The organism is Pelorhabdus rhamnosifermentans (assembly GCF_018835585.1).
Taxonomy (GTDB): Bacteria; Bacillota; Negativicutes; order UMGS1260; family UMGS1260; genus Pelorhabdus; species Pelorhabdus rhamnosifermentans.
In genome coordinates, this window is sequence record NZ_JAHGVE010000001.1 from 634387 (window position 1) to 681635 (window position 47249).

Here is a 47249-nt window from a genome sequence, read left to right on the forward strand (position 1 = left end):
GCTGGTTGGGACGGTCATTACAGAACAGCGTGCTCTGGAGCAGCTTGCGGATGTTCGTTGTGTGGTCATTGCTGCTGGCGGAATTTCCGGGGCGGAAGGAGCGCAAACGCTGGCGATTGAAGGAGAGCCTATCGAGGTGGAGAAGACTGTAAAGTTTATCTTGTCAATCAAAGGGGCAAGGACGAAGGGTGTGGCAGAAACAATGAAAGAATGTGTGTGCGGATCTCCCGGCTGCTCAATTCACCGTTCTTGTGCCTGGCGTAAAGCGCAGGGAGGCGATTTAAAATGGTAAAAAGAATCGGTGCGATTACAGTAGGACAGTCGCCGCGAACAGATATTGTACCGGAAATCAAAGAACTTTTAGGTAATGTGGAGATTGTGGAGGCAGGGGCACTGGATGGATTGTCTTATGAAGAAATTTTGCAGTTTGCACCATCGGAAAAAGACTATGTTTTGGTAACCAAGCTGCGGGATGGCCGTTCGGTGAAAATTTCTGAAAGCTATATACTGCAGCAAATTCAAAAGTTGATTGATCAACTGACTGCAGCTGGAACGGATGGCATTGTCATGTTTTGCAGCGGTGAATTTCCCGAGTTTTCTTGTAATCACCCGATTTTGTATCCACAGATATTATTGCAGCAGTTTGTCACAGTTGTTGCCAGGGGAAAAAAGCTAGGGGTTATCAATCCCGATGCTTCGCAGGCACCACAGGCATTAAAAAGATGGAGCAAGATACCTGTCGGTCAGATTGCCATCGAAGCGGCTTCACCTTATGCTGAGCCGGACAAGATTTGGCAGGCTGCTGATGCTTTGAGAAGCTGGGGCGCTGAAATGGTTGTTCTGGACTGCATGGGTTTTAATCAGGCGATGAAACAAACAGTGGCGCAGATTGTTGGGGTACCTGTTATTTTACCAAGAACGGTTGCTGCTCGGGCCGTTGCCGAACTGTTTGGCTAAAAATTTTGCGCTTTAGCGGTTTCCGATGATAAGAGAGGAAGTGTGAGAAGTGGCGAAAATTTTTTTAGATCAGCAGAATGTGGAATGTGCTGTTTATGGCGGTGCGGTGCTTGGTGGAGGAGGCGGTGGCTGGATTGAAGAAGGTTTGCAAATCGGTCATTTGGCTGTGGAGGTAGGTCCGCCGCAGCTTGTGACAATTGATGAATTGGCTGATGAGGACTTGGTTGTAGCTGTTTCTTTGGTTGGAGCGCCGGGAGCACCGGAAAAGTATGTGAATCCTATTCATTATGCCAAGGCTTTGGATTTATTACGCCGACAAATGAAGCGTTCAATTCACGGAATTACTACCAACGAAAATGGTGCAGGTACGACGGTCAATGGTTGGTTTCAGGCTGCTGTCAGTCAGCTGCCTGTTATCGATTGTCCCTGCAATGGCCGCGCACACCCTACGGGGCTTATGGGGTCGTTGAATTTGTCTGAGCTACCTGACTATGTCACGTATCAGGCGGCGGTTGGAGGGAAAAAAGACCGATATCTTGAACTCAGTCTTTCGGGATCTTTAAGCAAAGCGGCAGCTATGGTTCGACGGGCTTCAGTGGAGGCCGGGGGAATGGTTGCTGTAGCTCGAAATCCGGTTACGGCTGCCTATGCCCGGGAGAATGGAGCGCCTGGCGCGATTCGGCAAGCCATGGCTGTCGGAGAAAAATGGCTGTCCAATCAGGGGGAGGCGGCGATTGCTGCCGTAGTGGATTACTTAGGCGGCAGGGTCATTGTTGAGGGGAAGGTAACCGATTTCTCTATTCAAATGGAAAACGGGTTTGATATAGGAACGGCTTGCATCGAAGAACAGTATGAAATTACGTTTTGGAATGAATATATGACTTTGGAAAAACAAGGGGAACGGCTGGCCACTTTTCCTGATTTAATGATGACGTTCGATGCTCAAACAGGGAGGCCAATTGTGTCGGCGGCGCTGACAAAGGGCCAACGAATTGTTCTTATTGTTGTGCCGCGGAAAAATCTTATTTTGAGCAAAACGATGCAGAACAGGAATTTATTGCAGACTGTCGAAACGATTATTCATAAAAAGATAGTAGCTTTTTTATCAGTTGACGTATAAGTAAGAATTATTTGAGGAGTGTTTGTCGAGAAAAAAGAAAAATGGAGCGATAAGAATGCAGGAATCGTTAGTCAAAGTGAGCAAACAGTTTTTACAAAATTGCCTGGGATTGAAAGCGGGGGAATCGCTTTTGATCGTGACAGATGAAGTGAAAAAAGAATTGGCTGAGTCGGTATTTTTGGCGGGAAAAACATTAGGAGCCGAACCCATGTTGGCTGTGATGACGGAACGGGAAAAATCGGGTCAGGAACCGCCGAAGGTCATTGCATCAGCTATGGCAGCGGCACAGGTTGTCGTATGTATAACTGAGCATTCTTTGACTCATACGCAGGCTAGGAAAGCTGCTGCCGCTGCTGGGGCTCGTTTAGCGACGATGCCGGGAATTACATCGGCTATGTTTTTAGCTGGTGCCATTTCTGCTGATTATGCCAATATTAAAAGGGTAACGGAACGGATTACGGGACTCTTAACGCATGCTGAAAAAGTTAAAATAAATAAATCGGATTATTGCTTAACCTTTTCGATTGCAGGACGAACTGGAATAGCGAGTACTGGCGTCTATCTGAATCCGGGTGAATCAGGAAATTTACCTTCGGGTGAGGCTTATATTGCACCGCTTGAAGGGACAGCAGAAGGTCAGATTTTAGTGGATGCTTCTATCTCTGGTATTGGTAAGCTGGCAACTCCGCTCCTTTTAACTCTTGCTAAGGGACGATTGGTCAAGGCCGAAGGAGAAACTGGTGAAATTCTTCTAAGTAAGCTAGGTGAAGCCGAAGGACGTATGCTGGCCGAATTTGGTATTGGTACGAATGACAAGGCCAAAATTATTGGTGTCGTTTTAGAAGATGAAAAAGTTTATCGTACCATTCATGTAGCTTTTGGCAGTAACGACACTTTTGGTGGAAACGTTTCAGCTGGCGTGCATATTGATTGTGTCGTAAGAGAACCGGATGTTTGGCTCGATGATCGTCTCATGATGAAACAGGGACAATTTCAAGCGGATTAATTCATGCATTAAATTTGTTTTAACGTTTAAATGATGGGCAGTCCTGCAGTGTGTGTGGGTTGTGTTCCATTGGCAGCGCCTGAAGTGAGAATTCGGCCCATTCGTCGGATGCCTTCTTTTAGCAGGTCTTCGTTGTGTGTGACAAAGCACAGGCGTATTTCATTGCTGCGTGTCCCATTGGTATAGAAAGCGATGCCTGGTACAAAGGAAACGCCTGCTGCTGCTGCACGATGAATTAGTTCTGTTGTTGATGCGGGAGAATTTATGGTGCACCAGATATAAAAACCGCCTTCAGGTATAGTGAATTCCATATAATCATTACAATAGCGCCGGATCGCATGAACCATTGCATCGCGGCGTTTTTTATATTCAGATCGGACAAAAGCGAGGTGCTTGGATAGAGAATCCTCTTCTAGGCAGATGTGAAGGATCATTTGCGATAAGTTATTGCTGTGAAGGTCCACATGCTGTTTTTCTTGCGCTAAGCGATTGATGACGGGTTGAGCAGCCGTGACCCAGCCGGTACGGAGTCCGGGTAAAAGTGTTTTGGAAAATGTGCCAAGATAAATTACTCCGCCGTAGGTATCGAGGCTTTTCAGCGAGGCAGGAGGTTGTTGACCGTAATAGAGCAGGCTGTAAGGATCATCTTCTACGATGACGAGGCGATAATGTGCGGCTAAGCGGATTAATTCTTGACGATCCTGTAGTGACATGACGCGACCCGTGGGATTTTGAAAAGTAGGAATGGTGTACATCAATTTTGGACGATAGCGTATGAGATAATCTTCGAGAAGTTCTAAGTTCAGACGATCTGACGAGGGGAGGGTGAGGATACGGGCTCCGGAAGCTTCTAAGGACTGAATAGCGCCTAAGTAGGTTGGCGATTCTACAATCACGTAGTCTTGGGGTTCGATAAAGGCTTTTACGATAAGGTAGAGCCCTTGTTGCGAGCCAGATACGATCAAAAATTGATCGGCTGTGGCATGAATGCCGAACTGACCTTGCCAGTTTGCTAAGGAGTGTCTTAGTGGAAGATATCCTTCTGTTGCAATGTAGCCGTAGTCAGCAGCATCAGAAGGATATTTATTCGATGTTAAGGCTTTTTCAATGATGTTAAGTGGATAAAAAGCCGGATCTGGCATACCTGCAGCAAGGGATATGGTCTCATTCGCAGTCGGTGTAGCAATAAGGGTACGCAATATAGAAGACAGTGGCGATTGATATTGAGGAGTAAATAGTTGTTCCCAAGACATGGCTGTGGTTTGTTGATTCGTTATGGATAAATCGTTTACATAGGTGCCACTTCCGACTTTCGTAATGACGAGTCCGCGTTTTTCTAGCAGCCGATAAGCGTTAATTGAGGTAGTGCGACTGACTTCAAGTAGTTTGGCAAGCTCACGTTCAGGGGGGAGTTTTGTTCCCGCGGCAAGCGTAGAATCTTGAATTTTTGCAGCTAATCCATTTGCTAATTGTAGATAGAGTGGAGCTGTGTGCGTGGGTGCAATTCGTAGACCACCTAGAATTTTGGTAATATCCATTTAGCTATTTCCCCTCAATATTTTGAATTGGTATCTTATTTATATTATATTGGATATTTACAGTTTGATTCCTGCAGGGTAATATAAATAAAAAAACTGTAATCATGTATTGTACAGTCCTGACAATGAATGAGAGGGGGATGGGTTATGACAGTTACGTTTGCAAAAAGAATGAGCTTTTTACAAGCATCGGAAATACGCGAAATACTCAAGCTTACTCAAAAGAAAGAAATGATATCATTTGCAGGTGGCCTGCCAGCGGCAGAGTCATTTCCGGTGGAGGAAATGAAAAAAATTGCTGTAAAGGTTTTAGATGAGAACGGCAGCGATGCGCTCCAATATTCAACGACTGAGGGTTATGAACCTTTACGAGAAAAAATCGCGGAGAGAATGAATCGAAAATTTCAAACCAAAGTGAGTGCTAATAATATTTTGGTTACCTGCGGTTCACAGCAAGCTTTGGATTTTTCCGGCAAACTTTTTTTGAATGAAGGCGATATTGTCTTATGCGAAAGTCCGACTTATTTGGCGGCTATTAGTGCCTTGAAGGCTTACGGTCCTAAGTTTATAGCAGTGCCAACAGATGAGAACGGTATGATCATCGAAGAATTAGAAAGAATTTTAGCTGCTCAGAACAAGATCAAAGTCATCTATGTCATAACGGATTTTCAAAATCCAACAGGCATTACGTGGTCTTTAGAACGAAGAACGGCCTTTATGAAGTTAGTAAACGAATATAAAATTCCCGTTATTGAAGACAATCCTTATGGAGAATTGCGGTTTGAAAATCAGATTCTTCCTTCGTTAAAATCAATGGATACAGAGGGATTGGTGATTTTTACTAGTACCTTTTCAAAAACATTTTGTCCAGGGTTACGTATTGGCTGGATCGCTGCGGAACCTGAAATGATTGAAAAATATGTTTTAGTCAAACAAGGGGCAGATTTGTGTACTTCCATTAGAAGTCAAATGGAAATTTCATGTTTTATGGATGAATATGACTTTGATCTCAATGTACAAAAGTTAGTTCAATTGTATCGGACACGCCGCAATGTGATGGTTGATATGTTGGAAAAAACTTTGCCTAAGGGAGTGACGTTTACTCGTCCGCAAGGGGGATTATTTCTTTGGGTGGAGCTTCCGAAACAGATGAAAGCGTTGGATTTATTGCAAGATTGCTTAAAAAAACATGTCGCCTTTATACCGGGTGATTCATTTTTCCCTAATGGTGGCGTTGAAAACGCGTTGCGCTTAAATTATTCGAGTATGCCGGAAGAAAAGATCAGAGAAGGTATCAGGCGATTGTCGCAAGCAATAAAGGAATATGAAAAGAAATAGCCGGTGTGATGGATATAACGATGGAGGATTATCAATGAGAATGACTTTGCCTATAGTAATGGCGTTACTTGTTGTATATGTTTTTTGGGGGGGGACTTATTTAGCTATGAAGGTGGCGATTGAAACATTGCCTCCTTTTACGATGGCTGGAATAAGATTTTTGATAGCCGGAGTACTTGTGTATGTTTGGCAAAGGGTACGAGGAGTAGAAAAACCAAAAGCCATTCATTGGAAAAACACGGCTATCATTGGTGTCATCATGCTGTTGGGCGGCAATGGCAGTATCGTCTGGGCTGAACAATTTGTATCAAGTGGTATTGCCGCTATCGTTTTTGCTACGGTACCGTTTTGGGTGGCGTTGCTTTCCTGGCTTTGGCAAGGTGATAAACGGCCTAACCGTATGGTTTTCGGGGGATTAGCCTTGGGCATAATGGGTATTTCATTTTTGGTGAATAATTCTGTTGGCGAAATTTCAAATACTACCTCCCAATGGTTTGGCTATATTGCATTGGTTATTGCATCGCTTTTTTGGGCTGTGGGGGCACTCTACTCCCGTGTAGCAAAAGTGCCGTCATCACCTTTCATGGCTGCAGCACTGCAAATGATTGCTGGGGGAGCATCTTGCTTGTTGTTTGGATTTACAATGGGTGAATGGACACAACTTGATTTTTCTTTCGTTTCTATTCGTTCAGTCATTGCGCTAGGGTATTTAATATTATTTGGTTCAATTATTGGGTTTAGCGCGTATATTTGGTTATTAAAAGTGGCTGATCCCATATTGGTTACTACGAACACATATGTTAATCCGGTTGTGGCGGTCATGCTCGGATGGATACTGGCGGGAGAACAAATGACTATGAATGATGCCTTGGCTGCTGCGATCATTATCTTGTCTGTTATTATTATCAGTAAAGCCAACAATCGAGAAGTGGTGATGCCACCTGTGGAGGAGAAAGTAGCTAATAGGTATGCATAGGAATGACGGGATTATACTGAAGTATGCGAAGTAACTTATTTATCACTTTGTATAGGACTACGAATTTGTTAGAGGATTCTCAGAGAGTTTGTCAGTGAAAGGAGAAGATTTATTTGAAAACAATTGGTTTAATTGGTGGAATGAGTTGGGAATCGTCACTTGAGTATTATAGAATTATTAATGAAACGGTTAAATTAAAATTAGGCGGCTTTCATTCTGCAGAGTGTCTTATGTATTCAGTGGATTTTGAAAAAATAGAAGTTTTACAACATCAAAACAAATGGGATGAGTTAGCCAATATCATGGTTCAGGCTGCTGAAAAATTGAAAAATGGTGGCGCTGATTTTATTGTAATATGTACGAATACTATGCATAAACTAGCTAGTGATATAGAGGATAGAGTCGGAATAAAAGTTTTACATATTGCTGAAGTAACAGGCGAAAAAATTATTCAACGAGGAATAAGAAAAGTTGGACTTCTTGGTACTAAATTTACGATGGAACAAGATTTTTATAAAAAAATATTAAAGGAAAAATATCATATTAATGTTGTCATCCCTGATGCAAATGAGAGAGAAGGGATTCATGAAATTATTTATAACGAGCTTTGTAAAGGGATCATAAATGATGCCTCAAAGGAGAAATACCAAAAAATTATCAGCCATTTAGCATTAAATGGTGCGGAGGGAATTGTATTAGGTTGTACGGAAATACCTTTATTGATCAAACAGGAAGATGTTAAGATACCTGTTTTTGATACAACGACAATTCATGCTGTTTCAGCTGTTGAATTTGCAATGAAATAGATAATATCATTATTGAGGATTTGTCTTTGCACTGAGCACACTTTTTAGTGTGCTTTTTTTAATACTCTATTCATAGAATATTTCCATATGCTGAACTCTTATGAAACGAAAAGGGAGGGAGATCAATATGTTTGAGAAACTGCCTATAAAAGATGTGGACTTATTATGGCAAAGTAAATACTTAAGAGAAAGAATTATTAGAGTTGAGGGGCGTTATGTAATGATTCAAGAAGGGTCCATGCTGTCGCTTGGGGAAACACTTGAAGAAGTGAAACTGAAATTACAGAGAATAAAAAGGCATGATATTGTAAAAGATCTATCTTAGGTTATCGCTATTTTGAGCGGGGGGGCTGTTTTATGAAGCAAATATGGCTTGCAGGAGGTTGCTTTTGGGGCATTGAGGCTTACTTTATGCAACTGAAGGGAGTAATAAGTACAAGGGTAGGATATGGACAAGGCGTTACTAGTCAACCCACGTATCAGCAGGTATGCACAGGCATGACGGGATATACTGAAGTATGCGAAGTCACCTATGACGAACAGGTATTATCGAGTTAATCCATGTTGTTCAGTGCTGTTTTTAATCTTTGTATCCCTTCGACGATCTCATTTTCGTTCAGGTTGCCATAACCTAAAATTGCTTGATTTAATAGACTTGTATTGTTTTTATCAATGACATGTTGATGGGCAGAATAGATCTGAACTCCGTAATGCAGGATGTGACTCAATAATTGGGACGAAAATTTGATGGCTTTAAATTGCACTGTTAGATGGAGGCCCGCCGAGTTGCTCAGGATTTTAACATTGTTTGTAAAATGACGGTTTAGTTCAAGCATCACTTTGTTGCGCCGCTTTTGATAAATTTTATTCATCTTAGCCACATGGCGCTCAAATTGACCACTGTCGATAAATGATGCTAAAGCCAATTGGTCAATCGCTGAGGGTTGCTGCGTAGCATACCAATCTAGTTTATAAAATTTTTCCATAAGCGTGTTTGGCAGAATCATGTAGCCCAGTCTTAGCGTGGGGATTAATGTCTTGCTAAAGGTACCTACATAAATGACTTTTTCCGGGGCAAGTTCTTGTAGTGAGCTAATCGGACTTCCTTCAAAAGTGAATTCGTTTTCATAATCATCTTCTACGATATAAGAATTGGTTTCTCTAGCAAAGCGTATGAGCTGAATACGACGCTGGATGGGCAGTATTCCACCTGTTGGGAACTGCTGCGAGGGTGTGACGAGAATAAAGCTTGGCGGAGAAATAGATTGTTTAAGTAGGTAGTCAGTCTGTAATCCTTGTTCATCAATGGGTATGGGAACGAACTGGCAGCCGAGTGAAGATAAGTAACGTTGCAGTTGAATATTTAAGGGGTCTTCGATAATGACTTTGCGGTTGTGCGAAAGTAATAGTTGGGTAATTAATGTAAATGCCTGAGTCGATCCCGAAGTAACGATAATTTGTTTAGGGGAGCAAACAATTCCTCTTGTTTTAAATAAATAAGTGGCTATGGCAGTTCGTAATTTTAAACAGCCAGCGATGTCGTTATAGTCAAAATAGGAGACAGAGACATCCAATATTGTTTGAGTGAGGGTCTTTTTCCATGCTTTTCGAGGAAAGTGATCTAATGCAGGAATACCGTAGCGAAAATTAATCATATCGGATGGTGGACTTGTATCAAATTGATTTTCTGCTGAAAATTTTGACGGAAGTTGTGTGAGGAAAGCACCTGCTGCCACGGAAGTATAGGAACCTTGGCGACTTTCGATAAACCCTTCGATTTTTAACTGGTCGTAGACTTCTAATACAATATTTCTCGATATACTGAGTTGGGAAGCAAATTTTCTAGTAGCGGGAAGTGAATCTCCTTCACGTAGATGTCCGTTCAAAATGTTTTTTCTTATTTGTTGATAAAGTTGCTTTGTAATGGATAGATTAGAGGCGCGATTCACTGTTATGCCGTACATCAGATTTCACCTCAATATAATTGGTACTAAAAATATCACTGAAGATTGGTACTATGCACAACCAATTTTTAGTGATATTTTAATATATAAAGCATTGAAAGTAAATAGGATGAGGTGAATCATGAGTAGCGTATTAGGTATAGTAGGAAGTCCGCGTACGAATGGCAATACGCATAGTTTAGTTTCGAAGATTTTAGACGGGGCAAGGCAACAAGGGGCGACAGTAGAAACGATTTTTTTAGGGGATCAATCCATAAGAGAATGCGATGGTTGTCATGCTTGTTGGCATGGGAATGCATGCAGTAAGCATGATGATATGAATAAAATTTATCAGCAAATCAACCAAGCAGATATTTTGGTGTTAGGAACACCTGTATATTGGTATGGTCCTACGGCATTGATGAAGGGCTTTATTGATCGTTTTGTTTATTATAATTGTGAGCAAAACCGCGTACATGTTAAAGGAAAAAGTGTGGTTCTTGCCATTCCTTTTGAAGATGAGAGTGTTGAAACGGTTATGCCTGTTTTGCAATTTTTTGAGCGAAGTTTAAGTTATTTAGGGATGAATTTAGCAGGTAAGGTTATTGCGCAGGGCGTCGGTAAAAAAGGAGAAATTGCTTCTCGAGCAGACTTGTTGGAAAGTGCATTTTTACTAGGGAAAAAAGTGGTTGAAGAACAATAATTCTATTGAAACTGTCATTTTTCGTCAGCTGAGGAGGAATTTTATGCTAATTTTAGAAGATGAGTGGAAAAAACTGTATCCTGGGGCAAGTATCGGCATGATGACTGTAAGCAATGTAAGAAATCCGAAATATCATGAAGCGTTAGAGAAGAAAAAAGCCGAATTGATTGAATCGCTTCAGTTAACATTTAAAACGAAAGCCGATTTATTATCTTACGAACCAATACAGATTTATGCTGCCTATTATAAACACTATAAAAAAACATATCATGTAGTATCTCAGATGGAATCGCTTATTTTTAAGAATAGGTCCATTCCTTGTGTGGCAACATTGGTAGAAGCCATGTTTATGGCTGAATTGAATAATGGTCTTTTAACAGCGGGACATGATGTGGATACAATGAATTTTCCACTCAAAATAGGTGTTTCATCAGGTGAAGAGTCGTATCAAGGCATTAGTGGAAAAAAGCAGACAACCAAACAGGGTGATATGATCATGTATGATAGGGAAGGCGTTATTTCAAGTATTTTGTGCGGCCCTGATGATAGAACCAAAATAATGGAAAATACAACGAACTGTGCTTTTATAGTGTATATGCCAGCAGGTATTAAGCAATGTGTTATAGAAAAGCACTTTGATGAAATTATTGAGAAAATTCAATTGTTTGCACCAGAAGCCATTGTAGAGTTTCGTAATATTTACAAAGCGTAGATCCATTTAGGCTACTACTCTCTATTTATTATAAGTTAGTATTTATGATTCATGTTCTGTATAATAGGATGTAGGAGAATCATGATGAATAAATTAAAATTTTATCGCGATAAACGGCTTTCTTGTTATGAAATCAAACAGGGACAATATCATCTTCCTGCTGCCAAATGCCATTGCCATAATGAATTATCCATTGGAATCATCGAAAATGGTACAAGTATGGTAAGTTGTCAGGGAATAAAATTTGTTGTTGAACACAATCATTTAGTTGTTTTTCCGCCGCAAGTCATGCATCAATGTACTCCACAAAATCTAAAATCGTGGAAATTTAAAATGCTTTATATTGATAAGAAATGGCTCCAATCGGTGTTTACAAATCATAAGGAAACAACTGTTTCTGTGGTCGTTAAGAAATTGACTACTATGAACATTAACAAAGTAAAATCTTTTTTTTCTTTCCTTGAATCAGAGGCATCTCCCTTAGAGAAAGAGACGAGACTGATTATGACGCTGGCAGCGCTCCTGTCTTTTACCGATAGTGCCCTAGTTCATAATGTAGAAGTTAATATAAATGCTGATATACGGTTGTTGCGAGAGTATATTGAGAAGCATTATCTTGAGAATATAACATTAGATGAAATGACGGCGTTTATGGGCATGACAAAATATTACTTAATTCGTCTGTTCAATAAGAACTATGCCATGACTCCTCACGCCTATTTAATGCAATTACGGTTAAATTATGCCAAAATGATGTTGAAAAAGGGAAAAGATATTGCTTATGTAGCTCATGAATCGGGGTTTTATGATCAAAGTCATTTTTCTAATTCCTTTAAACAATTTTGTGGTGTGACTCCTCTCTGGTATCAAAAGCTGATTTGAATAGAGCAATTTTTTACAAGATTCGAGCTATCAAAACTGCTATGCTGAAAGAAAACATATAAAGAAGGTAATTGATATGGATTCAATGAAATGTGTAGCAGTAATTGATCAAGAGTTACCCGTAGGACTTATCGCCAATACGGCTGCAATTCTTGGCTGTACACTGGGTAAGCAAATAAACGAAATTGTAGGGGAAGATGTAGTGGATCAAAGCAATCATTTACATCTTGGAATCATAAATATTCCCCTTCCTATCTTAGCTGCCTCAGAAAATAAAATTAAAGAAATTTACAAAATCGTTCATGAAAAATATAATGAAACGATTACATTAATAGGATTCAGTGATTTGGCACAGCGCTGTAAATCCTATGATGATTATACAATCAAGATGTCTGGAGTTTTGCCTGATAATCTTAATTATTTCGGGATTTGTCTTTATGGGACAAAAAAAGAAATTAACCATCTGACAGGCAATTTACCTACACTGAAATAATAATTTTTGCAAAAACAGTCCTTATCCATTTGCTGATGGATAAGGACTGTTTAAAATGATATAAAGATTATTTCAATGTCATGAGTCAGTATCTGTTTGTGTAGCATTTTCGTGGGAGTACATCGCCCATAATACTAAATATTACGCCGCTAATAATCAAAATTGCACCAAAAATAAAGTTTATATTAATACTTTCTCCTAAGAATAGCCAACCAAGCAAAACTGCTGACATAGGTTGGAGCGGATAAAACAAGGAGCAAGTGCCCGCTTCCAGCATGGCTAAACTTTTATTCCAATATACATGAGCAAAAGCTGTACAAACAAGTCCCATATAAAGTAATGAAAGAATGGCGGTCCAGTCAAATTGAACATTTGGAGTCATTACTAGTTCATAAATTGAACAGGGTAAATTGCAGATAGCCCCAATAATAATTCCATAGGTAGTAATTTGAAAAGCATCATATTTTTGAGTGACTTTTCTCACGATAACGGATACAAGGGACCAGGAAATTACCGAGAATATGGAGATTAAGATTCCCCATACTTGTCCGATGCCACTGTTGTCACCGACAATAATATAAACTCCAACAATCGATAAAATAATACAGAACATTTTTTTTATTGTTAGTTTTTCTTTTAAAATCATAACAGCAAATAACATAATCGCAATGGGATTGATAGAATTGATCAACGAAGCCATGGATGCATTCGATAACTTTGTTCCTAATAATTGGGCTCCCATGGATACAAAATAGCCGATAAAACCGATAAAAAATATATATTTGTAATCTTGGCGTTCGATGTTCGGGAGCTTTTTTTTCTTGAGAATTAGAAGTAAGACAATTCCTGCAATAACATACCGCAGGAATGCAACTGTAAGTACAGGAATTTTCCCCAATACAAATTTACTTACAACGTATAAACTTCCCCAGATAAAAAAAGTTATGAATAGATATAAATAGGCCGTTTTCTTATTTGTCATTGTAAAATCACCACTGTCTTTTATTTGTTCAGCCTGCTTTGGTCGCACAATTCTTATTATAAACCTTCTATTCACAAGAAGGCCAAGGTTATTTAAAATAAAACGCCTATTCTGATTTGTTGGCATACAATAAATCAACGAGGTGATAAAATGGCGTATGCGATTACGATTAATCTTTCTTCCAGGCAGTTAATTTTATATCGCAATGGTGCTTTAGCAAAATCTTATTCGGTTGGCATCGGCAAAATGCTTACTCCTACACCAACAGGAACCTATCGAATAGTCAGTAAGGCACCTAATCCGGGAGGGCCATTTGGTGCGATGTGGATGGGGTTAAGTAGACCAAGTTATGGTATTCATGGAACGAATAATCCGGCATCTATCGGACACGTTGTTTCTCATGGCTGTATTCGTATGTATAATCGTGATGTATTAGAACTTGCTCATCTAGTACCTATTGGTACATCTGTGACGATCATAAATAATTAAGACAGACGAAGCGGAAGAGGCTGGAAAGTCTATTGGTAAGCATAGCTGTTGTTGTTTCAGGTCACGCTATCATTATTACTCGAATTTTTTTGTTACATCTTTGCGAAAAGCTTATTAGGGTATAAAATAATATGAGTAATGCAAAGTGCGATAATAAAAGAAAAAACTGAGGAGAATATAGCATGAGAGAAGAAACAAAAGACGAATTACAGGGAATTACCCTTCTTGGTAATCACAATACTTCTTATCAATTTGACTATGATCCAGCTGTTTTGGAAGTTTTTCATAATCAGCATATTGAAAATGATTATTGGGTTAAATTTAACTGTCCGGAGTTTACCAGTTTGTGTCCTAAGACGGGGCAGCCGGACTTTGCAACGCTTTATATTAGTTATATACCGGAAATCAATATGGTAGAAAGTAAGTCACTGAAACTGTATTTATTCAGTTTTAGAAATCACGGTGCTTTTCATGAAGATGTTGTGAATATTATCATGAAAGATCTTGTAAAACTTTTACAACCACGTTATATAGAAGTGTGGGGAAAATTTCTGCCACGGGGTGGTATTTCGATTGATCCCTATTGTAATTATGGAAAACCGGGCACAAAATATGAAAAATTGGCTTGGGTTAGAATTGAACAACATGATTTATATAACATGGATAAGGTGGACAATCGATAAATTTTTACACAATCAGATAGCATAAAAGCTCGCGATTTCGCGGGCTTTTGACGGTGGCGGGAAGGATTATACAATATGAACTATTATTTGGTACTTGGTGCGACAAATGAAGTGATGGAGCATGCGCAGCTTTACTCAGATGAAAATTTGGCAAACAAAGCGACCTTGTGTTTTGCAGGTAGTGAATCGACGTCGTTGGCAGCTGGAGTGATCGCTCATTCTAAGGACGCCGGAGTCAGTCGAAGAGCGCTTTATTTGTCTCTTAACATAGAGGCGGCGAGCCTCGGACCGCACTCTGATATTTATGTTTTGGTGCGTTCTGTACCTTATCTTCATAGCACGACGGGGGCGCGCGTTTTTTATAATGAGCAAGAGGCGCAAGCCGAAGTGGACAACTTTAACTCAGCAGTGAGCAGAGCGAACTTTCATGCCTATCTATTTACTTTCACTCTCTGAATTTTATTTCCCTTATAATCTGATAAGCTATTTATCCTAACCACGAGGAAATAGTTTGTTTTGGTGCGTTCGCCTGAACACTTACGTCGGATAAACGGTGCGGTACAATTTTATTAGTTTTACAGCTGAATTTACTTATGTTTTTATCGAAATTATACGATGATATAAAGAGTGTGTTATTACTAAATAGATACTTTGATACTTCGAAATATTAGTATTGTATGGTTATCGTGGAAGAATAATTTATAGAGATACTAAGATACTTGAATGCCTATTTTGTAATAACGTGTTTAACTTTGGAAGGAGAGGACCTGTCACATGGATATATCTGGAGTTTCTTTAACGCTAAGTAAATCAATGAATGGGATGAATAGCAATAGTTCAACACAAGATACCGATAATAGTTCGGGAGGATGGAAATATCTCACTGTTCAGGAGGGCGGTTATACATATACTTATATTGTAATTGGAAAAAACATGAAGGTTCTTATTAGTCAGGTTGCTGCTCAAGGAGATAAAGATAACAGTGCTGATAAAGGTAAAAAAACTGAAGAGAATAAAACCGGAAATAATAAGGTAAACGCTGAGAATAATTCCACTGCATCAAATCAAGCGGAACAACAAAATAATAAGGTACAGAATGTGCAGGAGAGTCAAATTTCTAAGAAATATGGAATGTTGACTTTAACGGCGTATCACGAGAAACAAATGCGGGAGATACTGAAAGAAATGGAAGAAAAGGTTGGCGGTGTCTCGAGTGTACGTAAAGAGGTTGATGTTAAGCAATAATTTCAGTTGAAAATAGTCAGTTAATTATAATACAACGTTTGTGAAATATTGTAAATTCACAAGCGTTTTATATTTTAATGTATCAACGTGAAGTGATACATTATTTGTAATATAAATAAGCTATTTGCCCTGATCATGGACAGATAGCTTATTTATATTATAAATTTCTGTTGATTTTAGGTGTTTTGTAACAAAGTAGTAATAATGGTTTGCTATTATTTATGTGCCTGCCTTTATAAGGACGTAAACATGGCATTGTAGCAATTCAATTGGAGAAGGAGGCTTAAAAATGGGGTTGGTAAGTCGTAATATACCGAAGAGAATGAGTGGCGTTTTGGGTTTTTGTCTTTTTGTGCAAACAACCCTGGGGTTTGCTATGCCTCTGTCCGTAGATCAAGCGGTTAAGATGGCGCTGGACAATCACTTGGATATCAAGGTTGCCGAAAATAGCGAAGAACAGGCAAAATATGCGCTCAAAAGTACAGAAGGAAGTCGGGGTATTTCTGTTGATGTTTCGAATACCTTTTATTTAAGACAGATCCATTATTCAGCTACGACAAATACGACGTCTCTTGCACTTTCTTTACCACTTTATAGTGGTGGAAAAAATGAGGGGAATATTGAAATGGCTAAGACCGATGTGAAGATTGCGGAGCTTACTTTGCTAAAAGAAAAACAAGATATTAAATTAAAAACAATTTCTGCTTATTACGACGTATTAGAGGATCAAAAAGTTCAGGCTGTCGATCAGGAAACGGTTGATAATTACATATTGCATTTGAATAATGTAAAAGCCCAATATAGCGTCGGCAATATTGCAAAGTTAGATGTATTAAAGTCAGAAGTCGAACTGGTAGATGCGCAGCAGACTTTGTTGAAAGCTAAGAATTCATATGCTGTAGCAGTTAATGACTTGAAAAATCTAATTCGTTGGAAAAGTATCGAACCCCTAGAGTTTATTGACGATTTTCAGCATGTACCTGTTAATCAGACTATGGATCAATGCGTGACATTTGCGAAGGAACATCGTCCTGATGTCAAAAAATATCGACTCAGTATTGGAGAATCGGAAAAGAACGTGGAAGTTGTTAGGGCCGATCAAAAACCGTCTGTATCACTTATGGCGGCAACTGGCTGGGGTAGCAGCATTTTGCCTAAGGAAGACAATCGAGATATGTACGTAGGAATTACCACTTCATGGAATTTATTTGACGGGCAAATAACCAAGTCAAAAATAAAGAAAGCGCAGAGTGCCGTAGCTGCGGCTCATTTAGAGCTGGAATCACAGGAAGATTCTGTAGAGGTATCCGTGAAAGAGTATTATTTAGGATTAAAAGAAGCAGAGAAGCGGATGGAAACGACACAGGTTGCAGTCCATGAGGCTGAAGAAGCTTATTTTATTGCCGAGGCAAAATATCAAGCCGGCGAAGGAGTTATTTTGGATGTGATCGACGCACAGCTTGCTTTAACTACAGCAAAGAACAATTATATTGCAGCCCGGTATGATTATGCAACTTATAAGGCGAAATTGGAAAATGCCATGGGTTTGGATTAGGAGGCAGGGATATGTGGGAACGGATTAATAGAAAAAAATGGGCAGCGAGTCTTGCTGTTTTGTTGGCGATTGTTGGCGGAAGCTACTATTATTATCAGAGTGCAAAAAGTCAGAAGGCCGCCGCCGTAGAGTCAGTGGCAGTAACGAAGGGAACGATTGTATCAAGTGTCTCGGCAACTGGCACTGTCAAACCGATAGATGCAGTCGACATTTCGTCACAAATTACGGCACTGATTAAAGAAATTAAAGTGAAGGAAAATGATTATGTCAAAGCTGGGCAAACGTTGGTGATTTTAGATGATAAGGCTCTTGAAACCACGTTGCAGGAAGCGCAGTACACTGTAAATAGCACTGCGGCAAAATATAAGCGGGCAAAGTATTTGAATTCAATTGGAGCTAAATCGGATGCGGATTTTGAAGATACCCTGCTTAACTATCAAAATGCAAAGGCCGCTTATGATCAAGCACAATCAAATTTGGACAAAACAGTCCTTGTTTCTCCGATGGATGGCGTTGTTTTGGGTCAGCCAGTCTCTGTGGGGACATTAGTGACTGCGGGTGTGAACGATCCGACTGTGATTATGATGATTGGAGATGTTTCGCAGAAAAAAGTGAAGGTCAAGGTCGATGAAACAGATATTGGCAAGATCAAAGTTGGTCAGCAGGCAACTTTTACAGTGGATGCTTATCAGAATCATACTTTTACGGGCAATGTGATTCAAATTGGTCAGATTTCAACTAACACGACTTCTGTCTCATCCACATCCACATCGTCATCGTCCACATCGTCATCAACAGCATCTTCTTCTACAAGCAGTGTCATCTATTACTATGTAACCCTTTCTGTCGACGATCCGGATAATTTATTAAAAACGGAAATGACGGCGCGTGTCAATATTAAGGTGGGTGAAAAAGATGATGCGCTTCTTATTCCACTAGCGGCTTTGAAGACGAGTACAAACGGACAGTATGTAATGGTATTGGGCGCTAATGGCGTCACAGAAAATGTGCCAGTTACAGTAGGGCTGACAAGTAATGATAAGGTGGAGATTATCAGTGGGTTAGAAGAGGGTGATCAGTTGGTTATTTCTTATACGAAGTCGGAAAATCAAAGTTCTTCTAAACAAAAAGATAATGGTCCGCCGCCGATGTAATGAGAAAAAGGGGATGAAGGGTCATGGGAATTTTTCTGAAGGAAGTAACTAAATACTATCAAATTGGCGAGGACACTGTGGCCGCTCTAGGTGGCATTTCGCTAGAGATAAAAACGGGTGAGTTTGTTGCGATTATGGGGCCTTCGGGTTCAGGAAAATCGACACTGATGAATATTCTTGGTTGTTTAGATCGACCAAGCAGCGGCTCTTATCTTTTGGAGGGACAGGAAGTGGCTACTTTAAAGGATGATGAACTGGCCAAGACACGTAATAAACGTATAGGCTTTGTATTTCAGAATTTTAATCTGTTGTCGCGCGTATCAGCTTTGGACAATGTGGCATTGCCACTTGTGTATGCAGGCGTGACGGAAAAAGAGCGGATGCAGCGGGCAGCTTTGATTTTGGATTCCGTTGGACTTGCTTCGCGCAAAAAGCATTTACCGAATGAATTGTCAGGCGGCCAACGTCAGCGGGTGGCTATTGCCAGAGCGTTGATCAATGATCCGAGTATTATTATGGCCGACGAACCAACAGGAAATTTGGATAGTCATTCTAGCATTGAAATTATGAATATCTTTAGCAAGTTGCACGAGCAAGAAAAAACGGTCATCCTGGTTACTCATGAACCAGATATTGCAGAATATGCCAAACGTGTCATTACTGTGCGGGATGGACTGATTATCAGCGATGAAATAAAGGAGCAGTAATATCATGTTTAAAGAAAGCATTGTCATTGCACTGCGTGCTTTGCTTGCCAATAAGCTTCGTTCTATTTTAACGATGCTGGGAATTATCATTGGCGTCGGCGCCGTCATTGCTATGGTGTCCATCGGGATGGGCGTTAGGGAAAAAGTGCAAAATTCGATTGCTAGTTTGGGTAGCAATATGTTGATTGTGACGCCTGGTGCTGCCACTTCACAAGGTGGCGGGCATTCTGCTTTAGGCACTAGTACTACACTATTGCTAGATGATGCGAATTATATTAAGCAAGCTGCGAAAGGAATTGAATATTTGGCACCGACAGTCAGCAAATCTTATCAGATCGTTGCTGGAAATCAGAACTGGACAACAACGGTACAGGGAATTACGCCGGATTATATGTCGATCCGTAATTTAACAGTGGGCAGTGGTAGTTTTATTTCGCAGCGTGATATGAATTCTCGTAACCGGGTGGTAGTTTTGGGAGCTACTGTTGCGGAAAATTTATTTGGTGAGATGAATCCGACAGGGCAAAATGTTCGTATCAATAATACGCCTTATCAGGTTATTGGTGTTTTAGACAGTAAAGGCCAATCGGCCATGGGGCAAGATCAGGATGATATTGTCATGGTGCCGCTGACAACGGCACAAGAACGATTGATTGGTATTACTTATTTGCACTCCATCAGTATTCAAGTCTCTAAAATGGATGAAATGGATCAGGTACAGGACCAGATTACTACATTACTGCGTCAGCGGCATAAGATTACTGGGGATAAACAAGATGACTTTACTGTACGTAATCTAACCAGTATTATGGCAATGGCAACAGAAACAACGGAAACGATTACTTTGTTGCTTGGGAGTATTGCGGCTATTTCGCTTTTAGTTGGCGGAATTGGCATTATGAATATCATGATGGTCTCGGTAACGGAAAGAACTCGGGAAATTGGTATTAGGAAGGCACTTGGAGCAACCTATCACGATATTATGCTGCAGTTTTTGATTGAATCGATTGTGATTGGAGTGCTTGGCGGGACTTGGGGTATTATTTTAGGAGTTGCCGCAGCATTTGCCATTTCGGCGTTTGGCAGTTTAAATACGGTCATTTCGCTTTTGCCCATCTTGGTGTCTTTTGGATTTTCTGTTGCAGTGGGCTTGTTTTTTGGAATTTATCCGGCTCGGAAAGCTGCCCTGCTCGATCCCATTGAGGCATTGCGTTACGAATAAGCAGGAACCTTTTTAGCTTTAGAGAATTTAATAATCATTCTACTTGTGAGGTGAGATATTTTGTACTCTAAAATTCGTACGAAAATTTCTTGGATGGTTTTGTTGACTTTGTTTGTTATGGCTTTGACAGCGTTGCCTGCGTTGGCTGATCCTGTTGCTGCTGACAATGATTTAGCGGCTGTGGCACTTTATATTGATACGACGGGTCATTATATTCCTGGTATGGATATGTTAAATAAGGCGTTGAATGATGTCATTCGTTTCAAATTGAATCTTTTAATGTTAGGCAGTGAAGTACAGTCAGGTGATGGTGTGCTGCGGGATTTAAGCGACTGCAATATCCATTCGGCCGGAGATGCCACTTTAGATTCGCTGGCAACTTATGGTGCTAAGCGTCATGTAAATTATATTGTGCTATTTTCGGTGCGCCCCTGGGATGTGGCACTGGATCTTAAAGCTTATTCAACAGCTGCGAATGATTATATCGTCGATAAAACAGTTACCCGGCCTGATGGCGATAGTGCGTTGTCAACATTGGATTCTCTTTCGAATATGCTTGGGTCGGCATTAACAGATGTCTTTCAACTACTGAAGGGTTCAACTTCTACAACACCTGCGGCACAATGATGTACTAAAAGATTATCGTATTTTGTTACGATTAACGTAGCTGCTATGGACTATTCGATTGTAGCTGGAACGGGATCACCCATGCGAGCAAACAGGTATCTGAAAAACAAAAAATAATCCACGCTGATTTTACGTGGGTTATTTTTTTGTCGAAAACTGTTATTATGAATTTTTGTTGGGACCATGAAGAATCCAATAGGATAACCCTATTAAAATTAAGATGGCACTGCTTGTCCAAAGTCCTGGAATTTGGTCAGGATAGAGTGGAGCTGATGCTAAAATCAATAAAATAAAGGCGGACACGATCCAAGATAAGTAAGGATATCCAGGTGCCTTATATTTCAACTTTTCAGGGCAGTTTTGTATTAATTCGCCTCGGTAGAAATAGTGAGTGGCGGAAACACTCATCCAGTTGACAAGTGCCAGGACACCACTGGCACTGATTGTATAGATGAATACTTTTTCAGGCAGGATATAAGAGACAAGAACAGCCAGCAGCAATGTGAATCCACTGAGTAGTACCGCTTTTGAGGGGACGCCTTTGTTATTTTTGTAGGCGATTTGTTTTGGGGCTTCGCTGTTTTTGGCGAGCGAGAGCAGCATTCGTGAGGAACTGTAAACTTGCGTATTAAGTGACGAGAGTGCCGCAGTTAACAAGATGAAATTGAGGACATCCGTCGCAAAAGGAATATTGAGCAGGCTAAATACTGACATAAAGGGACTGATGGTTTTATCAAGTAGTTGTTCTGGCAGTAAGGCAAGTAACAGTACGGTCGAAAGGGTATAGAGGATGACGACGGTACCTGAGACAATCATCGCTGCCTGAGGCACAGTTTGTTCAGGTTGTTTTGTTTCTGTGATGGCCAAGCCGATAATACCTGTTCCAGTGTAGGCAAATAGTACAACGATCATGGAGGATAAGAGACCGCTAATCCCTAAGAATGGCTCTGTAAGTGCACTTGCGAATATAGAAAAGTTTTCCCTTGCCGATCCTATGGAAAGACCGAAAGCCATCAATGTTCCCACGAATATGAAAAGAATGAGTGTAATAATTTTTATGGAGGCCAACCCAAATTCTACACGACTGAGGCCTTTTGCATCACATAAATTGATGGCTGTTACTAGCAGTGCAAAAACCAAACTGAATAGCCATAAGGGGATGGACGGAAACCAGATTCGCATAAAAAGTGCACAGGCCGTTACTTCACTTGCCATTCCGAGTACAGCGCTTGTCCAGAACATCCAACCGATGACATATCCCCACCAACGGCCAAAAATTTGTTGGGCATGGACCTTAAATGAACCGGGTGCGGGATTTGCAATAGACATTTCAGTAATAAAGGCTACTTCGCTCATCATAATAAGGCCGCCCAGCAAGTAGGCGATGGGAGCGAATGCTCCCGCAAGGATGATGACTGTACTACTTGCTAGAAAAATGCCTGAGCCAATAATATTGCCTAAAGCCATAATGATAAATTGAGATTGATTAAAACCATGTTTAGCAGGTTCATGAGGTTGGGAACAGATGTTACTGTTTTTGCAATTGAAAAAGCTTTTTAAATTTAGTGCCATTGTTTCGCTCCTTTTATCTCTAGTTTTGACAGTAGACTCGGAGTTATACTAACTGAACAAAGTGCATAACCTTGGGTATAATTACTACGTTGGTTGAAAGAATTTCTTGACTCATTATATCAATATATCGTAATATATAAATATAATGATTTTATGGATAAGGAGTGGTTGGGATGAAAGTATTAATTATTGGTGGTGTGGCTGGCGGAGCCAGCGCGGCGGCACGTTTGCGGCGACTCGATGAAGAATGTGAGATTATTTTGTTTGAACGGGGTGAACATATTTCTTTTGCCAATTGCGGGCTACCCTATTATGTAGGTGATGTGATCCGTAATAAAGAACAACTGCTTGTGCAAACGCCGGAAGCTATGAAGGCTCGGTTTCGCATTGATGTCAGGACAGGCAGTGAAGTGGAAAGTATTGATGTCAACGGTAAAACGGTGACTGTCCATGAGTTGGCAACAGGAAAACGCTATGCAGAGTCTTATGAACAATTGATTCTGTCGCCGGGAGCTGCGCCAATTAAACCGAATATTCCTGGTCTCAATGGGGAAAATGTTTTTACCATGCGTAATATTCCTGATACGTATGCGTTAAAACGGTTTGTTGATATGAAGCAGCCCAAACGGGCCGTTGTGGTGGGTGGCGGATTTATTGGCATTGAGTTGGCGGAAAATTTGGTTGAACGCGGTGTGAAGGTTACTTTGGTTGAATTGGCTGATCAAGTAATCGGTCCGATTGATTTCGAAATGGCCGCCTTAGTGCATCGCCATTTGAAGGAAAATGGGTTAGAATTATATTTACAGGATGGAATTCAGGCTGTAAGACAGGAAATGGATTATTCCGTTGTTGAACTAGCTAGTGGGGAAGAATTGAAAACAGATCTGATTGTACTCGGTATTGGTGTTACACCGGAAAATCAGCTAGCGAAAGCAGCCGGACTGGCAGTCGGAGTCCGAGGCGGTATTCAAGTCAATAAGACACTCAGAACATCTGCTCCTGATATCTATGCCGTAGGTGATGCTATAGAGATAACCGATTTTGTCAATGGGCAGCCTGCCATGATTCCACTGGCGGGTCCAGCCAATAAGCAGGGACGCATTGCGGCGAATAATATTTGCGGATTTTATGAGGAATATGCTGGTACACAAGGGACATCTGTTCTTAAGGTTTTTGATTTAACTGTGGCTTTTACGGGAAACAATGAAAAAATTCTCAAACGACTCAAGATCCCCTATGAAACATCGATTACTCATGCCATGTCCCATGCGTCTTATTATCGCGGCGCTACGCCCATTTCATTGAAAATTATTTTTTCGCCTGATACAGGTAAGGTGCTTGGGGCGCAAGCGAGTGGCAATCAGGGAGTGGAAAAACGGATTGACGTCATTGCTACGGCGATTCGCGCCGGTATGACGGTTTATGATTTGGAAAAATTGGAACTTTCCTATGCGCCACCCTATTCTTCTGCGAAAGATCCTGTCAATATGGCGGGATATGTGGCGAGTAATATTTTGAAAAAGGACTGTCAAGTGATTCATTGGCATGATATTGCCAAGCTTAATAAAGATGAAGTGGTGTTGATTGATGTGCGCACGTCGGTGGAATTTTCACTGGGGACGATTGAAGGGGCTGTCAATATCCCCGTGGATGAACTACGCACGCGGTTGGACGAAATTCCATTAGATAAGGAAGTCATTTTATTTTGCCAAGTTGGCCTCAGAGGGTATTTAGCCTATCGGATTTTAGTGCAACATGGATTTCAGCAGCTCAGAAATTTAAGCGGCGGCTATAAAACGTATGCTGCAGCGATAGAAGAACAATCAAATCGTCATTTGTATGATAATGACTTATTTGAGCAAGAAAGTGGTGAATTAGCTACTGAACCTGTTCAGGTTTTGGACCCAGCTGAAATTCAGGCGGATCAAAAAATAGATGCATCGGGATTGCAGTGTCCGGGACCGATTATGCAGGTATACAAAACGCTGGGAGAAATGAAGGCGGATCAAATTCTGGAAGTAACCGTGACTGATCCGGCTTTCACGAATGATGTAACGGCCTGGTGCCGTACGACAGGAAATCGTTTGTTGGCAATAAAGACATCCGATTTAGTTACTATTGCCTATATTCAAAAGAAAAACTCCGGTATTTCAGCTGATGTGCCGATTGGTGGACATGATAAGACACTCGTCGTTTTTAGCAGCGATTTGGATAAAGCCATGGCTTCATTTATTATTGCTAATGGAGCAGCGGCGATGGGGCGAAAAGTTACCATGTTCTTTACCTTTTGGGGATTGAATATTTTACGGAAAACGCAGTCGATCGAGGTCAAAAAGACCTTTTTAGAGCGTATGTTTGGTATCATGATGCCGCGCGGCTCACAAAGATTAGCTTTGTCTAAGCTCAATATGGGGGGCGTAGGGAGCAAATTGATGCGGTATATGATGAATACTAAACAAATTGCTCCGCTAGAAGATTTAATGGAACAGGCTAAAGGACAGGGAGTTCGGCTTATGGCTTGCAGTATGTCCATGGATGTTATGGGTATCAAGCGCGAAGAACTGATTGACGGCATCGAAATCGGCGGAGTCGCCACTTATTTGAGTGCTGCCGAATTGGCTGATACTAATTTATTTATCTAAAGTGATAAAATACGGGGGATCTTATGCAGAATCTGAAACAGTATGAAAAGCAAAGTGAGCTATTAAAAGCCTTGGCTCATCCAGTACGACTTTGTATTGTAAAGGGATTGATTGAAAATCAGTGTAATGTTACGAAAATGCAGGAATGCTTAGGACTTCCGCAATCGACTGTATCGCAGCATTTGGCAAAGTTAAAGGCTGCCGGTATTATTGAAGGCGAGCGCAAGGGTCTTGAAATTTGTTATAAGGTGGTTAATAAAGAGGTTTGTGAAATTGCAGAGGTGTTGTTTCATTAGTAAAATGCTCCTAGCTTGCATCATGCAGGCTAGGAGCATTTGCCATTCGGATCGAGACATGATAATTTTGTATCATATAATATTTTTTGAGGAGCGAACTTTTTTATCGTATCTATCGTACAAAGTATGGGATAGGTGATTTGAGTGATTTCTGATGAATGTTTAGCAATGCAAATTCAACAAGGAAAAGAGTGTGCTTTTGAAGCGATCGTTCGTCGTTATCATGGACCGATACATGGCTATATTGTCAGATTGGGCGGTGAATATCATGTGGCGAATGACATCGTACAAGAGGTTTTTATTAAAATTTTTCGCAATATTCATCAGTATAGAAGTTCATTGCCTTTTAGGCCGTGGATTTTTGCGATTGCCTCTAATGCTTACAAAGATTATTTAAAAAAGACGTATTTGTCAAGAGATGTGGGCGGGTTGGAAAATATGGATGGAATGATGCTGAGTCCGGATATTGCTGAAAATCAGTTGCTTATTCATGACCAGCGGGAAGTTGTTCTGACAGCCGTCGGAAGTCTTAAGACAATTTATCGTGAAGTTTTGGTGCTGCGTTATTATCAAGATCTCAAATTAGATGAAATTGCTATAACCTTGCAAATTCCAGTAGGCACTGTTAAATCAAGGCTTTCGACCGCTTTACATCAGTTAAAGAACTTTTTTGCAGAAGGAGCGGATTGCGATGAAATCAGAATTAACGGATAAACAGCGCGAGATTTTTTGTGAATTAGATGAGCCGATGGATCAAGAAGATTTGCTCAATATGATGGAGATGCTTGATGAATATACGGTGAAGTCTCCTTCTGAGCAAGAAACGGAGAATTTGATTGCTCAACTGAAGCCGCTGCTTCCTAAACCGTCAGTAATAAAGCATGAGACTAGGCAAACTTATTCCTCTTCGGTCTGGCAATTGTTGCGTCCACAATGGATGATCATCAGTAAAAAATTTATTGTCGGGACGGTTTTAAGTTTGTTTGTCGGTTTGTTTTTAACGAATGCATTTGATGGGAATACTTTGATGTTTTTGGCCAATTCTTCTCCTGTGCTGGGAATTTTGACGATTGTCTATACCTTCAGAGCGCAGCATAGCGGAGTTGATGAACTGGAGGCGGCTTGCCCTTATTCACCAGCGCAAATTGCTGCAGCGCGACTATTATTGGTACTGGGATATGATACTTTTTTGTGTTCACTGGCGACACTCGCAGTAGGCAATGGCCAGGGAGGGATATTGTGGCAGGTAGTCATGAGTTGGCTAGCCCCCTTGTTTTTTGTCTTGGGAGTTGCTTTGGCGACGTCACTGCGTTTCGATACTACGAGTGGTTGTTGTGTGTCGGCACTGGCGTGGTTTTTGCAATTAAAGACAGGAAAAGAAAGTTCTATGTTAGTGCGTTTGTTACCTGATCACTCGCTACTCTTTTTTGATTTTATCAGTTTGTCTATTGGAATCTGTCTGATTTTTTATTCGTATAAATGGTTGGAAGCAAAGGGGTGAGGAAGGCAAATGTTACAACTTACAGCAATCAGTAAGCGTTTTGCCGGAACTGACTTTATATTAAATCCTGTTTCTGTTTGTTTGGGCAAAGGACTCAATGTTCTTGTCGGCCCGAATGGAGCGGGAAAATCAACGCTATTGCGGATGATAGCGGCTATTATGAAACCCGATGAGGGAAGTTTCCTGTGTGATGGTTGCGATGTATTTGCAGATGTACGGCGCTATAAAATGGGACTGGGTTATTTGCCGCAAAATTTCGGTTGTTATGAGCATATGACTGGGATGGAATTTTTGCGTTATATGGCAGGTTTAAAAGGCTTATTTCATGAGCAAGGACGTGAACGGCCTGAATATGTTGCGGAACTCTTAGAAATCGGCGCTCAGTGCAGCATCAAAGTTGCGGCGTGGTCTAATGGCTTGAGGCAGCGTCTGGGGATTGCTCAGGCTTTATTGAATAATCCGAAAATTTTGGTGCTTGATGAACCCTTTTGCGGGTTAGATGCCGCTGAAATGGAAAAAGCAGGTGAGCTTCTTAGTCAATTGTCACAAGAACGGGTGGTTTTAATTAGCACTCATATTTTGACTGGTTTAGCTATGGATCAATTATTACTGATTATTCAAGGAACCTTGCAATTTGCCGGTCTACCTACCGTCTTTATAGATGAAGCACAGGGAAAGGTTTGGGCAGGTGAAACAAGTAAAAGCGAAGGAATGGTACTTCAACAGCGTTATCCAGGCAGTGAGGCTGTTTTTGACGGTGAACACTGTCGATATCGTATTTTAAGCAGCACCAGACCGCTGATTTCAGGAGCAAAATCTGTGGAACCTTCCTTAGAAGATGCTTACTTGTTTTGGGTGCAGCGCTTTCGTGAGGCAGATAGGGGATAGTCACTTATGATGATCGCAGGAGAACAGATTACCGTGCGTCATTCCGTATTAGGTTGGCGCAGATATTGGCCAAAGTATCGACATGGTGTCTATGCTTTAGAAAATTTGAATTGCCAATTTAATCGGGGCGTCAATGTGATTCTGGGTCCGAATGGATCAGGGAAAACAACGTTATTGCAAGTATTGGCTGGTCTGGTTATACCGCAGGATGGGACGGTTATGACGAATGGACAGGTTTGCGATCGTTCTGTTTTGCGTGGCTGCGTGAGTTATTTGCCGCAAAACTTTGGTCTCTATCCGCAATTTACTGCGCAAGAACACTTATATTATGTCGCATTGTTGAAAGGAATTACTGATCGACGGCGACGCGAGGAAGCTGTGGCAGTTGTTTTGCAACAAACGGGATTGGTGGCGATGGCGCAGCAGCGCGTAGGAACTTATTCACGGGGGATGCGTCAAAAGGTCGGTATTGCGCAAGCCTTACTAGGGGATGCTGCCGTATTACTGCTAGATGAACCTACAGCGGGACTTGATCCTGAAGAACGAAATAAATTGCATGCTTTGATGGTTCAGATTGGGCAGCAGCGTAGTGTGATTTTGGCATCATCCTTGTTAGCTGATGTTCATTGTGCGGATATTGTTTTGGTGTTGACGCAAGGGCAAAGGTGTTTTATGGGAACGCCTGCCGAACTGGCAGCTTGTGCTAACGAAGAAAGGGATGTGCTTGTGTGTGACGAGCTCATAGTGGGAAAATCGCGAAATGCCCTTGAGCGAGGCTATCGGGCTGTTTTACGGAAGCGGGTGAAGAAATGAGCGTTTTTTTAGGACTTGTTGTTTGCGAGCTCAAACTTTATCTTCGTAGTAAAAGTTTTTGGCTTATGGGGCTTTTGATTATTTTTTCCGCGGGACTATCTACTCTCAATGTTCTCTTGCTGCAATTTTTGGTTGCTAAAGGGTTAGTCAGGGATCGTTGGACTGGTTTTGGTCGTATTCTATCGGCTTTGCCTCATTCGACACCGATAGTATATTTGGCGCGTGCAGTGGCGAATTTTTTTCTCCTGCTCAGTTTATGGCCGTTTATGTTGATTGTAGTGGGGTTATTGCCTGATTTTGTGCCGGCAGATTGGCTGTTTAGCTGTTCTTCCGTGGTCTTTGTTACGCTTAAATATGTGATTACTTGCGCTACGAGTATTGGATTTGTATTTTTGTTAGGAGCAATTACACAACGTTCTTTTTGGCTTTATATTTTCATCGGAATTTGTTGGATTCTGGAGCTTGAATTCGCTAGTAATTTAAATTATTTTCCAGCTTGGAGTAAATTAGTTTTGTTTGGTCATGGTGTGATGTTGCCAGCAGCGCCATCGGCTGCGGTAGGATATTTTCCGCAACAAGAGTTACTGGGGAACTTTGCGACTACCCAATTGGCAATGGCGGCTTTATTTTTCGTGATTTCCGTTATGATGCAAATGATTCGGCGCGGGGAATCTATTCGGCGCTCAAAGTTCGTTATTGCTATTTTATTGGTTGCAGTGGCATGCGGACTCGGAGCGGGCTGTGTTGTTTGGCAAGAACTTGATGGACGGGAACGGGATTTTCGCTTGGCCTTACAAGAATCGTTGGATTCAGCGACAGTGATTAGTACTCAGGGGGCTATTGCGCCTAATCTGGAAGCCTATCATTTGGAGGTGCAGCTTCAGACGAAGGATCATCAGTTGGCGGGTACGGCCCATTTAAAGCTTAATGTAACGGATACTTCAGCGGGACCGTTGGTATTTACTTTACGTAACTGTTTTCAAGTGAGTGAAGTAACAGTTGATGGTCAGGCTGAAGGAGTGGAGTGGTGGCGCGAAGGCTCTCGCCTGCTTGTTCGTCTGCCTGAACATTATCGACAGGAGAAGTCTTTTACTTTGAATGTGTCCTATTCCGGTCGAGTTTGGGAGTGGTTTGACGACAGACTCGCTCGGCCTACAGGGCCAGTGAACTTGATTGCTGCGGATTTTTCGTTGTTGCGCAGTGGTTATGCTTGGTATCCAATTCCAGGTGATCAGCCATTATATCAGCGTAAATTCTATACTGCGCCTGGTAACGATCTCAAAAATAGTTTGTTTTATACTGCGCTTAGTAACGATTCGATCAAAAATACTTTATGGGCGAAAACGGCTAGACATGATGCAGTTCCATTTCAGCTGACTGTCGATATTGACACAGACAGTACAGTCGGGGCCAACTTGGAACAAGTTGGTCAGGAGTGGCTTAAGGGTTCTTATAAACAACGTTACTATTTCGAATCCCCCATGGGAAAAGATATATTTTTGTTTGCCGGTCCTTATCATTATGAAAAAAAAACAATTCCCGGACAACGTGACAGTGTAGCCGTGTACAATTATCCGAGGCATCAAGGCAACGTGGATCAAGTCTTGACTTCATTAGCTAAGCCCTATCAATTTGTTGAGAATCTGATACAGCCAGCAAGAAATTTAACTGATGACGATGCGGCTCCACTCTATACATTAGTAGAATTGCCGCCTTGCTTTTTTTGTACCGACGATGGGACGCCTGTTAAAAGCTTAACGCTCACGAATGCTATTGCGCTTAGTGAAAATTTATTTCGGAAAGATGTTTGGCATTTAGATTTTCTCGATGGCATTCGAACGAATAAATTGGCGATTGCCGTATTACAGCGGTGGTGGCAGGCGGATATTACCGGAATTGACGATAGTCGTCATGGCGATATTACGGAAAGCTTAATGCTCTATTTGTATGCTTTGTATGTTGATAAAAATCAGCAACCGGGTTTTTATGATCAAGTCAAACAAAATTTATTAACTGGCGAAAGAACGGGAAATGGTGAAGGTGATTTTATACGCCCCGACATGATCGGCGGCGACGTTGTCAGAGATGTTTTTTTGACACTCGATGATATTCGCAATACCCAGCAGGGCGAAAGTGAATTTCAGGCAATGATGCAGCGATTTTATGAACTAACGGCCAAAACGGGAACAGTGAACCCCGACGATTTTGCCCAGAGTGTCGAGGCAGTTCTTGTGAAGGGCAATGCATCAGCGGAACAAACGGCTAACATTCGTCAGCGGCTTGCGAGTATAACGCAGCAGGTGAATGAGGATGTCATGCGTCAATTAAATGCTGAACCTTCTTTAGCGCTGTTTGTTTTTAATTTAGAAGATTGGCTGCCGTAATGGCGGCCGCTTTTTTTGATTGAACTTTTTTTTAGTTCCTTCGTAGTTATTGTAGAAACAAAATTTGCTATTGAAATCCAGTCAATTACGAAGGAAAGAAGCGAGAATATGAAAAAATTTATGTTTACCCAAGTGGTTGGCTCAGTTGATTCAAGAAGCTTATCAAAAGGAGTGAACCTTTCTGTATTTGTTTTCGTAATAAAAATGTGCAAATAATCACAGGAAAAGTTGGGGCTAAATTCAAAGGGGTTTATTATGAAAAAATATCTGCAGTTTGGACGTAATTTGGTTTTTTTTATTCAACATCGAAGTGCTTGGGGTGGACAGGGCGGCCATGCATTCCATTTAAATTATTTTCGTAGATTGGTTTTTGTCATCCAATCGTTGGCTCATCCTAAACAAATGGCAGAAATATTAAATTTTTTTATGAAAAATTCACTAAGGCGGGATATGGAAAAGTAATGAATACTCAGTTAACAATTTCATTCAGCAGTGCTTAGCCATTATCGGCGGCACTGCTTGAATTGTTTTTAGTCGGCTGAATAACTGAATAATGATATCTCATGAAAAGAGTGTAAGGAATATGATGAAAATGATAGATTTACTTAAATTAGGAACACATCTTTACAATTGTAAAAGATGGATCAATTATCGCTGTGTGATGGTATTTATAATCAGATTGTTACTTCATCATAAAGAAGTACAGAATTTAAATAACTTTTTCCAACTCAATCCTCTGCGCTGCGAAATTATCACGATGCATCCCTTGTTTTTTGCCCAATTAACACGTCAATTTTTTTACAAAAGCTCCAGTACTTCAGAAAGATTGACCCTTATTACACAAAGTTTTTTAGTATTGGAGAACCAATTTACAGAACAGGCCTTACAGCAAATTTATCTTGGACCTGGACTTCAGCTTTGGCGCGAAAATTATAAAGAACAAATCCTTGCTATTGATTTAGCATTTCGTGTCGGTGAAATCAAAGAAGGCACAATGAGTCTAGGTCTAAAGCTTGATAATAAATATATCTATCATATAAATTTCTGGATTGTTTTTGACGAGAATAACACTTTTTCTCTATACATTGGCGCTTTACAAGGCTCACGGAGCGGTTTATCTATAAACAAAGAACTAACCAAACATTTTTTGGGTTGCCGTCCCAAAAATCTAATTGTGTATGCTCTGCGTATCCTAGCGCAAAATTTATTTGTAAGCGGGATATACGCCGTATCTAACTATGGCTTTTATGCCAACAATCATTTGCGCCGGGATCGAAAACTAAAAACATCCTTAGATACATTCTGGACAGAAATTGGAGGCAGCCTGTCTCAGGATCGGCGGTTCTTTATCCTTCCAGTAACAGAACACAGAAAAGATATCGAGAAAGTAGTATCCCACAAACGTAATCTCTATCGAAAACGATTTGCCCTCCTTGACAAGATTGCTGCTAATATTGCAACCGCATTAATTCCCTTCATGAGAACTTACCCCACTGCCCGGAGTTCATCTGGCATTGAGAAATGCTATAAATAAGATTGCGATCATTCTGCAAGGATTCTGGCGAGTCGTGAAGAACTAGTAATTCGATAGTTAAAGATCCTATATTTATACTTAGTCGTGAAACATGGGAGATAAGATGGACAAAAATGATGTGTTACAAGATTTTAAAAAAAATTATCAGCAATTAACGGAAAGCCAGAAAATGATCGGACAATATGTATTTGACCATTATCAGGAAATTGTTTTTTTATCTGCAAACGATTTAGGCGAACGAGTTGGAGTGAGTGATGCTACCATTATTCGATTTGCACGGTCCATTGGTTTTGAGGGCTTTGCAGAATTGAAGAAACATATTCGAAAGGGTTTAAAAAATTTTTCTTCTCCTGACAAACGACTTTCTGAAAATTTCGAAGCATTAGATGAAGATGTCAGCTGGAAAGTGGGAAGAAAAGATTTTGAAAATCTGGAATATTTTTTAGCGCATCTTGAAATGGAGAAAATACATCAAGCTACGGCTATGATGGAGCAGGCAGAAACCATTTATATAATGGGAATGGGATCTTCGGGGATTTTAGTAGATCTTTTAACATTACATCTGCGCAGAATGGGTTTCAGAGTAACTGCTATTAGCGAAGGTGGAGTCGTGAATGTTGAAAAGATCCTGCCCATGACGAACGAGGATTTACTTATTACCTGCAGCTTTCCAAGGTATTCCAAACCTACTTATCACACCCTACTTTTTGCTAATCAAAAAAGGACTAAGACAATTACCATTACAGATAGCCATTTTTCATCGATGAGTATTCAGAGTGATATTGTATTTTCTCTGCAAATTGATAATTTCACTTTTTTTAATTCTTATGTTGTGCCGATGGAGTTATGTCATATTTTGATTATGGATTTATTAGAAAAAAATAAAATGGAAATTCATACAAAATTAAAAAACAATGTACAAAGCTTAGAAGTATTTGATACCAAGCTATGAGCAATAAAAACTCCTCTGGATAAGTGGGAGTTTTTATTTTTTTGATTATAGTAAAAGAAGGATTATTATTTCGTGTAGCGAAATAAAACATGTAACATAGTAAATGTAGCCAAGCACTACATTTACTATGTTACATGTTAAATGAGATTTGGCAATGACGCCTAGGGTTTATTACTCAAGGTGTTTTTTTTTTAGAAAGGGGGAGAGGGCAGCTATTTATGAGACATGAGACATGATAAAAAATAGGAGGAGTCTTCGTGGACAAACAATCAGAACAAATCAGTAAATCGAAAAAATCCGTTCCCTTATCAGGTTATGTTGTATTAGCTCTGGCGTTAGTAATATTTTCAGGTGTTCTTGCCAATGCCCATGGTTGGTTGTCTGCATTTGACTTTGATACGCTTTGTGGAAAATTTGGTACCATGAAGGATGCGGGGAAAGCAAATTTTGCAGGAATGGGGGGAGCTGGTGCGAAAGATGGGTTTCTCTTTGCTTTTGGATTGCTTCCAAGTGTTATGTTGGCCATGGGACTTATTGAAGTAGTAGAACATTTCGGGGGCCTTAATGCGGCACAAAAAATCCTTTCGCCTATTTTACGTCCGCTTCTGGGCATTCCTGGAATTACCGGTATTGCCCTTGTATCGAGTCTTCAAAGTACAGATGCAGGTGCAGGAATGACACGGGTCTTATATGATAATGGTGAAATTAATGAAAAAGAAAAAATGATTTTTTCAGCTTTCCAATTTACAGCAGGGGGGACGATTACTAATTATTTAAGCTCAGGATCGGCTCTGTTTGCTTTTCTTACTGTGCCCATGTCAACACCACTTGTTGTGTTGTTTATAATGAAAATATTCGGTGCGAATGTAATGCGGTTATATGTGAATAAACTTTGTAAGAAGGAGCTTGGGGCATGAACGATAAATCAGTCATTGATGTGTTTGTTGTTGGAGCGAAAAAAGGCTGGAATGTGGGAATTAACAATATCATTCCCAATGTGCTTATGGCGTATGTTTGCATTCAAATCTTACAAATTACAGGATTGCTTGAATTGCTTGGCAATTTATTTGCTCCTGTTATGGCTGTATTTGGATTGCCAGGGCAGGCTGTCATGGTGTTGATAAGCGCGCTCATGTCAATGGGGGGCGCCGTGGGTGTAGCTCATGCTCTTTATACGAATGGGATTTTGACAGGCATCCATATTACCATTTTAATTCCTGCCATTTATTTAATGGGTTCAAAGATTCAATATTTAGGACGATTATTGGGAACTGTCGGTATTCAACCGAAATACTATCCGCTTATGTTAGGTATTTCGATTTGTAATGCCATGATATCGATGCTGATTATGCGTATGTTTGCTTAATATAAAAGGGGAAGGTGTTTATGATGATAGATTTGGCAAAGCGGGTACGAGAAGTGTGGAGTTATCTTCATACCATTCCAGAAGTGGGATTTGAAGAGTTTAAAACGGCAGCCTATTTGGCAGAAGAATTAAGCGAAGCAGGTTATGCTGTCACAACAGGCATTGGCGGGACCGGCGTTATTGGCGTGATTGACAGCGGGTGCCCGGGACCAACGCTTGCTTTACGGGCCGATATGGATGCTTTGGCTCACCAGACCGATGATGGAATCTGTGCGATTCATTCCTGTGGCCATGACGCGCATTCATCCATGGTGCTAACCGTAGCAGAAGAAATTGCGGCGCAAGGCATTCAAAAGGGGAAAGTCAAAATTATCTTTCAACCAGCTGAAGAAAAGCTGGTTGGCGCGCTTCGTACCATTGAAGACGGTGCTATTGATGATGTGGATATTTTGTTAGGCATTCATTTGCGCCCGATTCAGGAGGCCAAACTGAATCAAGCCACACCCGCTTTGTGTCATGGAGCCAGTTATATAATGGAGGCTGAAATTGAAGGTGAAGCTTGTCATGGGGCTCGGCCTCATTTGGGTATTAATGCTATTGATGCAGCAGCCGCCGTTGTTCAGGCGATTAATGCTATTCATGTCAATCCTGTCATTCCAGCTACAGTGAAGGTTACGAAATTTCAGGCAGGCGGTGCAGCCCTCAATGCTATTCCTGGCAAGGCACAATTAGCCTTTGATTTGCGTGCTCAAAATAATATTGTCATGAATGAATTGCGTGAAAAGGCTACGCAGGCCATTCACGGTGGTGCCGCGACTGTTGGGGCTCAGGCAGCTATTCAATTAGTCGGTGGTTGTCCGGCGGCTGAATATGATGCGGATACGGTAGCATTAGCTCGGGAAGCTATTGTGGCTGTACTGGGAGAACAGGGGTTGCTTGCTCCTATTACTACGCCTGGCGGCGAAGACTTTCATTTTTATGTGAAACATAAGCCCACGTTGAAAACGGGTTATATTGGTTTGGGGGCTGATTTAACACCTGGATTACATAGTCCGAAGATGGCATTTGATCAAGCGGCTTTAATTAATGGTGTTCAGATTCTCTTGTATATGGTGAATAAATTAGTCACAATAGGTAAATAAACAAAGCCCGCGAATTTTGCGGGCTTTTATTTAATAATTATATATACACGTTGTCAACGTGCAGTGTACTGTCTGCCTGTATATATATAAAGAACTATTTTTATTTAATTCTGATATAATGAAACAAATGTATTTATTTCCAGAAAGGAGTAGGAAAATGACATGAAATCTATTTTACGCAATAATTTGTTTTCGTTTATTCTATTAGGTGCCGTTATTATTGGTGGAATTACTGGTGTCATTTTAGGTCCGAGAGCTTTAGTTTTGAAACCACTTGGTGATTTATTTCTGAACTTATTATTTATGATTATTGTACCACTGGTGTTTTTTAGCATTTCGTCAGCCATTGCCAGTATGGGCGGCATGAAGCGATTAGGAAAAATCATGGGCAGTATTTTGCTTGTCTTTATTATTACCGCCTTAGTTGCTTCGGTGTTTGGACTTGTCGTTGCTTTATTGATGAATCCAACGCAAGGCGTAAATTATGCTTCTTTACAGTCTATTATTCAGCAAAATCAGGACAGTGTAGACAAGGTTAAGCAGCTGGGGGTATTGGAACAGCTTGTCAACACTTTTACTGTATCGGATTTTTCAAAGTTGCTATCGAAAACAGCAATTTTACCGCTTATTGTTCTCGCTGTATTGACAGGTACTTCTACTGCATTAATCGGTGAAGCGGGTCAGCCTGTTGCGACTTTTTTAGCAGCCGTTACTAAAGTTATGATGAAAATCGTGCAGATTATTATGTACTATGCCCCCATTGGCTTGGGTGCTTATTTTGCCAATGTCATTGGGGAGTTAGGGCCGCAGATACTACAAGGCTATTTGCGGACATTTATTATTTATTTAGTTCTTTCCGTCATTTATTATTTTGGCTTTTTTACCTTGTATGCTTATATTGCCGCAGGGAAAAAGGGTATCCGGCTGTTTTGGAGTCATGCCCTAACACCTTCCATTACAGCGATTGCTACTTGTTCTAGTGCGGCTTGTATTCCAATTAATTTAGCGGCAACAAAATCCATTGGTGTACCAGAGGATATGGTCGAAACGATTATTCCCTTAGGTGCTAATATGCATAAAGACGGTTCTGTTTTTGGCGGTATCTTGAAAATTACTTTCCTCTTTGGTTTATTAGGAGTGGATATGTCGAGTATGTCTACTTTACTGGGTATTGTGGGCGTTGCCTTTTTAGTGGGGGCTGTCATGGGAGCTATTCCAGGTGGCGGTATGATTGGTGAGATGCTGATTATTAGCGTATATGGTTTCCCACCGGAAGTGCTGCCGATTATTGCTGTCATTAGTACGATAATTGATGCTCCAGCTACTTTGTTAAATTCGACAGGCAATGTTGTTTGTTCGATGCTCATAGCTAGATTAGTAGAAGGAAAGGATTGGTTGGCTAAGGCAATTTAACGGTATAAAAAACGGGCTATATTGTCACATGTAACAATATAGCCCGTTCTTCCAGTGGAGAGAATTTATTCTTTGTCGTAGCTAGCGATGATTTCACCATAATAAATTGTATGGTAGTCACCTTGGGGATAATTACTTTTATTGTCAGCTGCATTAAGTGCGCCAGGGTCCATGTCTTGCTTATAAATAATTTTGCATTCATAATGATGATCGCATTCAGCAATGACAGGAACAGATACCTTTTTTCCGGGTTGAGGTGTTAGATTTGCTTCAGTGAATTTATCGCAGTCACGTCCGGATTTACTGCCGCATATACTGAGAGCGGTTTTCATATCATGGGAAGGAATACTTACGGTGAATTCACTATTTTTTTCAAGTAATTCATGAGTAAAGCGAGAGTGGCGGACTAAAATGGTGAATACAGGTTTTCGCCAAACGTAGCCAATGCTGCCCCAACCAATTGTCATGGTATTCACTTTTTCACCATCACTGGTTGTTACAAAAGCACCTTTTTCAAGTTGTTTGAGTCTTTCTTCAGATTGCTCGGCATAAAAATTCTCAGTCATGAGTAACACTCCTTTTATTTGTAATTCAGGACGAGATAGATTTTCTATATTGATTATTATACCATATTTGGATAGTCAACATGTAGAATGGCGGAGCACCCCGATTGTAAGCTCAACCACTGCTACTGGCACCAAGAAAAGTGTTCGAGTAAATTTCCATTGAGAAATTCTGTGATAATGTATAACATTACAAGTGAATAAGTTTAAAATTTTTAAATCAAATAAAGCAAAAAGTAGCCTTTGATTAGATAACGCTACTTCTTGCTTTATTTTTATTTCGGGTAATAGTTGATATTTCAACTATTATGTAATATTATAAAAGTAGTTGAAAAATCAACTACTTTTGGAAAGGCAGGGATTTGTGATAAGTAAGCTAAAAAATGAAATTTTACGTGAAGTAGGAATGCTTGGACGCTGTATTCAATCAATAAGCGATATTAAATTTCGAGAAATCCAATTGCAAAGAGGACAGTTTACGTTTGTAACTCGTATATGCGAGAACCCCGGGATTCATTTGGTGGAACTCTCAGATCTGCTAAAAGTAGATAAAGCCACGACAACGAAGGCCATACAAAAACTGATCGAGGAGGGTTATGTCTTAAAAGAGCGGAGTAAACAGGATAAAAGAATGTGGCATCTCTTTCCTTCAGCCAAAGCTCAGCAGCATTATCCTTATATTATTAAAGAAGAAAATTGGAATATTGACAGTTGTTGTAAGGGCCTTAGTTATGAAGAAAAGGTCCTGGTTTATCAGTTACTTAAGCGCATGCGAGAAAATATTGAACAAGATTGGGAATACATCAAAGAAAGTAAAAAAAGAAAAGTAAAATAATAATAGGGAGAGATCAAAATTGACCGAGATTATAAAAGAATATGAACCACAATATAAAAGTGAAATAATCAATTTTATTCTCGAAATTCAGCAACAGGAATTTCATATTCCCATCACTCAAGCCGATCAGCCGGATTTAAATGATATACCGCACTTTTATCAGTCAAAAAGCGGAAATTTTTGGATGGCTATAGATAAAGGGGCTGTTGTAGGCACGATTTCATTATTAGACATTGGAAATAACCAAGGTGTGCTGCGAAAATTATTTGTAAAAGCCGATCATCGTGGGAAGGAACATCACGCAGCCAAGCTGTTATTGCAACAGCTTATGGAATGGGCCAGGGAGCATCGTATTTCTGAAATTTATCTTGGAACTACGGATAAATTTTTAGCTGCCCATCGCTTTTACGAGAAAAATCACTTTACTTCGATAACAAAAGAACGTCTTCCAAAAACTTTTCCTCTGATGAAGGTTGATACTATTTTCTATCAATTCCTCTTTTAGGGACCCGAAAGGAGAAAGCATGTGACAGAAAAAGTATTTTATCTATTGATTGATTTTGTCATGCCTCTTGTATTCGGGTACTATTTTCAAAGAAAACAGTGGTTGAATGAGAAAATTTGCAATGACATTATCGTGGCGAACATTACTATTTTTTGTACGATCCTATCTGTTCTTTCTTTCTGGATCTTGCCGCTAAATTTAGAGTTACTTTGGCTGCCTCTGTTTGGTATTTTGTTGAGCTTTATTCCGGGTCTGACGGCTTATTTGATTACACTGAAGAAAAATCAGCCTTGTTTAGAAAAAGCAAGTTATTTAGCTTCAGCTATGTTGTCAAATATCGGGACATTAGGCGGACTTTGTACATTCTTTTTGTATGGAGAGCCGGGGTTTGCTTATATCCAAATTATTGCTTTGTTTCAAAATTTGGTGTTCTTTTTATTTTGCTTTCCTATGGCTGAGTTCTATCGTCAACTGAGTCAAGAGAAGAGAAGCGTACAAAAAATTACCTTTTCGTCCTTGTTTTTTAATCGTAATCAACTACCTGTAGTCGGATTGATTGTTGGCATGATGCTCTACCTAAACGGGGTGCCACGTCCAGCATTCTTAGGTGACCTTTTTAATTTCTTTATTCATATTTCTGCTTGGATGGCTTTATTTCCAGCTGGATACTCGATTAGGTTTTCGGCCATGAAAACATACTATGGTCGTGTTAGCGATCTTATTCCGATAAAATTCATTCTTACGCCTTTGTTGGGATATTTTGTTGCGCGCCTGCTTTTTAATGACCCCATTGTTCTTGGCACAATTTTAGTATCGGCCAGTGTACCTACTGGTATTAATGCTATCGTATTAGCTCGCCTTTATGATTTAAATCTTCCTGTGGCTGGAGCAGCGTTCTTTTTGACTACGGTGATTTTTTTATTCCTTGTATATCCATTGCTGTTTCTTTGGCTGAATTAGTCGCATACTAATAAATTCCGCGAATATCGTGGGATTTTTTTAGTATTACTGTTGTGTGTGGTTTTATTTTCGTTATAAAAAACTGACAAAGCGCAGAAATGCGAGGTAAAAGCACAAAATAGTCGAAATATGCAGTTAAAACTGATAATTTAGGCATTGACTATGAAAAAACAGTTTGTTAAAATAATAACAAAGATTCAAAATTAGTAATTTTTTTTGGTAAACAATTTTGCTTGCAAACTATTTTATTAACAAACTAGTTTACTCATTGAAGTAAAAGTCTAATAGAAAAAAAATATTAATTTTTTTAAAAATATATTTTGTAAGCAAAATATATTAATAGAAATAATCAACACTTAATAATATTTGTATAATGAAGTAACATTTTAAAAATTAAATTGTTTATCATTGGTCATTGTACTTGATAAAAATGTAGTCCAGTTCTTGCGGTATTTCGGTGTTCGGCAGACAAATACACCGTTCTTACATATTATTGAATTTTGTTAAAATTGAGGTGAGTGTATATGCGATTGTAATTAAATTTTACTGAATATTTTGATAAATGTTTACTTATAAAATTAGCTGTATGGTAGCTGTTATCTGCTGAATTTATTTTTTGATAAAGACTGTCGCACTTTAGATGTTTTCAAGGTATGAACTATACACCGAAATACTTATTTATCATAAGGAGGACTATGCAAATGGAAGTTTTTGGGATTATACTAAGCCTAATTTTACTTGTTACATTTGCTTATCGCGGATTTTCAGTCATTTTATTTGCGCCGATTTTTGCTTTGATAGCGGCAAGCATGTCCAATCTATCCATATTGCCAGGTTATACTGAACTATTTATGGTAAAAGCTGTAACGTATATAAAATCATTCTTTCCAATTTTTATATTAGGAGCAGTATTTGGCAAGGTAATGGAAGATACGGGAATGGCTAAAAGTATTGCTCTTAGGGTTATACAGTGTATAGGAAAAGAAAAGGTAATTTTGGCAGTCAGTCTTGCGTGTATGGTTCTATCATATGGTGGGATAAGCATGTTTGTGTGTGTATTCGCAATTTATCCGTTTGCTTCTGTCATGTTTAAGGAAGCACAAATACCAAAACGTCTCATTCCAGCTTGCATGGTACTCGGTGTATTTACAGCAACAATGGATTGCTTGCCTGGAACTCCTCAAATTCAGAATATTATTCCGACGACTTATTTGGGAACGTCACTTTATTCGGCTCCGATATTGGGAACAATCGGCGGCATACTCTTAGTTTTGATTAGCTATTTATATTTGGAATGGCGACGGAAAACGGCTATGGCCAATGGTGAGGGATATGGGAAACATACTCGCAATGAATCAGTAATTGATGACAGTATTTCTTTGCCACCATGGTATTTGTCAATAATACCTCTGCTATTAGTACTAGTAATGAATTTTTTGTTATCAACTGTATATACATGGGATCCGGCACTCCTGGCGCCGTTTCAAGCAATGAAAATGCCACTAGTTGCATCATCGATAAAAAATGTTATCTCTATTTGGTCATTAATTGTGGGATTAGTGAGTGGCATTGTAATTGCTTCTGTTTTGGGATATAAATATATACCGAAATCCGGTAGCTTGGTAAATGCTCTTAATGCCGGTGCCATCGGTTCATTATTGGCGATTATGAATACGGCATCCGAAGTCGGGTATGGAAATGTGATTGCATCGTTACCTGCTTTCCATACTGTTGCGAATGTATTACTAGGTGTTGGTGCTGATTCACCGTTACTGAATGCCGCGATTATGGTTAATATTCTTGCTGGTGTTACGGGATCGGCCTCAGGCGGTCTCAGCATTGCTTTGGAAATATTTGGACAGCATTGGTTAGAAGCGACAGCTGCCGCAGGTATTCCGCCAGAGGTGTTACACAGAGTCGTTGCCATGGCATCAGGCGGGCTGGATAGTTTGCCACATAATGGTGCAGTAATTACGATATTGGCTGTTTGTGGATTGACACATCGTGAATCTTACAAAGATATTTTTGCTATAACATGTTTTAAGGTAATCACAGCGTTTTTAATGGTTGGTTTGTACCTGCTTACAGGAATTGTGTAAAAGCATGGTTGTGATAAAAATTAGGATGGGGTGATAGGAATGTGCAAGGTCATTAGTGCAAAAGAAGTGGTTAAATTGATTCCCAATGGAGCTACTGTGGCAGTCGGGGCTTTTGTAGGCAGCTCGATTGCAGAGGAAGTGCTTGAGGCAATCGAAACGAGGTTTATTGAAGAAAAAATGCCACGTGATTTAACATTAATGCACTGTGCTGGGATGGGAGATGGTAAAGACCGTGGCGGAAATCGTTTAGCCCATGAAGGATTGCTTAAACGAGTTGTAGCGGGTCATTACAATATGGCACCCAAACTTGGTAAACTGATCGTTGCTAATAAAGTCGAAGCTTATAATTTCCCACAGGGAACGATGGCGCAATGGTTTGGCAGTGTAGCGAGTCGCCAACCAGGTATTATAACTAAGGTAGGCTTGAATACTTTTGTAGACCCGCGATTAGAGGGGGGAAAACTAAATACGGTAACTAAGGAGGATTTAGTTGAAGTCATTCAACTAGACGGGAAAGAATGGCTTAGGTATAAACCGTTTCCTGTTGATGTAGCGATAGTCCGTGGTACCAGTGCTGACGGGAAAGGAAATATTTCAATCGAGCATGAGTCTGTAAAGCTAGAGATATTGACGATGGCATTAGCAGCCAAAGCATCTGGTGGTATTGTGATCGTGCAAGTGGAACGTATTCTTGCAAATGGCAGTTTGAATCCTAAGAACGTAGTTATTCCGGGCATTAATGTAGATTATGTGGTCGTTGCTGAAAATCCGGCAAACCATATGCAAAGTTATGCAGAACAATATAATCCCGCCTATTCTGGTGAGGTGCGTGTATCGCTATCAGAGATTGCGCCAATGGCTTTAGACCAACGCAAAGTAATTGCTCGCCGTGCCGCTATGGAACTGATTCCCCAAGCCAAAGTCAATTTGGGTATTGGCATCCCGGAAGGGGTTGCTCTGGTGGCAAATGAAGAAGGAATTGGAGATACCATGACGCTTACTGTTGAGGCAGGTCCTGTGGGTGGTGTTCCGGCAGGAGGCGTTAGCTTTGGCGCATCGACAAATGCAGAAGCCATTATTGATCAGCCTTATCAATTTGATTTTTATGATGGCGGCGGCTTGGATATGACTTTTCTTGGTTTGGCAGAAACAGATCAACACGGGAATATCAATGTAAGTAAATTTAAAGATCGAATAGCAGGTTGCGGTGGCTTTATCAATATTACGCAAAATACGAAAAAAGTTATCTTCTGTGGAACTTTTACTGCTGGCGGATTAAAAGTGAAAGTGGCTGACGGTCAGTTGACCATTTTGAACGAAGGAAAAATGCGTAAGTTCTTAGAGCAGGTTGGCCAAATTACATTTAGCGGTAAATATGCACAAGAACATCATCAATCAGTGCAGTACATTACAGAACGTGCAGTATTCGAATTAACAGAAAAGGGACTTATGCTAACGGAGATTGCGCCGGGTGTTGATTTGGAAAAAGATGTGGTGGCACATATGGATTTTAAACCGCTTATTTCTCCTAATCTGAAAAGAATGGATGCACGGATATTCAAAGCTGAGGTTATGGGTCTTAATAAAAACATTTAAGATGGCAAAAATTCATATGGAAGGTCGAGATAATATGACTTTTAGTTGTATACCACCATAAAAATGGTTGCGACCAAAATTATTATCAAAAAATTGGAGGAGAAACTTATGGATTTTATTTATAGTGATGAACAGGAAAGCATTCGTAAAATAGTGAGGGCTTTTGCCGAAAAGACATTGTTACCAACCGTTGTTGAAAGAGATGAAAAGGAACAGTTTTCACGGGAATATTTCGATGAAATGGGTAAACTCGGCTTAATGGGAATTCCTTATCCCGAAGAATATGGTGGCGCTGGTAGTGACTTTGTGAGTTATGCCATTGCTTGTGAAGAAATTTCACGTGTTGATGCTTCCACAGGTATTGGAATGTCGGTGCATACTTCTTTGTGTTCTTGGCCGATTTTTAAGTACGGTACAGAAGAGCAGAAACAAAAATATTTAAAACCGTTGGCTGAAGGGACAAAATTAGGTGCTTTTGGTTTGACTGAGCCTAATGCCGGTACTGATGTTAGCGGCGGTACAGCTACGGCAGTAAAAGATGGGGACTATTATATTCTTAATGGAACTAAAATATTCAATACAAACGGTGGCGAAGCGGAAATCGAAGTTATTTTCGCTATTACCGACAAGGCTGCGGGTCCTAAGGGAATGAGTGCTTTTATTGTTGAAAAGGGTACGCCTGGTTTGAGCTTTGGCAAGAAGGAAATCAAGATGGGTATTCGCGCATCCGTACAGCGGGAAGTTATTTTAACAAACTGCCGTGTGCCTGCGGGTAATCTGCTTGGCAAAGAAGGACAAGGTTTTAAAATTGCAATGACGACTCTTGATGGTGGACGTATCGGAGTATCGTCGCAAGCACTGGGTATTGCCCAGGGAGCATTGGAAGCGGCAATTAAATATTCTAAAGAACGCAGTCAATTTGGTAAACCTATTTGCAAACAACAGGCGATCGGATTTATGTTAGCTGATATGGCAGCGAAAGTAGAGGGAGCCAGGCTTCTTGTATATCGTGCGGCATATCATATTTCACACGACTTATCTTACGCGAAAGAAGCGGCAATGGCGAAGCTGGTTGCTTCAGATACAGCGATGTCAGTTACAACGGATGCCGTACAAATTTTTGGTGGGTATGGATTTACGCGTGAATATCCCGTCGAACGTATGATGAGGGATGCTAAAATTACCCAGATTTATGAAGGCACGAATCAAGTACAGCGTATGGTTATTTCCGGAAGTATTTTGCGCTAATAGTACGTACTCGGTGTAGCTATGATTTCCGAAAAAAAATTGGGGCGGTGGAAATAATGAGTGAATATCAAAATCTTTTGTTTGAAAATGATAATGGGATCGGAGTCGTTACTATTAATAGGCCTAAAGCACTTAATGCACTAAACGAAGCAACGGTGCGTGAATTGGATAAAATCATTGATGTACTTGCCCAAGATGATTCTGTTAAAGTTGTTATTATCACGGGTAGCGGTGAAAAATCCTTTGTCGCTGGTGCGGATATCGTTGAAATGAAAGATAAGGATGCGATGGAAGGCCGGGAATGGGGGATTTTAGCGCAAGGAGTATTTAATAAACTGGAAGGCTTGGCTAAACCGGTCATTGCGGCTGTAAATGGCTATGCATTAGGCGGTGGCAATGAATTGCAAATGGCATGTGATATTCGGGTTGCTTCCGAAAAAGCAAAATTTGGGCAACCAGAGGTAACACTTGGTATTACTCCAGGTTTTGGTGGAACTCAGCGGCTACCAAGATTAGTGGGAAAAGGAATGGCTAAAAAGCTGCTGTTTACCGCCGATATGATTGATGCCGCTGAGGCCTATCGCATTGGGTTGGTTGATCAATTGGCTCCTGCGGATCAATTGATGGATGCGGCTAAGAAATTGGCCAAAACAATTATGTCCCGCGGACCGATAGCGGTTAAATTGTGCAAGTTCGCAGTTAATAAAGGAATCAACATGGATTTGGAATCGGCAATTCAGTATGAAGATGAAGTTTGGGGCCTGTGCTTTGCAACTGCTGATCAAAAAGAAGGTATGAAAGCGTTTGTTGAGAAGAGAAAGGCTAGTTTTACTGGTAAATAAAATTATATAGAGAGCCTTGAAAGCGTATGAATTCTAATTGATTATTTGATGTCAGATATAAGATGAAAATAGATGATAATCGGATTCTGGGAAACGTTTAATGATACATTAAACTGTTTCCCGATTTTCCGTACAAAGGTATTTATTAACTGAAAAATGTTTTTTTTAGCCGTATCATTCGCTTTGGAAGGGAATGTTATCATGACTAATGGATATTTTTGTGGGGAGTTTAATGAATTTACACGTAACGAAGATGGAAAAAATAGTGATAAGATAACGTTTGATGATAAATTGGTTGTTGGTGGTTATGTATTATTTTTGTTGGGCTTTTTAGGCATACTATGTTGCCAATGAGGGGATTTTGAATATTAAAAGCATTAAAGATAAGTATATCCAATTATGCATATCTCAATTTATGAATAGCGTTACTGTCAATAATTGCAGTCTATTGATTGTTACATCCAGATAGGATTTAATTTAGTATGAGTATTTCAAGGAGGCTTACAATATGGAAATGGTAGTTTGTGTCAAGCAAGTACCTGACACTACAGAAGTTAAAATTGATCCAGTAACAAATACACTTGTGAGGCAAGGTGTGCCAAGCATTGTAAATCCCTTTGACAAAAATGCCTTGGAAGCTGCCCTGCAATTAAAAGAGAAAAATGGCGGCAAGGTAACCGTTGTTTCAATGGGACCCCCTCAGGCCAAAGATGCTTTAAAAGAATGTTTAGCTATGGGGGCTGATGAAGCTTATCTTGTCAGTGACAGAGCTTTTGGTGGTGCCGATACGCTTGCAACAAGCTATACCTTGGCAGCAGCCCTCAAAAAACTGGGTAAGTTTGATTTGATCCTTTGTGGTAAACAGGCGATTGATGGAGATACGGCGCAAGTGGGTCCTGAAATGGCAGAACATCTGGGAATTGCTCAAATCACGTGCTGTTCAAAATTTGAAGTCACTGG

At 40.3% G+C, this 47249-nt stretch carries 50 protein-coding genes (1 of these 50 running past the window's edge); 45 read left to right on the forward strand and 5 right to left on the reverse strand.

Going from position 1 to position 47249, the window contains the following annotated elements:
- The 4 genes in view from Ga0466249_RS02980 to Ga0466249_RS02995 are tightly spaced (at most 55 nt apart) and all read left to right on the forward strand, a layout consistent with a single transcriptional unit that may run on beyond the window.
- A protein-coding gene (locus tag Ga0466249_RS02980; protein WP_215827928.1) for a ubiquitin family protein crosses the window boundary here: on the forward strand, nucleotides 1-292 show its end. The gene continues 548 nt to the left of window position 1, outside the view; the window shows 292 of its 840 coding nt (coding positions 549-840); its start codon lies beyond the left edge, outside the window; its stop codon occupies nucleotides 290-292.
- Entirely contained in the window at nucleotides 286-957 is a 672-nt protein-coding gene (locus Ga0466249_RS02985; RefSeq protein WP_215827929.1) for an AroM family protein, read from the forward strand. The genes Ga0466249_RS02980 and Ga0466249_RS02985 overlap by 7 nt, the downstream gene beginning before the upstream one ends.
- A 49-nt stretch (nucleotides 958-1006) precedes the next feature.
- Nucleotides 1007-2077, forward strand: a complete 1071-nt coding sequence (locus Ga0466249_RS02990) for an S-methyl thiohydantoin desulfurase family protein (protein WP_215827930.1) — start codon at nucleotides 1007-1009, stop codon at nucleotides 2075-2077.
- A 55-nt stretch (nucleotides 2078-2132) separates the two neighbouring features.
- Nucleotides 2133-3083, forward strand: coding sequence for an aminopeptidase (locus Ga0466249_RS02995; protein WP_215827931.1), 951 nt, complete (start codon nucleotides 2133-2135; stop codon nucleotides 3081-3083).
- A gap of 26 nt (nucleotides 3084-3109) precedes the next feature.
- On the opposite strand, the gene Ga0466249_RS03000 is transcribed toward Ga0466249_RS02995, so the two are convergent.
- The gene (locus tag Ga0466249_RS03000; protein ID WP_215827932.1) at nucleotides 3110-4621 is read right to left on the reverse strand and encodes an aminotransferase-like domain-containing protein; all 1512 of its coding nucleotides are present in this window, start codon (nucleotides 4619-4621) and stop codon (nucleotides 3110-3112) included.
- Between the two features lie 147 nt (nucleotides 4622-4768).
- Between Ga0466249_RS03000 and Ga0466249_RS03005 the strand changes: the two genes are divergently transcribed.
- The 5 genes from Ga0466249_RS03005 (at nucleotide 4769) to Ga0466249_RS03025 (ending at nucleotide 8299) form a co-directional block, all read left to right on the forward strand.
- The gene (locus Ga0466249_RS03005) at nucleotides 4769-5959 is read left to right on the forward strand and encodes an aminotransferase-like domain-containing protein (RefSeq protein ID WP_215827933.1); all 1191 of its coding nucleotides are present in this window, start codon (nucleotides 4769-4771) and stop codon (nucleotides 5957-5959) included.
- Nucleotides 5960-5993: 34 nt separating this feature from the next.
- Nucleotides 5994-6935, forward strand: coding sequence for an EamA family transporter (locus tag Ga0466249_RS03010; RefSeq protein WP_215827934.1), 942 nt, complete (start codon nucleotides 5994-5996; stop codon nucleotides 6933-6935).
- Between the two features lie 113 nt (nucleotides 6936-7048).
- A complete protein-coding gene (locus Ga0466249_RS03015; protein WP_215827935.1) occupies nucleotides 7049-7741 on the forward strand; it encodes an aspartate/glutamate racemase family protein in 693 nt (230 codons plus the stop codon).
- A 127-nt stretch (nucleotides 7742-7868) separates the two neighbouring features.
- Complete coding sequence (locus Ga0466249_RS03020; protein WP_215827936.1) at nucleotides 7869-8066, forward strand: hypothetical protein; 198 nt, start codon at nucleotides 7869-7871, stop codon at nucleotides 8064-8066.
- A 32-nt stretch (nucleotides 8067-8098) separates the two neighbouring features.
- Nucleotides 8099-8299 carry a peptide-methionine (S)-S-oxide reductase gene (locus Ga0466249_RS03025; RefSeq protein WP_215827937.1) on the forward strand — a complete coding sequence of 67 codons (201 nt, stop codon included), beginning with the start codon at nucleotides 8099-8101 and terminating at the stop codon, nucleotides 8297-8299.
- On the opposite strand, the gene pdxR is transcribed toward Ga0466249_RS03025, so the two are convergent.
- Nucleotides 8296-9705 (reverse strand): MocR-like pyridoxine biosynthesis transcription factor PdxR, encoded by a 1410-nt coding sequence (pdxR, locus tag Ga0466249_RS03030; protein WP_215827938.1) that lies wholly within the window; start codon nucleotides 9703-9705, stop codon nucleotides 8296-8298. The genes Ga0466249_RS03025 and pdxR overlap by 4 nt on opposite strands.
- Nucleotides 9706-9826: 121 nt before the next feature.
- Here pdxR and Ga0466249_RS03035 point away from each other — a divergent pair, with 121 nt between their 5' ends.
- From Ga0466249_RS03035 to Ga0466249_RS03050, 4 genes are all read left to right on the forward strand, one after another.
- Nucleotides 9827-10387: a flavodoxin family protein gene (locus tag Ga0466249_RS03035; RefSeq protein WP_215827939.1), complete on the forward strand. Its 561-nt coding sequence runs from the start codon at nucleotides 9827-9829 to the stop codon at nucleotides 10385-10387.
- A gap of 43 nt (nucleotides 10388-10430) precedes the next feature.
- Nucleotides 10431-11099, forward strand: coding sequence for a phenylalanine--tRNA ligase beta subunit-related protein (locus Ga0466249_RS03040; RefSeq protein ID WP_215827940.1), 669 nt, complete (start codon nucleotides 10431-10433; stop codon nucleotides 11097-11099).
- Between the two features lie 81 nt (nucleotides 11100-11180).
- The gene (locus tag Ga0466249_RS03045; protein ID WP_215827941.1) at nucleotides 11181-11981 is read left to right on the forward strand and encodes an AraC family transcriptional regulator; all 801 of its coding nucleotides are present in this window, start codon (nucleotides 11181-11183) and stop codon (nucleotides 11979-11981) included.
- A gap of 76 nt (nucleotides 11982-12057) precedes the next feature.
- On the forward strand, nucleotides 12058-12474 hold the full coding sequence (locus tag Ga0466249_RS03050; RefSeq protein ID WP_215827942.1) for a DUF2000 domain-containing protein: 417 nt from the start codon (nucleotides 12058-12060) through the stop codon (nucleotides 12472-12474).
- Nucleotides 12475-12559: 85 nt separating this feature from the next.
- On the opposite strand, the gene Ga0466249_RS03055 is transcribed toward Ga0466249_RS03050, so the two are convergent.
- Nucleotides 12560-13456, reverse strand: a complete 897-nt coding sequence (locus tag Ga0466249_RS03055) for a DMT family transporter (protein WP_215827943.1) — start codon at nucleotides 13454-13456, stop codon at nucleotides 12560-12562.
- 150 nt (nucleotides 13457-13606) lie between these two features.
- Here Ga0466249_RS03055 and Ga0466249_RS03060 point away from each other — a divergent pair, with 150 nt between their 5' ends.
- The 9 genes from Ga0466249_RS03060 (at nucleotide 13607) to Ga0466249_RS03100 (ending at nucleotide 21138) form a co-directional block, all read left to right on the forward strand.
- The gene (locus tag Ga0466249_RS03060) at nucleotides 13607-13945 is read left to right on the forward strand and encodes a L,D-transpeptidase (protein ID WP_215827944.1); all 339 of its coding nucleotides are present in this window, start codon (nucleotides 13607-13609) and stop codon (nucleotides 13943-13945) included.
- A 182-nt stretch (nucleotides 13946-14127) separates the two neighbouring features.
- Complete coding sequence (gene queF, locus Ga0466249_RS03065; RefSeq protein WP_215827945.1) at nucleotides 14128-14628, forward strand: preQ(1) synthase; 501 nt, start codon at nucleotides 14128-14130, stop codon at nucleotides 14626-14628.
- A gap of 75 nt (nucleotides 14629-14703) precedes the next feature.
- Nucleotides 14704-15084, forward strand: coding sequence for a hypothetical protein (locus tag Ga0466249_RS03070; protein ID WP_215827946.1), 381 nt, complete (start codon nucleotides 14704-14706; stop codon nucleotides 15082-15084).
- Nucleotides 15085-15402: 318 nt separating this feature from the next.
- Nucleotides 15403-15873 carry a hypothetical protein gene (locus tag Ga0466249_RS03075; RefSeq protein WP_215827947.1) on the forward strand — a complete coding sequence of 157 codons (471 nt, stop codon included), beginning with the start codon at nucleotides 15403-15405 and terminating at the stop codon, nucleotides 15871-15873.
- Between the two features lie 289 nt (nucleotides 15874-16162).
- Nucleotides 16163-17428, forward strand: coding sequence for a TolC family protein (locus Ga0466249_RS03080; RefSeq protein WP_215827948.1), 1266 nt, complete (start codon nucleotides 16163-16165; stop codon nucleotides 17426-17428).
- An 11-nt stretch (nucleotides 17429-17439) separates the two neighbouring features.
- Entirely contained in the window at nucleotides 17440-18582 is a 1143-nt protein-coding gene (locus tag Ga0466249_RS03085; RefSeq protein WP_215827949.1) for an efflux RND transporter periplasmic adaptor subunit, read from the forward strand.
- A gap of 23 nt (nucleotides 18583-18605) precedes the next feature.
- Complete coding sequence (locus Ga0466249_RS03090) at nucleotides 18606-19289, forward strand: ABC transporter ATP-binding protein (RefSeq protein WP_215827950.1); 684 nt, start codon at nucleotides 18606-18608, stop codon at nucleotides 19287-19289.
- A gap of 1 nt (nucleotide 19290) precedes the next feature.
- Nucleotides 19291-20511, forward strand: coding sequence for an ABC transporter permease (locus Ga0466249_RS03095; RefSeq protein WP_312889698.1), 1221 nt, complete (start codon nucleotides 19291-19293; stop codon nucleotides 20509-20511).
- 60 nt (nucleotides 20512-20571) lie between these two features.
- On the forward strand, nucleotides 20572-21138 hold the full coding sequence (locus tag Ga0466249_RS03100; protein WP_246588347.1) for a hypothetical protein: 567 nt from the start codon (nucleotides 20572-20574) through the stop codon (nucleotides 21136-21138).
- A 162-nt stretch (nucleotides 21139-21300) separates the two neighbouring features.
- On the opposite strand, the gene Ga0466249_RS03105 is transcribed toward Ga0466249_RS03100, so the two are convergent.
- Nucleotides 21301-22710, reverse strand: coding sequence for an amino acid permease (locus Ga0466249_RS03105; RefSeq protein WP_215827952.1), 1410 nt, complete (start codon nucleotides 22708-22710; stop codon nucleotides 21301-21303).
- 173 nt (nucleotides 22711-22883) lie between these two features.
- On the opposite strand from Ga0466249_RS03105, the gene Ga0466249_RS03110 reads away from it, so the two are divergent.
- From Ga0466249_RS03110 to Ga0466249_RS03175, 14 genes are all read left to right on the forward strand, one after another.
- A complete protein-coding gene (locus Ga0466249_RS03110; protein WP_215827953.1) occupies nucleotides 22884-25352 on the forward strand; it encodes a DsrE/DsrF/DrsH-like family protein in 2469 nt (822 codons plus the stop codon).
- 23 nt (nucleotides 25353-25375) lie between these two features.
- Entirely contained in the window at nucleotides 25376-25648 is a 273-nt protein-coding gene (locus Ga0466249_RS03115) for an ArsR/SmtB family transcription factor (protein ID WP_215827954.1), read from the forward strand.
- 144 nt (nucleotides 25649-25792) lie between these two features.
- Nucleotides 25793-26362: an RNA polymerase sigma factor gene (locus tag Ga0466249_RS03120; protein WP_312889687.1), complete on the forward strand. Its 570-nt coding sequence runs from the start codon at nucleotides 25793-25795 to the stop codon at nucleotides 26360-26362.
- Complete coding sequence (locus tag Ga0466249_RS03125) at nucleotides 26340-27149, forward strand: hypothetical protein (RefSeq protein ID WP_215827955.1); 810 nt, start codon at nucleotides 26340-26342, stop codon at nucleotides 27147-27149. Before Ga0466249_RS03120 ends, Ga0466249_RS03125 begins: the two co-directional genes overlap by 23 nt.
- A gap of 9 nt (nucleotides 27150-27158) precedes the next feature.
- A complete protein-coding gene (locus Ga0466249_RS03130; RefSeq protein WP_215827956.1) occupies nucleotides 27159-28037 on the forward strand; it encodes an ATP-binding cassette domain-containing protein in 879 nt (292 codons plus the stop codon).
- 6 nt (nucleotides 28038-28043) lie between these two features.
- Entirely contained in the window at nucleotides 28044-28850 is an 807-nt protein-coding gene (locus Ga0466249_RS03135; RefSeq protein WP_215827957.1) for an ATP-binding cassette domain-containing protein, read from the forward strand.
- Entirely contained in the window at nucleotides 28847-31234 is a 2388-nt protein-coding gene (locus Ga0466249_RS03140; RefSeq protein WP_215827958.1) for a gluzincin family metallopeptidase, read from the forward strand. The genes Ga0466249_RS03135 and Ga0466249_RS03140 overlap by 4 nt, the downstream gene beginning before the upstream one ends.
- Nucleotides 31235-31489: 255 nt before the next feature.
- Nucleotides 31490-31696 (forward strand): hypothetical protein, encoded by a 207-nt coding sequence (locus Ga0466249_RS03145; protein WP_215827959.1) that lies wholly within the window; start codon nucleotides 31490-31492, stop codon nucleotides 31694-31696.
- Between the two features lie 121 nt (nucleotides 31697-31817).
- Nucleotides 31818-32768, forward strand: coding sequence for a VirK/YbjX family protein (locus Ga0466249_RS03150; protein ID WP_215827960.1), 951 nt, complete (start codon nucleotides 31818-31820; stop codon nucleotides 32766-32768).
- A 103-nt stretch (nucleotides 32769-32871) separates the two neighbouring features.
- Nucleotides 32872-33720: a MurR/RpiR family transcriptional regulator gene (locus Ga0466249_RS03155; RefSeq protein ID WP_215827961.1), complete on the forward strand. Its 849-nt coding sequence runs from the start codon at nucleotides 32872-32874 to the stop codon at nucleotides 33718-33720.
- A 257-nt stretch (nucleotides 33721-33977) separates the two neighbouring features.
- The gene (locus Ga0466249_RS03160; protein WP_215827962.1) at nucleotides 33978-34637 is read left to right on the forward strand and encodes a nucleoside recognition domain-containing protein; all 660 of its coding nucleotides are present in this window, start codon (nucleotides 33978-33980) and stop codon (nucleotides 34635-34637) included.
- Nucleotides 34634-35086: a YjiG family protein gene (locus Ga0466249_RS03165; RefSeq protein WP_215827963.1), complete on the forward strand. Its 453-nt coding sequence runs from the start codon at nucleotides 34634-34636 to the stop codon at nucleotides 35084-35086. The genes Ga0466249_RS03160 and Ga0466249_RS03165 overlap by 4 nt, the downstream gene beginning before the upstream one ends.
- A 20-nt stretch (nucleotides 35087-35106) precedes the next feature.
- Nucleotides 35107-36228, forward strand: a complete 1122-nt coding sequence (locus Ga0466249_RS03170; RefSeq protein WP_246588348.1) for an amidohydrolase — start codon at nucleotides 35107-35109, stop codon at nucleotides 36226-36228.
- A gap of 162 nt (nucleotides 36229-36390) precedes the next feature.
- A complete protein-coding gene (locus Ga0466249_RS03175) occupies nucleotides 36391-37641 on the forward strand; it encodes a dicarboxylate/amino acid:cation symporter (RefSeq protein ID WP_215827964.1) in 1251 nt (416 codons plus the stop codon).
- A 65-nt stretch (nucleotides 37642-37706) separates the two neighbouring features.
- Here the strand turns inward: Ga0466249_RS03175 and Ga0466249_RS03180 are convergent, their stop codons facing one another.
- A complete protein-coding gene (locus Ga0466249_RS03180; protein ID WP_215827965.1) occupies nucleotides 37707-38207 on the reverse strand; it encodes a flavin reductase family protein in 501 nt (166 codons plus the stop codon).
- Nucleotides 38208-38568: 361 nt separating this feature from the next.
- Between Ga0466249_RS03180 and Ga0466249_RS03185 the strand changes: the two genes are divergently transcribed.
- The 9 genes from Ga0466249_RS03185 to Ga0466249_RS03225 form a co-directional block, all read left to right on the forward strand.
- Nucleotides 38569-39039: a MarR family winged helix-turn-helix transcriptional regulator gene (locus Ga0466249_RS03185; RefSeq protein ID WP_312889688.1), complete on the forward strand. Its 471-nt coding sequence runs from the start codon at nucleotides 38569-38571 to the stop codon at nucleotides 39037-39039.
- A 19-nt stretch (nucleotides 39040-39058) separates the two neighbouring features.
- Nucleotides 39059-39544: a GNAT family N-acetyltransferase gene (locus Ga0466249_RS03190; RefSeq protein ID WP_215827966.1), complete on the forward strand. Its 486-nt coding sequence runs from the start codon at nucleotides 39059-39061 to the stop codon at nucleotides 39542-39544.
- A gap of 21 nt (nucleotides 39545-39565) precedes the next feature.
- Nucleotides 39566-40504 (forward strand): AEC family transporter, encoded by a 939-nt coding sequence (locus Ga0466249_RS03195; protein ID WP_312889689.1) that lies wholly within the window; start codon nucleotides 39566-39568, stop codon nucleotides 40502-40504.
- 701 nt (nucleotides 40505-41205) lie between these two features.
- Nucleotides 41206-42603: a GntP family permease gene (locus tag Ga0466249_RS03200; RefSeq protein ID WP_215827967.1), complete on the forward strand. Its 1398-nt coding sequence runs from the start codon at nucleotides 41206-41208 to the stop codon at nucleotides 42601-42603.
- 39 nt (nucleotides 42604-42642) lie between these two features.
- A complete protein-coding gene (locus tag Ga0466249_RS03205; RefSeq protein ID WP_215827968.1) occupies nucleotides 42643-44199 on the forward strand; it encodes an acyl CoA:acetate/3-ketoacid CoA transferase in 1557 nt (518 codons plus the stop codon).
- 108 nt (nucleotides 44200-44307) lie between these two features.
- Nucleotides 44308-45447 carry an acyl-CoA dehydrogenase gene (locus Ga0466249_RS03210; RefSeq protein ID WP_215827969.1) on the forward strand — a complete coding sequence of 380 codons (1140 nt, stop codon included), beginning with the start codon at nucleotides 44308-44310 and terminating at the stop codon, nucleotides 45445-45447.
- 56 nt (nucleotides 45448-45503) lie between these two features.
- Nucleotides 45504-46289: a short-chain-enoyl-CoA hydratase gene (locus Ga0466249_RS03215; RefSeq protein ID WP_215827970.1), complete on the forward strand. Its 786-nt coding sequence runs from the start codon at nucleotides 45504-45506 to the stop codon at nucleotides 46287-46289.
- A gap of 201 nt (nucleotides 46290-46490) precedes the next feature.
- Nucleotides 46491-46643, forward strand: a complete 153-nt coding sequence (locus tag Ga0466249_RS03220) for a hypothetical protein (protein WP_215827971.1) — start codon at nucleotides 46491-46493, stop codon at nucleotides 46641-46643.
- A gap of 154 nt (nucleotides 46644-46797) precedes the next feature.
- Nucleotides 46798-47249 (forward strand): electron transfer flavoprotein subunit beta/FixA family protein (locus Ga0466249_RS03225; protein WP_215827972.1); only part of this gene is annotated, 452 nt, incomplete at its 3' end.

Excerpts from the sequence above, each read along its gene's own strand:
- Ga0466249_RS03155 (WP_215827961.1), top strand. The coding sequence starts at position 32,872 with ATGGACAAAAATGATGTGTTACAAGATTTTAAAAAAAATTATCAGCAA.
- queF (WP_215827945.1), top strand. The coding sequence starts at position 14,128 with ATGAGAGAAGAAACAAAAGACGAATTACAGGGAATTACCCTTCTTGGT.
- Ga0466249_RS03140 (WP_215827958.1), top strand. The coding sequence starts at position 28,847 with ATGAGCGTTTTTTTAGGACTTGTTGTTTGCGAGCTCAAACTTTATCTT.
- Ga0466249_RS03165 (WP_215827963.1), top strand. The coding sequence starts at position 34,634 with ATGAACGATAAATCAGTCATTGATGTGTTTGTTGTTGGAGCGAAAAAA.
- Ga0466249_RS03170 (WP_246588348.1), top strand. The coding sequence starts at position 35,107 with ATGATGATAGATTTGGCAAAGCGGGTACGAGAAGTGTGGAGTTATCTT.
- Ga0466249_RS03145 (WP_215827959.1), top strand. The coding sequence starts at position 31,490 with ATGAAAAAATATCTGCAGTTTGGACGTAATTTGGTTTTTTTTATTCAA.
- Ga0466249_RS03005 (WP_215827933.1), top strand. The coding sequence starts at position 4,769 with ATGACAGTTACGTTTGCAAAAAGAATGAGCTTTTTACAAGCATCGGAA.
- Ga0466249_RS03180 (WP_215827965.1), bottom strand. The coding sequence starts at position 38,207 with ATGACTGAGAATTTTTATGCCGAGCAATCTGAAGAAAGACTCAAACAA.
- Ga0466249_RS03210 (WP_215827969.1), top strand. The coding sequence starts at position 44,308 with ATGGATTTTATTTATAGTGATGAACAGGAAAGCATTCGTAAAATAGTG.
- Ga0466249_RS03130 (WP_215827956.1), top strand. The coding sequence starts at position 27,159 with ATGTTACAACTTACAGCAATCAGTAAGCGTTTTGCCGGAACTGACTTT.
- Ga0466249_RS03085 (WP_215827949.1), top strand. The coding sequence starts at position 17,440 with ATGTGGGAACGGATTAATAGAAAAAAATGGGCAGCGAGTCTTGCTGTT.
- Ga0466249_RS03135 (WP_215827957.1), top strand. The coding sequence starts at position 28,044 with ATGATGATCGCAGGAGAACAGATTACCGTGCGTCATTCCGTATTAGGT.
- Ga0466249_RS03200 (WP_215827967.1), top strand. The coding sequence starts at position 41,206 with ATGGAAGTTTTTGGGATTATACTAAGCCTAATTTTACTTGTTACATTT.
- Ga0466249_RS03175 (WP_215827964.1), top strand. The coding sequence starts at position 36,391 with ATGAAATCTATTTTACGCAATAATTTGTTTTCGTTTATTCTATTAGGT.
- Ga0466249_RS03060 (WP_215827944.1), top strand. The coding sequence starts at position 13,607 with ATGGCGTATGCGATTACGATTAATCTTTCTTCCAGGCAGTTAATTTTA.
- Ga0466249_RS03025 (WP_215827937.1), top strand. The coding sequence starts at position 8,099 with ATGAAGCAAATATGGCTTGCAGGAGGTTGCTTTTGGGGCATTGAGGCT.
- Ga0466249_RS03115 (WP_215827954.1), top strand. The coding sequence starts at position 25,376 with ATGCAGAATCTGAAACAGTATGAAAAGCAAAGTGAGCTATTAAAAGCC.
- Ga0466249_RS03020 (WP_215827936.1), top strand. The coding sequence starts at position 7,869 with ATGTTTGAGAAACTGCCTATAAAAGATGTGGACTTATTATGGCAAAGT.
- Ga0466249_RS03105 (WP_215827952.1), bottom strand. The coding sequence starts at position 22,710 with ATGGCACTAAATTTAAAAAGCTTTTTCAATTGCAAAAACAGTAACATC.
- Ga0466249_RS03035 (WP_215827939.1), top strand. The coding sequence starts at position 9,827 with ATGAGTAGCGTATTAGGTATAGTAGGAAGTCCGCGTACGAATGGCAAT.
- Ga0466249_RS03055 (WP_215827943.1), bottom strand. The coding sequence starts at position 13,456 with ATGACAAATAAGAAAACGGCCTATTTATATCTATTCATAACTTTTTTT.
- Ga0466249_RS03080 (WP_215827948.1), top strand. The coding sequence starts at position 16,163 with ATGGGGTTGGTAAGTCGTAATATACCGAAGAGAATGAGTGGCGTTTTG.
- Ga0466249_RS03215 (WP_215827970.1), top strand. The coding sequence starts at position 45,504 with ATGAGTGAATATCAAAATCTTTTGTTTGAAAATGATAATGGGATCGGA.
- Ga0466249_RS03050 (WP_215827942.1), top strand. The coding sequence starts at position 12,058 with ATGGATTCAATGAAATGTGTAGCAGTAATTGATCAAGAGTTACCCGTA.
- Ga0466249_RS03125 (WP_215827955.1), top strand. The coding sequence starts at position 26,340 with ATGAAATCAGAATTAACGGATAAACAGCGCGAGATTTTTTGTGAATTA.
- Ga0466249_RS03010 (WP_215827934.1), top strand. The coding sequence starts at position 5,994 with ATGAGAATGACTTTGCCTATAGTAATGGCGTTACTTGTTGTATATGTT.
- Ga0466249_RS03075 (WP_215827947.1), top strand. The coding sequence starts at position 15,403 with ATGGATATATCTGGAGTTTCTTTAACGCTAAGTAAATCAATGAATGGG.
- Ga0466249_RS02995 (WP_215827931.1), top strand. The coding sequence starts at position 2,133 with ATGCAGGAATCGTTAGTCAAAGTGAGCAAACAGTTTTTACAAAATTGC.
- Ga0466249_RS03045 (WP_215827941.1), top strand. The coding sequence starts at position 11,181 with ATGATGAATAAATTAAAATTTTATCGCGATAAACGGCTTTCTTGTTAT.
- pdxR (WP_215827938.1), bottom strand. The coding sequence starts at position 9,705 with ATGTACGGCATAACAGTGAATCGCGCCTCTAATCTATCCATTACAAAG.
- Ga0466249_RS03220 (WP_215827971.1), top strand. The coding sequence starts at position 46,491 with ATGACTAATGGATATTTTTGTGGGGAGTTTAATGAATTTACACGTAAC.
- Ga0466249_RS03000 (WP_215827932.1), bottom strand. The coding sequence starts at position 4,621 with ATGGATATTACCAAAATTCTAGGTGGTCTACGAATTGCACCCACGCAC.
- Ga0466249_RS03070 (WP_215827946.1), top strand. The coding sequence starts at position 14,704 with ATGAACTATTATTTGGTACTTGGTGCGACAAATGAAGTGATGGAGCAT.
- Ga0466249_RS03040 (WP_215827940.1), top strand. The coding sequence starts at position 10,431 with ATGCTAATTTTAGAAGATGAGTGGAAAAAACTGTATCCTGGGGCAAGT.
- Ga0466249_RS03150 (WP_215827960.1), top strand. The coding sequence starts at position 31,818 with ATGATGAAAATGATAGATTTACTTAAATTAGGAACACATCTTTACAAT.
- Ga0466249_RS03090 (WP_215827950.1), top strand. The coding sequence starts at position 18,606 with ATGGGAATTTTTCTGAAGGAAGTAACTAAATACTATCAAATTGGCGAG.
- Ga0466249_RS03110 (WP_215827953.1), top strand. The coding sequence starts at position 22,884 with ATGAAAGTATTAATTATTGGTGGTGTGGCTGGCGGAGCCAGCGCGGCG.
- Ga0466249_RS03205 (WP_215827968.1), top strand. The coding sequence starts at position 42,643 with ATGTGCAAGGTCATTAGTGCAAAAGAAGTGGTTAAATTGATTCCCAAT.
- Ga0466249_RS02985 (WP_215827929.1), top strand. The coding sequence starts at position 286 with ATGGTAAAAAGAATCGGTGCGATTACAGTAGGACAGTCGCCGCGAACA.